Below are 56,013 nucleotides of genomic sequence, written 5' to 3' on the forward strand. Positions count from 1 at the left end.
CGCCCTGCTGGCCCTGGCCGGCACCACGCCCGCACTGGCCTGGGAGCCGACCAAGCCGGTGGAGTTCGTGATCCCCGCCGGCACGGGCGGCGGGGCCGACCAGATGGCGCGCCTGCTGCAGGGCATCATCATCAAGTACAAGCTGATGAAGGAGCCGCTGATCGTCGTCAACAAGTCGGGCGGCGCCGGCGCCGAAGGCTTCCTCGCGGTGAAGGAGGCCAAGGGCGATCCGCACAAGATCATCATCTCGCTGTCGAACCTGTTCACCACGCCCATGGCCACCGGCGTGCCCTTCAACTACAAGGACATGACCCCGGTCGCCATGCTGGCGCTCGACCAGTTCGTGCTGTGGACCAACGCCGAGCAGCCTTACAAGAGTGCCGGCGAGTACATCGCCGCGGTCAAGGCTGCGGGCCCGAGCAAGTTCAAGATGGCCGGCACCGGCTCCAAGCAGGAAGACCAGATCATCACCGTCGCGCTGGAGAAGGCCACCGGCACCAAGTTCATCTACGTGCCCTTCAAGGGCGGCGGCGAGGTGGCGGTGCAGCTGGTGGGCGGCCATGTGAACTCCACCGTCAACAACCCGATCGAGGCGGTCGCCCAGTGGCGCGCCGGCAAGCTGCGCGCGCTGTGCGTGTTCGACGACGAGCGCATGCCCTTCAAGGCCAAGGTCACCGACACGCAGTCGTGGAACGACATCCCGACCTGCAAGGAAGCCGGCGTGCCGACCAAGTACACCATGCTGCGCGGCATCTTCATGCCCGCCGGCGTGACGCCCGACCAGCTCGCCTTCTACGTGAACCTGCTGACCAAGGTGGCCGAGACGCCGGACTGGAAGGAGTACATGGAGAAGGGCGCCTTCAACCCGACCTTCATGACCGGCGACGCCTTCTCCAAATGGCTCGCCAGCGCCGAGGTCACGCACCGCACGCTGATGACCGAGGCCGGCTTCCTCGCCGCCAGCGCCAAGTAGCGACACCGAACGGCAGAGCGCCGCGCGCTCGCGCGGCTGGCTGGATGGCGGGACGCCCGCCAACGATCTTTTCTCGACACACACGATGGGGGCTCCATGGAGCACAACGAGAATTCCGACAGCGCGGTGCGCACCGGCGTGCGCACCAACATCGTCGAGGCGGTGGCGGCGGCCCTGCTGCTGATCATCGGCCTGGCCGTGGTCTTCGAGAGCCGCAAGCTGGGCGCGGGCTGGACCACCGACGGCCCCGGCGCCGGCTACTTTCCCTTCTACATTGGCGTGATCATCGTCGTCTCCGGTGCCGGCATCCTCTACCAGGCCCTGCTCGGCAAGAACCGGAACACCGAGGTCTTCGTCGATTCGGAACAGTTGAAGCGCGTGCTGTCGGTGCTGGTGCCGGCCACCGTCTACGTGCTGGCCGTCACCTTCCTGGGCCTGTACGTCGCCTCGGCCATCTACATCGCGCTCTTCATGGTGGTGCTCGGCAAGTACGCCTGGGTGAAGAGCGTGGCAATCGCGTTCGCCGTCAACGCGCTTTTCTTCCTCATGTTCGAAGTCTGGTTCAAGGTGCCGCTCTTCAAGGGCTCGCTCGATCCGCTTCGCTTCCTCGGTTACTGAACTTCACGGAGCGAACCCGAAATGGATGAAATCAGCGCCCTGCTGCAGGGCTTCGCCGTGATCCTGACACCCATGAACATCGTCCTGATGTTCGTCGGGATCATCCTGGGTGTGCTGATCGGCGTGCTGCCCGGGCTGGGCGGCGCCAACGGCGTGGCGATCCTGCTGCCCCTCACCTTCACGATGTCGCCGACCTCGGCGATCATCATGCTGTCCTGCATCTACTGGGGCGCGTTGTTCGGCGGGGCGATCACCTCCGTGCTCTTCAACATACCGGGCGAGCCCTGGTCCGTGGCCACCACCTTCGACGGCTATCCGATGGCCCAGCAGGGCAAGGCCGGCGCGGCGCTCACCACCGCCTTCACCTCCTCCTTCGTCGGTGCCTTCCTGGCGGTGGTGATGATCACCTTCCTGGCGCCGCTGGTGGCCAAGTTCGCGCTCAAGTTCGGCTCGCCCGAGTTCTTCGCGGTGTACCTGCTGACCTTCTGCAGCTTCGTCGGCATGGGCAAGGGCTCGCCCTTCAAGATCCTGGCCTCGATGGCGCTGGGCTTCGCACTCGCCAGCGTCGGCATGGACACCGTCACGGGCCAGCTGCGCCTGACCTTCGGCCAGCCCGAGCTGATGCGCGGCTTCGACTTCCTCATCGCGGTGATCGGCCTGTTCGGCATCGGCGAGATCCTGCTGTCGATGGAGGAGGGCCTCAAGTTCTCCGGCAAGAGCGCCAAGATCGATCCCAAGGTGGTGCTGCAGACCTGGAAGCAGCTGCCGCAGTACTGGGTCACCTCGCTGCGCAGCTCGCTGATCGGCATCTGGATGGGCATCACGCCCGGTGGCGCCACGCCGGCCTCTTTCATGAGCTACGGCCTGGCCAAGAAGATGTCGAAGAAGGGCCCCAAGTTCGGCACCGGCGAGATGGAGGGCGTGGTCGCGCCCGAGACCGCGGCGCATGCCGCCGGCACCAGCGCGCTGCTGCCGATGCTGGCGCTGGGCATCCCGGGCTCGCCGACCGCGGCGGTGCTGCTGGGCGGCCTGCTCATCTGGGGCCTGCAGCCCGGGCCGCTGCTTTTCGTCGAGCAGAAGGACTTCGTCTGGGGCCTGATCGCCAGCATGTACCTGGGCAACGTCGTCGGCCTGATCGTGGTGCTGAGCACGGTGCCGCTGTTCGCCTCGATCCTGCGCATTCCCTTCTCGATCATCGCACCGGTGATCATCGTGATCTGCGCGATCGGCGCCTACACCGTGCACAACGCGATGCTCGACATCTGGTTCATGCTCGGATTCGGCGTGGTCGGCTACGTCTTCAAGAAGCTGGACTTCCCGCTGGCGCCGCTGGTGCTGGCCCTGGTGCTCGGCGACAAGGCCGAGGACTCCTTCCGCCAGGCCATGCTGGTGTCGCAGGGCGACGTCGGAATCATGTGGTCGAACCCGCTGGTCGGCAGCATCACCACGCTGGCGCTGACCATGCTCTTCTGGCCGCTGATCTCGAAAGTGCTGGCGATGATCAAGCCAAAAAAAGCTGACGAGTTCGCTGCCGAGCGGCCAGTGGACTGACAGACTGACTCATTGCAAGGAGCCCAACACATGCCCGTGATCGCCATGACCCAGGAGATGGGTTCCCTCGCCAAGGACGTGTCGCTGCGGGTGGCCGACGCGCTCGGCCTGGCCGTGATGCGTCACGAGGCCATCGAGCGCGTGGCCGATCGCGCCCAGGTGTCGAGCAGCCTCATCGGCCGGCTGCGCGACGGCAAGGCCGGCCTGGTGGAGCGTCTGACCACGGACAGGCGCAGTGTTGCGCTCTACACCGCGGAGGAGGTGTTCTCCCTGGCCGATGCCGGCAACGTGGTGCTGCGCGGCTGGGGCGCGACCTGCCTGTTGCGCCCGGTGCCGCACGTGGTGTGCGTGCGCATCACGCGTCCCCTGAAGAAGCGGGTCGAATGGCTGATGGCCCACCTGGACACCGACGATGCGGAGTTCGCCGAGGCCGAGATCCGCCGCAGCGATCACGCGCATGCCGCGCGCATGCACGAGCAGTTCGGCGTCACCTGGGGCGACCCGGTGCTCTACGACCTGGTGCTCAACACCGATCGCGTGTCGGTCGACAGCTGCGTCGAGCAGATCCGGCGCATGGTCAACTGCCCGGAATTCGCCGAGACGCCCGCATCGCGCGCCCTGCTCGCCAGCATGGCGCTGGAGGCGCGCGTGCGTGCCGCGCTGAAGGAGCATGCCGACACGCGCGACACCAGCATCACGATCCATGCGAAGGAGGGCGCGGTGGCGCTGCGCGGCATCGTGCTCGACGCCGAGGAACGCGCGCAGGCCGAGAGCGTGGCCGCCGCGGTGCCGGGCGTTTCAGGCGTCGCCAACGAACTGAGGCTGATGACCAGCACGCGCCGCTTCGCCTCCGCGAAGCAGACCTGAGTCAGATCTTTCCGCGCTTCTTCAGGCGGCTCAGGGTTTCCGCCGAGAGGTTGAGGTACGACGCCAGTTCCTTGCTCGGAATGCGGTCCACCAGTTCCGGATGCTTGCGTATGAAGCGGTGCACTCGCCCCGGTGCGTCCAGCAGGTGCAGCGTGATGGTGTGCGCCATGATCTCGCTCATCCCGCGCATCACGCTGAACTCGAACAGCTCCTTGGCGGCCGGGCGGTGGTTGAGGAAGGCGATCCAATCCTTCAGCGGCAGGCTGGCGACCCGCGCCTTGGTCACGCAGACGATGCCGTAGGGCGTGGGCGTGCCCAGCCGCAGGGCGGCATAGCTGGTCTCCATATCGAACTCGTCGGCGAAGCGCAGGATCATCTCCTTGCCTTCCGGGTTGCTCACCACCCGCTTGAGGATGCCGTCGAGGATGAAGTACTGCTCCATCTCCCGCACGCCCTGGTGCAGCAGGAAGTCGCCCTTGTTGCCGTCCACGATGGCGAGGTGCGCCTCCAGCTCGGCGCGGTCGGATTCGCTCAGGTCCTTGAGCAGGATGTTCTGCCGCAGCTGCGCACGAATGATGTTCTTCTCCGGGTGGTGTTCCAACGAGGTCATGGGTTCGCGTCTAGCTCCGTTTCGCAACGATCAGTCCACTGAATCACTGAAATCGGATCGGTGCTGTCCACCTCACCGCCTATTTCAATGATTCAGCGGACAAGGGTCTTCGCGGGGTGTCGTTTTCCGGAAAGTTGACCCAGGTCAACGGCTGGCAGCCGGGGTCCAAATCATAGTCTGGGCACGGCCACCGGCCATTCCACACGATCAGAAGGAGAGACATGTCTTCAGTCATCACAGCCAGGCAGTCAGGCGCAAGCGCCGGCGACACGGCCGCACGCGCCCTTCACAGCGTCCCGCTCGACGACGCCGCGGAAGAACCCAAGCTCACCGACGGCTTCCACCTGGTCATCGATGCGCTGAAGCTCAACGACATCGACACCATCTTCGCCCTGCCCGGCATCCCGATCACCGACCTCACCCGCATGGCGCAGGCCGAGGGCATGCGGGTGATCTCGTTCCGCCACGAGCAGCACGCCGGCAACGCGGCCGCGGCCGCCGGCTTCCTGACGCAGAAGCCCGGCATCTGCCTCACGGTGTCGGCGCCCGGCTTCCTCAACGGCCTGACGGCACTGGCCAACGCCACCACCAACTGCTTCCCGATGATCCTGATCAGCGGCTCCAGCGAGCGCGAGATCGTCGACCTGCAACAAGGCGACTACGAGGAGATGGACCAGCTCGCGATCGCCAAGCCGCTGTGCAAGGCGGCCTTCCGCGTGCTGCATGCCGAGGACATCGGCGTGGGCATCGCGCGGGCGATCCGCTCGGCGCTCTCGGGCCGCCCGGGCGGCGTGTACCTGGACTTGCCGGCCAAGCTGTTCGCGCAGACCCTGGACGCCGCGGCCGGCAAGAAGTCGCTGATCAAGGTGGTCGACCCGGCCCCGCGCCAGATCCCGGCCGCCGACGCGGTGAAGCGCGCACTCGAGCTGCTCAAGGGTGCGAAGAAGCCGCTGATCCTGCTGGGCAAGGGCGCGGCCTACGCGCAGGCCGACGCCGACATCCGCGCACTGGTCGAGAAGACCGGCATCCCCTACCTGCCGATGTCGATGGCCAAGGGCCTCTTGCCCGACACCCATGCGCAGTCGGCCGCCGCCGCACGCTCCTACGTGCTGCAGGAGGCCGACGTCGTGCTGCTGGTCGGCGCGCGCCTCAACTGGCTGCTGTCGCACGGCAAGGGCAAGACCTGGGGCCAGGAGAAGGGCGCCAAGCAGTTCATCCAGATCGACATCGCGCCGACCGAGATCGACAGCAATGTCGCGATCGCCGCGCCGGTGATAGGCGACATCGGCTCCTGCGTGGCGGCGCTGCTCGCGGGCATCGACGGCAAGTGGGCCAAGCCCCCGGCCGAATGGACCGGCGCCATCGCCGAGCGCAAGGACAAGAACCTCTCGAAGATGGCAGCCACGCTGGCCGCCCGGCCCTCGCCGATGAGCTTCCAGAGCGCGCTCAGCGTGATCCGCGACCAGGTCAAGGCGCGGCCCGATGCGATCGTGGTCAACGAAGGCGCCAACACCCTGGACTTCGCGCGCAGCATCGTCGACATGTACGAGCCGCGCAAGCGCCTCGACGTGGGCACCTGGGGAATCATGGGCATCGGCATGGGCTTCGCCGTCGCCGCGGCCGTGGTCACCGGCAAGCCGGTGATCGCCATCGAGGGCGACAGCGCCTTCGGCTTCAGCGGCATGGAGGTCGAGACCATCTGCCGCTACAACCTGCCGATCTGCGTCGTCGTCTTCAACAACAACGGCGTCTACCGCGGGACCGACGTGAACCCCAGCGGCAGCGCCGACGTGGCGCCGACCGTCTTCGTCAAGAACGCGCGCTACGACAAGCTGATGGAGGCCTTCGGCGGCGTCGGCGTGCACGCCACCACCGCCGACGAGCTGGAGAAGGCCCTGAACGAGGCCGTCGCCTCCGGCCGTCCAACCCTGATCAACGCCGTGATCGACGAGACCGCCGGCACCGAAAGCGGCCGCATCACCAGTCTCAATCCGAGCACGGCGAAGAAGAAGTAATCCCAGGCAAACCAGGAGCTATCACATGAGCAGCAGCAACAAACCACTCAACGGCATCAAGATCATCGACTTCACCCACGTCCAGGCCGGTCCCGCGTGCACGCAGATGCTGGCCTGGTTCGGAGCCGACGTCATCAAGGTCGAGCGCCCGGGCTCCGGCGACGTCACGCGCACGCAGCTGCGCGACATTCCGGATGTCGACGCGCTGTACTTCACCATGCTCAACAGCAACAAGCGCTCGCTGACGCTGGACACCAAGCAGCCCGAGGGCAAGGTCGTGCTGGAGAAACTGATCCGCGAATCCGACGTGCTGGTCGAGAACTTCGGCCCCGGCGCGCTCGACCGCATGGGCTTCACCTGGGAGCGCATCCAGGAGCTCAACCCCAAGATGATCGTCGCCTCGGTCAAGGGCTTCAGCGACGGCCACCACTACGACGACCTCAAGGTCTACGAGAACGTCGCGCAGTGCGCGGGGGGCGCTGCCTCGACCACCGGCTTCTGGGACGGCCCGCCGACGGTGAGCGCCGCCGCCCTGGGCGACAGCAACACCGGCATGCACCTGGCGATCGGCATCCTCACCGCCATCATCGGGCGCCAGCAGACCGGCAAGGGGCAACGCGTGGCCTGCGCGATGCAGGATGCGGTGCTGAACCTCTGCCGCGTGAAGATGCGCGACCAGCTGCGCCTGGACAAGCTCGGCTACCTGGAAGAGTATCCGCAGTACCCGCACGGCACCTTCAGCGACGTGGTCCCGCGCGGCGGCAATGCCGGCGGCGGCGGGCAGCCGGGCTGGGTGCTCAAGTGCAAGGGCTGGGAGACCGACCCCAACGCGTACATCTACTTCACCGTGCAGGGCCACGCCTGGGCGCCGATCTGCGACGCCATCGGCAAGCCCGAGTGGAAGACCGACCCCGACTACATGACCGCCAAGGCGCGCCAGCCGCACATCACCCAGATCTTCGCCACCATCGAGGACTGGCTGGCCGACAAGACCAAGTTCGAGGCCGTGGACATCCTGCGCAAGTTCGACATCCCCTGCTCGCCGGTGCTGACGATGAAGGAGCTGCTGCACGACGAATCGCTGCGCAAGAGCGGCTCGATCGTCGAGGTGAAGGGTCACAAGGAGCGCGGCAACTATTTCACCGTCGGCAGCCCGATCAAGTTCTCCGACCTGAAGCCCGAGATCACCCCTTCGCCGCTCTTGGGCGAGCACAGCGAGGAGGTGCTGGCCGAGCTGGGATACTCGAAGGACCAGATCGCGAACCTGCGCGAAGCCAAAGCCATCTGAGGCCGGAAAGGGAGAGGCGCCTTGCAATCGAACGTTGACCTGAAGCAGCTTGTCGAAGGCGCCGGCGATGCCATCATGGTGTGCGACGCCGAGGGCGCGATCGTGCTCTGGAACGCGGCCGCAGAGCGCATCTTCGGCTTCACCGAAGCCGAGGCCCTGGGACGCTCGCTGGACCTGATCATTCCCGAGCGCCAGCGCGGGCGGCACTGGGACGGTTATCGCACCACCATGGCCACCGGCATCACCAAGTACGGGGCCGACCTGCTGCGCGTCCCGGCGCTGCACAAGGACGGGCGCACGCTGTCGATCGCCTTCACCGTCTCGATGCTGTTCTCCGAGGATCGGAAGGTGACGGGCATCGTCGCGTTCGTGCGCGACGAAACGGCCCGCTTCGCCGAAGATCGCAAGCTGCGCGCTCGGCTGGCGGAAGCCGAGGCCCGGATCAAAGGAGACACACGATGAGCAAGGCCCTCGAAGGCGTCCGCATCCTGGACTTCACCCATGTGCAGTCCGGCCCCACCTGCACCCAGCTGCTGGCTTGGTTCGGCGCCGACGTGATCAAGGTCGAGCGCGCCGGCGAAGGCGACGCGACGCGCGGCCAGCTGCGCGACATCCCCGGCGTGGACAGCCTCTACTTCACGATGCTGAACCACAACAAGCGCTCGATCACGCTGGACACCAAGAAGCCCAAGGGCAAGCAGGTGCTGGACACGCTGATCAAGACCTGCGACGTGCTGGTCGAGAACTTCGCGCCCGGCGCGCTCGACCGCATGGGCATCACCTGGAGCCATATCCAGGACCTCAACCCGCGCATGATCGTGGCCTCGGTCAAGGGCTTCGGACCCGGCAAGTACGCCGACTGCAAGGTCTACGAGAACGTCGCCCAGTGCGCCGGCGGCGCCGCCTCGACCACCGGCTTCGAGGACGGCCCGCCGGTGGTGACCGGCGCGCAGATCGGCGACAGCGGCACCGGCCTGCACCTGGCGCTCGGCATCATGGCGGCGCTCTACCAGCGCAACACCACCGGGCGCGGCCAGAAGGTGCTGGCGCCGATGCAGGACGCCGTGCTCAACCTCTGCCGCGTGAAGATGCGCGACCAGCAGCGGCTGGAGCGCACCGGCACGCTGCACGAGTACCCGCAGTATCCGGACGGCAAGTTCGGCGATGCGGTGCCGCGCGCGGGCAACGCCTCGGGCGGCGGCCAGCCGGGATCGATCCTGCGCTGCAAGGGCTGGGAGACCGATCCCAACGCCTACATCTACTTCATCACGCAGGGGGCCGTGTGGCCGGCGGTGTGCAAGGTGATCGGGGAAGAGGGCTGGATCGAGGACGAGGCCTACGCCACGCCGGCCGCGCGCCTCTTGCACCTCAAGCCCATCTTCGCGCGCATCGAGCAGTGGACCATGACCAAGACCAAGTTCGAGGCCATGGACATCCTCAACCAGTACGACATCCCCTGCGGGCCGATCCTCTCGATGAAGGAGATCGCCGCGGACGAGTCGCTGCGCGAGAGCGGCACCATCGTCGAGGTGGACCATCCGGCGCGGGGCAAGTACCTGACGGTGGGCAATCCCATCAAGCTGTCGGACAGCCCGACCGAGGTGACGCGCTCGCCGCTGCTCGGCGAGCACACCGAGGAAGTGCTGCGGCAACTCGGCTACGGCACGGATGACCTGGCGATGCTGAAGGCAGAAGGCGTGATCTGAGGCCACGGGCCCTGCCTTCCGCAGGGCCTGCGACCACGGAAAGCCACGCCCCCGATGCATAACTCATAGCGAATGATTTTAATAAAATACTTTCACTATTAATTATTGATCGATCCCCCTACATTTTGAATGCGCCGAGCGAAATCAGTTGAAAACGCAGCGGCATTCAATTTGAAGGAGAAGCACATGGTCAATGATTTGCCAATTCAATATCGGAACGATGAAGTGGAACGGAACGCCTACAACGCGGCCTTCTATGAATTGGGCTTCAGGTGGCATTGGGACAGCCACACCTATGACGAACTGCTGGGCGCCAGCCAGGATGCGGGGGAGCGCATCTGCCACTACCTGCAGACCCGCCAGCCGCATCTCCTGAAGGCCTACGACGCGGCCTTCCTGGTCGAGGTCATCCAGCAGAAAAAGGCCAAGCACATCGAGCGCTGCGCCGCACCCGGCGCGGCGGCCTCCCGGTATTTCGATTGGGCCCAGGCGCACGCCAGCGAGCTGGGCGTCTGAAATTCGAATTAACCCGGCCGGCCTGAATGCCATGAATATCCACGAATACCAGGGCAAGGAGATGCTGCGCAAATACGGCGTGGCGACGCCCCGCGGATTCGTCTGCCTTTCCTCCGACGAGGCGGCCGAGGCGGCCCTGCAGCTCGGCGGCGAGGCCTGGGTGCTCAAGGCGCAGATCCACGCCGGCGGGCGCGGCCAGGGCGGCGGCGTGAAGGTGGCGCGGTCGATCGCGCAAGTGCGGCAGCACGCCGGCCGGCTGCTCGGCATGCGCCTGCGGACGCCGCAGACCGGCCCCGAAGGGCGGCTGGTGAAGCGGCTGCTGGTCGAGGAGGGCGCCGACATCGGCCGGGAGTTCTACCTGGGCCTGGTGGTGGACCGCGAGGCGCAGCGCGTTGCCTTGATGGCCTCGAGCGAGGGCGGCGTGGACATCGAGACGGTGGCGGCCCATTCGCCGGACAAGATCCACAAGCTCTGCATCGACCCGGGCGCGGGTCTGCGCTCCGCCGAGGCCGATGCGGTCGCGCGCGGCATCGGAATGCCGGAGAAGGCGATCCCGCAGGCGCGTGCCCTGATGCAGAACCTCTACCGCGCGTTCGACGAATGCGATGCCTCGCTGGCCGAGATCAACCCGCTGGTGCTGACCGGCGACGGCCGCGTGCTCGCGCTCGACGCCAAGTTCGATTTCGATGCGAACGCGCTCTTCCGCCATCCGGAGATCGCCGCGCTGCGCGACCTCGACGAGGAGGACCCGGCCGAGGTCGAGGCCTCGAAGTTCGAGCTCTCCTACATCCCGCTGGACGGCAACATCGGCTGCCTGGTCAACGGCGCCGGCCTGGCGATGGCGACCATGGACGTCATTCGCCTCTACGGCGGCTCGCCCGCCAACTTCCTCGACGTGGGCGGCGGCGCGACGGCCGAGAAGGTGACCGAGGCCTTCAAGCTGATGCTGCGCAACCCGCGGCTCGCGGCGATCCTGGTCAACATCTTCGGCGGCATCATGAAATGCGACCTGATCGCGCAGGGCGTCATCGCCGCCGCGCGCGAGGTCGGGCTCAAGGTGCCGATGGTCGTGCGCATGAAGGGCACGCGCGAGAAGGAGGGCCGGGCCCTGCTCGCGCAGTCGGGTTTGCCGATCGTGAGCGCACACGACATGGCGGACGCGGCCGAGCTGGCGGTCGCTGCCGCAAGGAGCCGATGAGATGTCGATCCTCGTCAACCGCAACACCCGCGTGATCACGCAGGGCATCACCGGAAAGACCGCGCGCTTCCACACCGCGATGTGCCGGGAGTACGGCAACGGCAGGAAGTGCTTCGTCGCCGGCGTGAACCCGCACAAGGCCGGCGAGTCGCTGGACGGCATCCCGGTCTACGGCACCGTCCGGGAGGCGAAGGAGCGCACCGGCGCGACCGTCTCGGTGATCTACGTGCCGCCGCCCTTCGCGGCTGCGGCCATCGACGAGGCGGTCGATGCGGGGCTCGACCTGGTGATCTGCATCACCGAGGGCATCCCGGTGCGCGACATGATCCGCACCCGCCACCGCATGCAGGGCCGCAGGACCCTGCTGCTGGGCCCCAACTGCCCGGGCCTGATCACGCCCGACGAGATCAAGATCGGCATCATGCCGGGCCACATCCACCAGCGCGGCCGCATCGGCGTGGTGTCGCGCTCCGGCACCCTGACCTACGAGGCCGCCAGCCAGCTCGCGGCCTTCGGCATCGGCCAGTCGACGGTGGTCGGCATCGGCGGAGACCCGGTCGGCGGGCTCGCGCACATCGACGTGCTGAAGCTCTTCAACGACGACCCGCACACCGACGCCGTGGTCATGGTCGGCGAGATCGGCGGCGACGCCGAGGAGCGCTGCGCGCGCTGGATCAAGGAGCACATGCGCAAGCCGGTGGTGGGCTTCATCGCCGGCGCCAGCGCGCCGCCGGGCAAGCGCATGGGCCATGCGGGCGCCATCGTCTCCGGCGGCCGGGGCACGGCGCAGGCCAAGCTGGCGGTGATGAAGGAATGCGGCATCCACGTCACGCGCAATCCCGCCGACATCGGAAAGCTGCTCGCATCGCTCGTCATTCCGGATTACCTACCTTTCGACTGAAAAAGACATGCAGCAATCGCAACGATGGATCCGCTTCGAACGCGCCGGCAAGGCGGGCTTCGGCACGCTGGACGGCAAGCATGTGCGCGAGCACCGCGGCGACATGTTCGCCGCGCCCGAGCCGACCGGCAGCGTGTTCGCGCTGGACGAGCTCAGGCTGCTCACGCCCACCCAGCCCACCAAGGTCATCGCGCTGTGGAACAACTTCCACGCGCTCGGCGAGAAGCTCCAGCTGCCGGTGCCGGCCGAGCCGCTGTACCTGCTGAAGGCGCCCAACTCCTTCCACGCCGCCGGCGAGCCCATCCGCAAGCCGCTGTGTGAAGGCAAGGTGGTGTTCGAGGGCGAGCTCGGCATCGTCATCGGCAAGACCTGCACGGCGGTGCCGGAGGACCAGGCGCTCGACCATGTGTTCGGCTACACCTGCGCCAACGACGTGACGGTGGCGGACATCCTCAACCGCGACGCCTCCTTCGCCCAATGGGCGCGCGCCAAGGGCTTCGACACCTTCTGCCCGATGGGCCCGGTGGTGGCCACGGGCCTCGACCCCGCGACGCTCACCGTGACCACGCTGCTCGACGGTGCGGCGCGCCAGCACTATCCCATCAGCGACATGCGCTTTTCGGTGCAGCAGCTGGTCAGCCTGATCTCCGCCGACATGACGCTGCATCCCGGCGACGTGATCCTGTGCGGCACCTCGGTCGGCGTCGGCTCGATGAAGCCCGGCAGCCTGGTCGAGGTCGAGATCAACGGCATCGGCAGGCTGAGCAACCGCTTCGGCTAGCGCCACAGAGATTCAACACTTCCAAGGATCGACATGAAGATAGCAGTCATAGGCGCCGGCGCGATCGGCGGCCTGGTCGGAGCAAAGCTCGCGCTGGCCGGCGAGGACGTCAGCTTCATCGTGCGGGGAGCGAACCTCGATGCCATCGCGACGAACGGCATCCGGCTTATCTCCGCCGAGGGCGAGGAGCAGGTGGCGCGCAACGTGAAGGCCACCGACCGCTACGACCAGGCCGGCCCGCAGGACATCGTCATCCTCGCGATGAAGGCGCATCAGGTCGAGGCCGTGGCGAACGAGGTGGCCAAGCTCTTCGGGCCCGAGACCGTGGTGGTGACGATGCAGAACGGCATTCCCTACTGGTACTTCCACAAGCACGGCGGGCCGCTCGCAGGGAGCACGGTGAAGAGCGTCGATCCGCATGGCGTGGTCGCCGCCAAAATTCCAGCCGAGCGGGTCATCGGCTGCGTCGTCTACCCCGCCTCGGAGCTGGTGGCGCCGGGCGTGGTGAAGCACATCGAGGGCGACCGCTTCCCCGTCGGCGAGCTGGATGGCAGCTCGAGCGATCGCGTCCAGCGCGTCTCGGCCTGCTTCGGCGAGGCGGGCTTCAAGGCGCCCGTGCTCGACAACATTCGCGCCGAGATCTGGCTCAAGCTGTGGGGCAACCTCACCTTCAATCCCATCAGCAGCCTGTCGCATTCCACGCTGGTCGACATCTGCCAGTACCCGCCCTCGCGCGAGCTCGCCGCCGCGATGATGCGCGAAGCGCAGGCGGTCGCGCACAAGCTGGGCATCGAGTTCCGCGTGTCGCTGGACAAGCGCATCGCCGGTGCCGAGAAGGTGGGCAAGCACAAGACCTCGATGCTGCAGGACGTGGAGGCCGGGCGCGCGCCCGAGATCGATGCGCTGGTCGGCGCCGTGGTCGAGCTGGCCCGGCTCACCGAGACCCCGACGCCGCACATCGACACCGTGTACTCGCTGGTCAAGCTGCTGGCGCGCACGATGGAAGACCAGCGCGGCCGGGTGCGTCTGCACGAGATGGCCTGAAGGCGTTTGGCATGAGACGCACCCGCCACGCTCGCATCGTCGCCACGCTCGGCCCGGCCAGCTCGGACGAGGCTGCCATCCGCGCCCTGTTCGAGCGCGGCGTGGATGTGTTCCGGCTCAACTTCAGCCACGGCACGCAATCCGACCATGCGCGGCGGCTGGAAACCATCCGTGCGCTGGAGCAGGAGTTCGGCCGCCCGATCGGCGTGTTGTTGGACCTTCAGGGCCCCAAGCTGCGCCTCGGCACCTTCGAAGGCGGCCGCGTGCAGCTTGAGGCCGGCGCGCGCTTTCGCCTCGACATGGAGCGCACGCCGGGCGATGCGCGTCGCGCGCCGCTGCCGCACCCGGAGATCTTTGCCGCGCTGCAGGACGGCACCGAGCTGCTGCTCGACGACGGCAAGCTGCGGCTGGGTGTGGAGCGCCATGGCGCCGACTTCGCCGAGACTACCGTGCTCGTCGGCGGGCCGATCTCGGACCGCAAGGGCGTCAACGTGCCCAGCGTGCTGCTGCCCCTGTCGCCGCTGACGCCCAAGGACCGCGACGACCTCGACTTCGGCCTTGCACTGGGCGTGGACTGGGTGGCGCTGTCCTTCGTGCAGCGGCCCGAGGACATCGAGGAGGCGCGCGCCCTCATCGGCAGCCGCGCCTGGATCATGGCCAAGCTCGAGAAGCCGGCCGCGATCGAGCACCTGGAGGGCATCGTCGCGCTGTCCGACGGCATCATGGTCGCCCGCGGCGACCTCGGCGTGGAGCTGCCGCCCGAGCAGGTGCCGCAGCTGCAGCGCCGCATCGTGCGCGCCTGCCGCCAGGCCGGCAAGCCGGTGGTGGTGGCGACGCAGATGCTCGAATCGATGATCGCCGCGCCGGTGCCCACGCGCGCCGAGGTGTCCGACGTCGCGACGGCCGTGTACGACGGCGTGGATGCGGTGATGCTGTCCGCCGAGTCGGCGTCGGGCCGATACCCGCTGGAAGCGGTCGCGATGATGGACCGCATCATCGCCCGCGTGGAGGCGGACCCTTCCTACCGCAGCGGCATCGACGCCACGCACGCCGCGGCGCAGGCGACCACCGCCGACGCGGTTTGCGCCTCGTTGCGCGACGTCGCCGCGCTGCTCGCGCCGGCTGCCACCGTGACCTACACCTCCTCGGGCTTCACCAGCCTGCGCGCGGCGCGCGAGCGGCCCGCGGTGCCGATCCTGAGCCTCACGCCCGACATCGTCAGCGCGCGCCGCATGGCGATGGTGTGGGGCGTGCATGCGGTGCTGGTCGACGACGTTCGCGATGTCGCGGAGATGATCGAGTGCGCATGCCGCACTGCGCACGCCGAAGGCTTCGCGAATCCCGGTGACCACGTCGTGGTCGTCGCCGGCCTGCCCTTCGGACAATCCGGAACCACCAACCTGCTGCACGTCGCACGCATCCCGCGTTGAGGCCGGCGTGACCTCGTCACGGCGCAACTGAGTTCTTCAGTGGTAGTCGTCTTCGAGCTGATGTCGAACGGCCAGGATGTTGATGGTCGTTCCATCTTCAATCTCGTAGAGGACGACGTATCCAGAGCTGCGGAAAGGCATGACCAGTTCTCGCAGGAAAGGGCTTTGGCCGGCCTTCCGAAAAATAAAGGGAGCGCGGCTCAGGTGGCTTTCGACCTCTGTGGTGATGGTGTCGATCGCGATTTGCGCAGCGTCGAAATCTTCGGCGGTCTGGGCACGGTGGAGCAAGAAATCGAAGAGACGGAGCAGATCGTCGCGGGCGGTGTCGGTGTAGCGAACCTCGAAGTCACCCTTCATCCAAGCACCTGCTTGCGCCGGGCATCGAGCCTGCGCTGAAGCTCCCCGTGCACAGCCGTCGCTGAGTGGTACATGCCGGTGCGCTCGGCGTCCTCGCTCGACTTCAAGCCGCGAGCAAGGAACTCAGCCTGCATCCGGCGGCGGTGAATGGTCTCGCGCATCGCCGTTTCGATCAGGCTCGTCAGCGTCTCGCCTTCACGAAGTACGCTCTCGGCCGCCTCGCGCAGTTCGGCCTCGACTCGAAGGGATGGGAAGGTTGCGGTCTTCATGATGATGGCGGTGCGTTGCAAATGCGATTCGATGAGTGTACCGATGTTCTCCCCAGCAAGTACACATCGCGGGTGTCGGTTTGAGCCGGGTCACGTTCCTGGTGCGATGGATGCAGTCTTGGGCGGCCGAATTCAAATGCAGTCCCCCCCACATCTAGGCGCGCTGGCACCCTTACATTTCCCGAATGAAGAACGCGACCCTGCGCCAGTTGAAGGTCTTCGAGGCGGTCGCGCGGCTCCTGAGCTTTTCGCGCGCGGCCGAGGAGCTCCACCTCACGCAGCCGGCCGTCTCGACCCAGATCCGCAAGCTCGAGGAGCATGCCGGCAACGTGCTGTTCGAGCAGTTCGGCAAGAAGATCTACCTGACGCCGGCCGGCACCGAGCTGCTCGGGATCAGCCGCGCCATCATCCAGCAGTTCGAGACAGCCGAGCATGCGATGACGCAGTTCCAGGGCGTCTCGGGCGGCCGGCTCAACGTGGGCGTGATCAGCGCGGGCGACTACTTCTTTCCGCGCCTGCTGGTGGAGTTCGCCGGCCGCCATCGCGGGGTGACGCTGAACTTCACCGTCCACAACCGCGAGGGCCTGCTGACGCACATCGCCGAGAACCTCACTGACCTGGCGATCATGGTGCGGCCGCCCACCGGCATGGACACGGTGCACCAGGCCTTCGCACCGCATCCGTACGTGATCGTCGCGGCGCCGGACCATCCGCTGATCGGCGCGAAGAGCATCCCACTGGCCACGCTGATGCGCGAGCGCTTCGTCGTGCGTGAGAAGGGGTCCGACACCTGGCACTCGATGGAGGAGGGCTTCGGCGGCGACCTGCGCGGCCTCAACATCGCAATGGAGATCCGCAGCACCGAGACCATCAAGCAGGCGGTGATCGCCGGCATGGGCGTGAGCTTCCTGTCGGCGCACACCATCAGCCAGGAGCTGCGCGCCGGCAGCCTGCGCGTGCTCGACGTGCAGGGCTTTCCGCTGATGCTGAACTGGTACGTGGTGCACCTGCGCACCAAGCGCCTGCCGCCGGTGGCGCAGGCCTTCAAGGACTTTCTGGTGAGCGACGGCGCGGGGCTGATTGCGCAGATCGTGCCGCTCGACTCGACGCACTAGCGGCGACACACAGGGAATACCACGAGGATCCGGGCGCCCGCGATTCGCGTGAAGTTGACGGAGGTCAAGAGCAATTGCGCGGCTGCGTCCGACAGTCGCTTTCACGCTCTCAAAGATCGGCCCGATGTTCCGAAGTCGTCGGGCCTGAACCACAACACCAGGAGACTCCATGACTCGGCCAACGCTTTCGATCGCCGCTTCTCATCCGGCGATCCCCTCGCAAGATGACACCCCGCTTGCGGCAACGACCCGATCGCAGACCTACCGATGGGGCCAGCTGCTGATCGGCATCGTGTGCATGGCGATGATCGCCAACCTGCAATACGGCTGGACTCTCTTCGTCAACCCGATCGCCGACAAGCACGGCTGGAGCCGCGCCGCGATCCAGGTGGCGTTCACGATCTTCGTGCTCACCGAGACCTGGCTGGTGCCGATCGAGGGCTACCTGGTCGACCGCTTCGGCCCGCGCCCGGTGGTGCTGGTGGGCGGCGTGCTGTGCGGCCTCGGCTGGGTGCTCAACTCGGTGGCCGCCTCGCTGCCGATGCTCTACATCGCCGCGGCGATCGGCGGCATCGGCGCCGGCGCGGTCTACGGCACCTGCGTGGGCAATGCGCTGAAGTGGTTTCCCGATCGGCGCGGCCTCGCGGCCGGCATGACCGCGGCCGGGTTCGGCGCAGGCTCGGCCATCACGATCATCCCGATCTCCGCGATGATCCATTCGCACGGCTACGAGGCGGCCTTTCTCTACTTCGGCATCGGCCAGGGCCTGATCGTCTTCCTGCTGGCCTGGGCGCTGACCCGGCCGCCCGAGCATGCGAAGGCTTCGGGCACCCGCAACGTGCAGCAGTCCCAGCGCGACTACGCGCCCTCCGAGGTGCTGCGCTCGCCGGTCTTCTGGGTGATGTACGCGATGTTCGTGATGGTGGCGGCCGGCGGCCTGATGGCCACGGCCCAGCTCGCGCCGATCGCCCAGGACTTCAAGATCATCGACGTCCCGGTCAACATCATGGGCCTGGTGCTGCCCGCGCTGACCTTCGCGCTGGCCATCGACCGCGTGCTCAACGGGGTGACGCGGCCCTTCTTCGGCTGGGTCTCCGACAAGATCGGACGCGAGCAGACGATGTTCATTGCCTTCGCGCTGGAATCGGTGGGCATCCTGATGCTCTACCACTACGGCCACAACCCGATCCTCTTCGTTGTGCTGACCGGCATCGTGTTCTTCGCCTGGGGCGAGATCTACAGTCTGTTCCCCTCGACCTGCGCCGACACCTTCGGCGGCAGGTACGCGGCCTCCAACGCCGGCATGCTCTACACCGCCAAGGGCACGGCCTCGCTGCTGGTGCCGCTGTCCAGCGTGCTGGCCGCGGCCACCGGCAGCTGGCAGGCGGTCTTCATCGTCGCCAGCGCAGTCAACCTGATCGCGGCGCTGATGGCGTGGTTCGTGCTGCGTCCGATGCGCCGCCGGCATATCGAGCGCAGCCGGCAGCACGCCTAGTCTGGGCCTTTTAGCGCAGGCCGAGGCGCGAGGCGCGCGACCGCAGCCAGGTGGCGCGCGCCGCGTTGCCGGGCTCGACGCGAATCGCGGCGAGGTGCAGGGCACGCATCTGCCCGACTTCCTCGATGTGTATGTCGACTGGGGGCCGGAGTTCGCGGCGCAGCACGGCCTCGCCTTTCCCGAGCTGTCCAGTACGGCCGTGATGGCAGGGCTCGGGCCGCTGGGGCGCGAGTACCTGCTGACCGCCGGCGGCACCTGCTACTTCCGGCTCGACGTGGTGCGCGGGCATCCGGAATCGGGCCAGCTGAAGCGGGTGCCCGGCACGTCGGAGTTTCTCTACCCGGCCTGTGCGGTGTATGCGGTGGGCGCCGATCCGCGCATCGTCGAGCCCGCGCTGGAGGGCCTGCGGCGGGTGACGCGCGCGGAGCCCCGATCGATCCAGAGCCCTGTTTCCCCTCGAAATTGACCGGGGTCAAGGGCCGGCCGGGCCGATTCATCGACATTGCCTCTGTCATGAATCCTCAAACGACACCGAGACACCACGCAGCCGCAGAAGCGGCCGAGGCGCGGTCGATTGCCTGCGCGAATGGCTTCATTCCCCGAATAAATTGGACCGGGCTTGCGGCATTCCCGACACTGACCGGACACCCCCCGGTGTACCCACGATGAATGCCATGGAACACACCTGTACCGCAACTGCCGCCGTGCGCACCGTGCTGGCCCGCCGCATGGACGAGCCCGGCGCGCTGCTGCCCATCCTGCACGAGCTGCAGGACACGCTCGGCCATATCCCGCCGGATGCCGTGCCCGAGATCGCCGGCGCGCTGAACCTCTCGCGCGCCGAGGTGCACGGCGTCATCACCTACTACCACCACTTCCGCACCGAGCCCGCGGGGCGCCACGTGGTCCGGATCTGCCGCGCCGAGGCCTGCCAGGCCATGGGCGCCGACGACCTCCTCGCGCACGCGCAGCAGCGCCTGGGCTGCGCCGCGCACGGCACCACGAAGGACGGCGCCTTCACCCTCGAGCCCGCCTTCTGCCTGGGGCTGTGTGCCTCCTCCCCCGCCCTGGCGATCGACGACGAGCCGCATGCGCGCATGACGCCCCAGGCCTTCGATGCGCTGATTCACGAGACCCAAGGGCTGCAGGAGGCGAAGCGATGAGCATCACCGTGTATGTGCCGCGCGACTCTGCGGCTCTGGCCGTGGGCGCCGACCGCGTGGCCCGCCGGATCGCCGAGGAGGCAGCGCGGCGCGGCCTCGATGTGCAACTGGTGCGCAACGGTTCGCGCGGCCTGTTCTGGCTCGAGCCCCTGGTCGAAGTGGGCACGCCCGCGGGCCGGGTCGCCTACGGCCCCGTCACGGTCACCGACGTGGCCGGCCTGTTCGATGCGGGCTTCCTCGCCGGCGCCGCGCACGCCTTGCACCTCGGCCCGACCGACGAGATCTCCTACCTGAAGAAGCAGGAGCGGCTCACCTTCGCCCGCATGGGCATCACCGACCCGCTGTCGCTCGCGGACTACCAGGCGCACGAGGGCTACGCGGGCCTGCGCCGCGCACTCGCGATGGCGCCTGCGGACATCGTGCAGCAGGTCCTGGACTCGGGCCTGCGCGGCCGCGGCGGCGCGGCCTTCCCGGCCGGCATCAAATGGAAGACCGTGCTCGCCACGCCGGCGGCGCAGAAGTACATCGTCTGCAATGCCGACGAAGGCGACTCGGGCACCTTCTCCGACCGCATGACCATGGAGGGCGATCCCTTCATGCTGATCGAGGGCATGACGATCGCGGGCATCGCCACCGGCGCCACGCAGGGCTATGTGTACGTGCGATCGGAGTACCCCCACGCCATCGCCGCGCTGAACGCGGCCATCGCGCGGGCCGAGGCGGCCGGATTCCTCGGCGACGACATCCTCGGCTCGGGCCGCGCCTTCAGGCTCGACGTGCGCAAGGGTGCCGGCTCCTACGTCTGCGGCGAGGAGACGGCCCTGCTCGAAAGCCTGGAAGGCAAGCGCGGCATCGTGCGCGCCAAGCCGCCGCTGCCGGCCATCGAGGGCCTGTTCGGCCAGCCGACGCTGATCAACAACGTGATCACGCTGGCCAGCGTGCCGCTGATCCTGGCACGCGGGGCCGAGTTCTACCGCGACTTCGGCGTCGGACGTTCGCGTGGCACGCTGCCGATGCAACTGGCCGGCAACATCAAGCACGGTGGGCTGGTCGAGAAGGCCTTCGGGGTCACGCTGCGCGAGCTGCTCTACGATTACGGCGGCGGGTCCGCCTCGGGCCGGCCGATCAAGGCCGTGCAGGTGGGCGGGCCGCTGGGCGCCTACCTGCCCGAATCGCAATGGGACCTGCCGCTGGACTACGAGGCCTACGCCGCCGTGGGCGGCACGGTGGGGCATGGCGGCATCGTGGTCCACGACGACACGGCCGACCTGTCGAAGCTCGCGCGCTACGCGATGGAGTTCTGCGCCATCGAGTCCTGCGGCAAGTGCACGCCCTGCCGCATCGGCTCGACCCGCGGCGTCGAGGTGATCGACAAGATCCGGGCGGACCAGAACCGGCCGCAGCAGGTGATCCTGCTGCGCGACCTGTGCAACACGATGGTCCACGGCTCGCTGTGCGCGATGGGCGGCATGACGCCCTTCCCGGTGCTGTCCGCGCTCGATCATTTCCCCGAGGACTTCGGCGTGGTCGTGCCCGATCGCGAAGCAGCCTGAACAAGAGGACCACGACATGCTCGACCATCTCAAGGAAACCGACTGGGGCACGCCGAAACGCGAGTCCGAACGCGAAGTCACGCTCGAGATCGACGGCAACGAAGTCACCGTGCCGGCCGGCACCTCGCTGATGCGCGCAGCCGTGGATGCCGGCATCCAGGTGCCCAAGCTCTGCGCCACCGACAGCCTGGAGCCCTTCGGCTCCTGCCGGCTGTGCCTGGTCGAGATCGAGGGCCGCAAGGGCTTCCCGGCCTCCTGCACCACGCCGGCCGAGGCCGGCATGAAGGTGCGCACGCAGACGCCGAAGCTGCAGGACCTGCGCAAGGGCGTGATGGAGCTCTACATCTCCGACCATCCGCTGGACTGCCTCACCTGCTCGGCCAATGGCAACTGCGAGCTGCAGGACATGGCGGGCGTCACGGGGCTGCGCAACGTGCGCTACGGCTTCGACGGCGCCAACCACCTGAACAGCAAGAAGGACGAGTCGAATCCGTACTTCAGCTACGACCCGTCGAAGTGCATCGTCTGCAACCGCTGCGTGCGCGCCTGCGAGGAGACGCAGGGCACTTTCGCGTTGACGATCAGCGGCCGCGGCTTCGAGTCACGCGTCTCGCCGGGGCAGGATCAGCCCTTCATGGAATCCGAATGCGTGAGCTGCGGCGCCTGCGTCGAGGCCTGCCCCACGGCCACGCTGCAGGAGAAGTCGGTGATCTGGCTCGGCCAGCCCGAGCACAGCGTCATCACCACCTGCGCCTACTGCGGCGTGGGCTGCGCCTTCAAGGCCGAGATGAAGGGCAACGAGGTGGTGCGCATGGTGCCGTGGAAGGACGGCAAGGCGAACGACGGCCATTCCTGCGTCAAGGGCCGCTTCGCCTGGGGCTATGCGACGCACCAGGACCGCATGCTCAAGCCGATGATCCGCAAGAAGATCACCGATCCCTGGCAGGAGGTGAGCTGGGAGGTCGCGCTGGGCTATGCCGCCGGCGAGTTCAAGCGCCTGCAGGCCCAGTACGGCCGGGACGCCATCGGCGGCATCACCTCCTCGCGCTGCACCAACGAGGAAACCTACCTGGTCCAGAAGCTGGTGCGCGCGGCCTTCGGCAACAACAACGTCGACACCTGCGCGCGCGTGTGCCATTCGCCCACCGGCTACGGCCTCAAGCAGACGCTGGGCGAATCGGCGGGCACCCAGACTTTCAAGTCGGTGGAGAAGGCCGACGTGATCGTGGTGATCGGCGCCAACCCGACCGATGGCCACCCCGTGTTCGCATCGCGCATGAAGAAGCGGCTGCGCGAAGGCGCCAAGCTGATCGTGATCGACCCGCGGCGCATCGACATCGTGAAGTCGCCGCATGTGAAGGCCGCGCATCACCTGCAGCTGAGGCCCGGCACCAACGTGGCGGTGGTCACCGCGCTGGCGCACGTGATCGCGACCGAGGGCCTGATCGCCGAGGACTACGTGGCCGAGCGCTGCGACCTCGCCTCCTTCGCCGAGTGGCGCGCCTTCGTCTCGAAGCCCGAGAACTCGCCCGAGGCCACCGAGGCGGCCACCGGCGTGCCGGCCGAAGAGATGCGCGCCGCAGCGCGCCTGTACGCCACGGCCGGCAACGGCGCGATCTACTACGGCCTCGGCGTCACCGAGCACAGCCAGGGCTCGACCACCGTGATGGGCATCGCCAACCTCGCGATGGCGACCGGCAATGTGGGGCGCGAGGGCGTGGGCGTCAATCCGCTGCGCGGGCAGAACAACGTGCAGGGCTCCTGCGACATGGGTTCCTTCCCGCACGAACTGCCGGGCTACCGGCATGTGTCGGACAGCACTTCGCGCGCCTCCTTCGAGGCGGCCTGGGGCGTGCGCATCGACCCCGAGCCGGGCCTGCGCATCCCCAACATGTTCGACGCCGCGATCGGCGGCAGCTTCAAGGGCCTGTACTGCGAGGGCGAGGACATCGTGCAGTCGGACCCGAACACCCAGCATGTGGCGGCGGCCATGATGGCGATGGAGTGTGTCGTGGTGCAGGACCTGTTTCTCAACGAGACCGCGAAGTACGCGCATGTGTTCCTGCCCGGCTCCTCCTTCCTGGAGAAGGACGGCACCTTCACCAACGCCGAGCGCCGCATCTCGCGCGTGCGCAAGGTCATGCCGCCCAAGGCGGGCTATGCGGACTGGGAGGTGACGGTGAAGCTGGCGCAGGCGCTGGGCTACCCCATGGACTACCGCAGCCCTGAAGAGATCATGGACGAGATCGCCGCGCTGACGCCGACCTTCCGCGGCGTGAGCTACAAGCGCCTCGACGAGCTCGGCAGCATCCAGTGGCCCTGCAACGAGGAGGCGCCCGAGGGCACGCCCACCATGCACATCGACAGCTTCGTGCGCGGCAAGGGCCGCTTCATCGTCACGCAGTACGTGGCGACCGACGAGAAGGTCACGCGCAAGTTTCCCCTGCTGCTCACCACCGGCCGGATCCTGTCGCAGTACAACGTCGGCGCCCAGACGCGGCGCACCGACAACAACCAGTGGCACAGCGAGGACCGGCTGGAGATCCACCCGCACGACGCCGAGGAGCGCGGCATCCGGAACGACGACTGGGTCGGCATCCAGAGCCGCGCCGGCGAGACGGTGCTGCGCGCCACGGTGTCCGAGCGCATGCAGCCGGGCGTGGTCTACACCACCTTCCACTTCCCGGAGTCGGGCGCCAACGTCATCACCACCGACAACTCCGACTGGGCCACCAACTGCCCCGAGTACAAGGTCACGGCGGTGCAGGTCATGCCGGTGATGCAGCCCTCCGCGTGGCAGCAGGAGTACAGCCGCTTCAACGAGACGCAGCAGGCGCTGCTGACGGCCGCGGCGCGGGACGACGCGACGGTCGGGGCCAAGTGACATGAATGACATGAATGACATGAATGCCATGAGCATGGCTGCCCTGCCCTCCGCCGTCACCTATGCCGACGCCCCGCCCTGCGAAGGCGCGATGCTGCTGCCGGTGCGCGGCGTGCGCGGCGGCCTGGCCTTCGCGGTGCAGGACTGGGTGGCGCAGGAGGTGCCGGTCGCGCTGGAGTTCAACGGCATCTCGCACGCGGTGATGCTGGCGACGCCGCTGGACCTGGAGGACTTCGCGCTCGGCTTCTCGCTGACCGAGGGCATCCTCGACGGTGCGCACGAGCTTTATGGCGTGGAGGCCGAGCCCTCGGCGCTCGGCATCACCGTGCGCCTGGACGTGGCCAGCGCCGCCTTCGCCCGCCTCAAGCAGAAGCGCCGCTCGATGGCCGGGCGCACCGGCTGCGGCCTGTGCGGCACCGAGAGCCTGGCCCAGGTGTCGCGCGAGCTGCCGGTCCTGGCGGGCGGCATGCGGCTGGAGCGCCGGGCGATCGCGCGGGCGATGTCGCGGCTGCAGGCGCAGCAGACCCTGCAGCAGGCCACCGGCGCGGTGCATGCGGCCGCCTGGTGCTCGGCCGAGGGCGAGGTGGTGTTCCTGCGCGAGGACGTCGGGCGCCACAACGCGCTCGACAAGCTGGTGGGTGCGCTGGCGGCCGCCGAGGTCGAGGCTTCGGCCGGCTTCATCGCCGTCACCAGCCGGGCCAGCTTCGAGATGGTGCAGAAGACCGCCATGGCCGGCGTCTCGCTGCTGGCCGCCGTGTCGGCGCCGACTTCCTTCGCGGTCCAGACCGCGCAGCGGGCCGGTCTGACGCTGGTCGGCTTCGCGCGCAAGGACGACCTGGTGGTCTATTGCCTGCCGGAGCGCCTGGCGGCGGCACCGGAAGCACTGGCTCATTGAACGAAGAGGAAGAAAGGCAGCAGCGCATGCACGACCCGACGGCCCAACTGGTCAAGATGGCCAACCAGATCGGCAGCTTCTTCCAGGCCCAGACGCCGGCCGATCCGGCTGCCGCTGCGCAGGCGGTCGCTGCGCATTTGAAGTCCTTCTGGGCGCCCAGCATGCGTGGGCAATTGATCGGCCAGCTCGACGCCGGTGGCGCCACCCAGCTGCTGCCGATCGTCGCATCGGCAGTTCGAAGCCACCGGGCGAAGCTGCTGCCCCAGGCCTCGAGTTAGCTCGGGTGCGGAACCCTGGAATCCTCGTGCGCCTGGAGAAGTGACTCGTAGTAGAGGCACAGCGGCATGGCGATGAACACCATGCCCGCGACGTAGATGATCAGGCTCGTTACCGGGAAGTCGGCCCGCTCCCAGTAGGGAATGGAGGCGGCCGCGGCGCCGATGGCAATGAGCGCGATCACGGTCTTCAAGGCCCAGCCCATGAAGGTGGTCCACCGGTCGCCCGAAAGGGCATCGCGTGCGCAGTCCCGAGGGTCTTCGCCCTTGTCGCCCTTGTCTTGGTCCATGGTGTCTCCTTGGTGAGGCGCTGCCTCTGACCATGCCACGGGCTCGGACCCCGGTCAACCTGGAAGCCCCGCGGTCGGCGCTGCGCTAAAGTCGTACGACCAATTTCACACGACCCATGACGGCCCGCTTCCAGTCCATCACCCCCGGCGCCCGCTTGTCCGACCGGGTGGCCGATGCGCTGGCGGCCGAGATCAAGGCCGGGCGGCTGGTCGCCGGCGAGAAGCTGCCGACCGAGGCGGCCCTGGTGGAGCAGTTCGCCGTCAGCCGCACCGTGGTGCGCGAGGCCATCTCGCGGCTCAAATCCCTGGGCCTGGTGGATTCCCGCCAGGGCAGCGGCATGTACGTGTGCGAGACGGGCTTCGCGCCGCTCAGCTTCGACGCGCGCTACGCCGGTTCGAAGACGGCGGTGATCCAGATGGTGGAAGTGCGGCGCGCGCTCGAAGCCGAAGTCGCCGCGCTGGCCGCGCAGCGGCGCACGCCGGCCGACGTGCGCCGCATCCGCAGCGCCGTGGCCGCCTTGGCAAAGGCGGTGCAGGCCGGCGGCGACGGAGCGGAGCAGGACGTGGCCTTCCACCGCGCGATCGCCGATGCCGCGCGCAATCCCTTCCTGCTGGACACGCTGCAGTACCTGGGCCAGTTCCTCTACGGCGCCACGCGGGTGACCCGCGCCAACGAAGCACGCCGCGCGGATTTCGCACAGCAGGTCGCCGAGGAGCACCGCGCCATCGTCGAAGCCATCGACGCCGGCGATGCCGCGAAGGCGCGCCTCGCCGCGGCGGGCCACATGGACGGCGCCATCCGGCGCATCGAACAGGCGGACCCCGCCTTCTGGCAGCAGGAGGGCGAGGCCCTCGCCCGTCCGCTCACCGGCGGATTGCCCGTCACGTCCTGATTCCGCGCGTCTGCCGGGCGGGCTCGCGAGGGCCGTGCTCGGGTTATCCCTTGGTTTTCACATGGTCTCAAATTTGTATGATGACCATATGAGATGACAAGAGCCGACGGCAATTCGGCCATCGAGACCGCACAACACCCGGAGACCTGCCAATGACCGCATCCATCCTCGCCGGCGCGAAGCCGGCCGACGACGACCTCGAGCGCCGTGCCTACGGCAAGGTGTTCTGGCGTCTCGTGCCCTTCCTCATGCTGTGCTACGTGATCGCCTACCTCGATCGCGTGAACGTCGGCTTCGCCAAGCTGCAGATGGGGCAGGACCTGGGCTTCAGCGAAACGGTGTTCGGGCTCGGCGCGGGCATCTTCTTCCTCGGCTACTTCCTGTTCGAGGTGCCGAGCAACCTGCTGATGAACAAGGTCGGCGCGCGCATCTGGATCGCGCGGATCATGATCACCTGGGGCCTGCTCTCGGCGTGCTTCATGTTCGTGAAGACGCCCACCAGCTTCTACGTCCTGCGCTTCCTGCTCGGCCTGGCCGAGGCCGGCTTCTACCCGGGCGTGATCCTCTACCTCACCCACTGGTATCCGGCGCACCGGCGCGCCAAGATCATCGCGGTCTTCATGTCGGCGATTCCCGTCGCGGGCATCTTCGGCAACCCCCTGTCGGGCTGGATCATGGACGGCTTCCACGGCGTCTCATCGCTGCAAGGTTGGCAATGGATGTTCCTGGTCGAGGCGGTGCCGGCGGTGCTGATCGGGCTGGTCGTCCTGTTCTATCTGGACAACGGCATCGCCAAGGCCAAGTGGCTCGATGCGGACGAGAAGAGACTGCTGGCGCGCGAGGTCGAGCTCGACCAGCAATTCGGCCAGCGCGGCCCGCACTCGGTGGCCGGCGTGTTCAAGGACGCCCGCATCTGGTGGATGGCGCTGATCTACTTCAGCTTCGTCATGGGCCAGTACGCGCTGACCTTCTGGCTGCCGACGCTGATCAAGACCACCGGCGTCAAGGGCAACCTGAACATCGGGCTGTTGAGCGCGGTGCCCTTCGTCTGCGCCATCGTGGCCATGAACCTGTTCGGCCGCAGCGCCGACAAGCGCCGCGAGCGGCGCTGGCACCTGATCGTTCCTGCCCTCATGGGGGCCGTCGGCTTCATCGTCGCCGCCTCGTACACCCGCAACACCGCCGTCTCGCTGGCCTTCCTCTCGCTCGCCGCGGCGGGCGTACTGACCTGCGCGCCGCTGTTCTGGTCGCTGCCCACCGCTTTTCTCTCGGGCACCGCGGCGGCCGCCGGCATCGCCGCCATCAATTCGGTGGGCAATCTGGCCGGCTTCGTGAGCCCCTACCTCATCGGCTACCTGAAGGACGCGACCGGCAGCACGCAGGTCGGCATGTATGTGCTGGCGGGCGCGCTCGTGGTGGGCGCCATCGCGGTATGGTTGACGCCGAAGCAACTCGTCAATCGCTGAGCCGGTTTTCGCACAAGGAGTTTTCGCATGACTTCCACCATCGGCCTGATCGGCCTCGGCGCCATGGGCGGCGGCATGGCGCAGTCGCTGCGCCGCGCGGGCTTCGCGCTGAACGTATACGACGTGCGCGCCGAAGCGGCGCGGGCCTTTGCCATGGATGGCGGCAACGCCTGCGCCACGCTGGCCGAGCTGGGCGAGAAGAGCGAGGTCGTGGTCTGCGTCGTGGTCAACGCCGCACAGACCGAGGCGGTGCTGTTCGGCGCCGACGGCGCGCCCGGCTGCGCCGCCTCGATGAAGCCCGGCAGCGTGTTCGTGATGTGCTCGACGGTGGACCCGAACTGGTCGATCGCGCTCGAGGCGCGCCTGGCCGAGAAGGGCATCCTCTACATCGACGCGCCGATCTCCGGCGGCGCCGCCAAGGCCGCCAGCGGCGAGATGACGATGATGACCGCCGGCTCGCCCGAGGCCTACGCCAAGGCCGGGGCCGTGCTCGATGCGATGGCCGCCAAGGTCTACCGCCTGGGGGACAAGGCCGGCGCGGGCAGCAAGGTGAAGATCATCAATCAGCTGCTGGCCGGCGTGCACATCGCCGCGGCGGCCGAGGCCATGGCGCTGGGCCTGCGCGAGGGCGTGGACGCGGCCGCGCTGTACGAAGTCATCACGCACAGCGCCGGCAACAGCTGGATGTTCGAGAACCGCATGGCCCACGTGCTGGCAGGCGACTACACGCCGCTGTCGGCGGTCGACATCTTCGTGAAGGACCTGGGCCTGGTGCTCGACACCGCGCGGGCCAGCAAGTTTCCGCTGCCGCTGGCGTCCACCGCGCACCAGATGTTCATGCAGGCCTCCACCGCAGGGTTCGCGCGGGAGGACGACAGCGCGGTCATCAAGATCTTTCCGGGCATCGAGCTGCCGTCGCGTTCCAAGCCGCTGGAGTCCCCATGAGCGCGAAGATCCTGCTCGGCTGCATCGCCGACGATTTCACCGGCGCCACCGACCTCGCCAACAACCTCGTGCGCGCCGGCATGCGCGTGGTGCAGACCATCGGCGTGCCGGCCGGGCCGCTCGCGGCCGAGGTCGACGCGGTGGTGGTCGCACTCAAGTCGCGCACCATCGCGCCGGCCGAGGCAGTGGCGCAATCGCTCGAGGCCCTGCGCTGGCTGCAGGCGCAGGGGGCGCGGCAGATTTACTTCAAGTACTGCTCCACCTTCGACAGCACGCCCGCAGGCAACATCGGCCCGGTGACGGAGGCACTGATGGAGGCGCTGGGCTGCGACTTCACGATCGCCACGCCCGCCTTCCCGGACAACAAGCGCACGGTGTTCAAGGGCTACCTGTTCGCCGGCGAGGTGCTGCTCAACGAAAGCGGCATGCAGAACCATCCGCTGACGCCGATGACCGACCCCAACCTCGTGCGTGTGTTGCAGGCGCAGACGCGGCGCCGGGTGGGGCTGATCGACCACGCGGTGGTCGCGCGCGGCGCGCCGGCGGTGCGCGAGCGCATCGCGCAGCTCCGGGCGGAGGGCATCGGCATCGCGATCGTCGATGCGGTCTCCAACGACGATCTGCTGCGCCTCGGCCCGGCGCTCGCGGACATGCCGCTGGTCACCGCGGGCTCGGGCGTGGCAATCGGGTTGCCGGGCAACTTCGGCATCGCGCCCTCGTCCGCCGCCGGCGTGTTGCCGCCCGCGGGCGGCTTGCAGGCCGTGGTCTCGGGCAGCTGCTCGCTGGCCACCAACCGGCAGGTGCTGAGCTTCATCCAGGCGGGCCACCCCGCGCTCGCGATCGATCCGCTGCGCATCGCCGCGGGCGTCGATGTGGCGGCCGAGGCGCTGGCCTGGGCCGCGCCGCTGCTGGCGGATGGGCCGGTGCTGGTCTATTCGACGGCTGAGCCCGGCGCGGTGAAATCGGTGCAGGGCCGGCTCGGCGTCGACGAGGCCGGCGCGATGGTGGAACGCACCATCGCCAGGATCGCGCGCGGGCTCGTTGCGCTCGGCGTGCGGCAACTGGTGGTAGCCGGCGGGGAGACCTCGGGCGCCTGCGTGCAGGCGCTGGGCATCGCGCAGCTGCAGATCGGCGCGCAGATCGACCCCGGCGTGCCCTGGTGCCATGCCCCGGCAGAGGCGGCGGGCGGCGCCGGGCTGCATATCGCGCTCAAGTCAGGCAACTTCGGCACCGACGATTTTTTCAGCAAAGCCTTTACAGTTCTCGAATGACCGAGAGCCAGGCGCGCGAAGAAATCTGCCGCATCGGCCGCAGCCTGTTCGAGCGCGGCTATGTGCATGCCACTGCCGGCAACATCAGCGTGCGGCTGGACGACGGCTTCCTCATCACGCCCACCGACGCCTGCCTGGGCTTCCTCGAACCGGCGAAGCTCGCGCGGCTCGACGTCGACTTGAACCAGAGCGGTGGCGATCGCGCCAGCAAGACCATCGCGCTGCATGCCCGCATCTACGCCGCCGCCACGCGCTTCGACACCGGCACGGGCTGCGTGATCCACACCCACAGCACGCATTGCGTGGCGCTCACGCTGGAAGCGCCGGGAGAGGAGCTGCTGCCGGCCCTCACGCCTTACTTCGTGATGAAGGTCGGCCATGTGCCCGTGATCCCCTACCACCGGCCCGGCGCGCCCGAGGCCGCCGAGCGGGTCGCGCAAGCCATCGCGCGCTACGGCGCTCAAGGCACGCCGATCCGCGCCGTGATGCTGGAGCGCCTCGGCCCCAACGTCTGGCACGACACGCCTGCCGCGGCCATGGCCGTGCTCGAGGAGCTCGAAGAGACCGCCAGGCTGTGGGCATTGAACAAGCAGTCGGCCCAGCCGCTGGCACCACCACAGATCGACGAGCTGCGCCGTCATTTCGGCGCGCGCTGGTAAGAAAACGAAGGACACATCCCCATGCCCCGATTCGCCGCCAACCTCTCGATGCTCTATCCCGAGCTCGATTTCCTCGACCGCTTCGAAGCCGCCGCGAAGGATGGCTTCCAGGCCGTCGAGTACCTCTTCCCCTATCCCTACGAGCGGCGCGAGCTGGCCGCCCGGCTCTCGGCCAACGGCCTGCAGCAGGTGCTCTTCAACGGCCCGCCCGGCGACTGGGACGGCGGCGAGCGCGGCCTGGCCTGCCTGCCGGGCCGCGAGGCCGAGTTCCGCGAGGGCGTGCTGAAGGCGCTGGACTATGCCGAGGCCCTGGACTGCCCCCGCGTGCATGTGATGGCGGGCCTGGTGCCCTCGGACGTGGAGCGCGAGGCGGTGCAACCCACCTACATCGACAACCTGCGCTGGGCCGCGGCCGAGGCCGCCAAGGCCGGGCGCGACCTGCTGATCGAGCCCATCAACACCCGCGACATCCCGCGCTTCTTCCTGAACCGGCAGGACCATGCGCACGAGATCGTCGACCTGGTGGGCGCGCCCAACCTCAAGGTGCAGATGGACCTCTACCACTGCCAGATCGTCGAGGGCGACGTCGCGATGAAGATCCGCAAGTACCTGCCCACCGGCCGCGTCGGCCATTTCCAGATCGCCGGCGTGCCCGAGCGCCACGAGCCCGACATCGGCGAGCTGAACCATCCCTACCTGTTCCGGGTGATCGACGAGGTGGCGGCGCAATGCGGCTGGGAAGGCTGGGTCGGCTGCGAATACCGGCCGGCGCGCGGCGCGGTGGCGCGGGGCAGCTCCGACGGCCTGGGCTGGCTGCGCGAGTTGCAGCGCGGCTGAAGCTGCAGCGGGGCCGCATCCGCCCCATTGCGCCCAACCGCCGCTGGCCGCTGCGAGCCTGCGCGCTGCGTGGCAACAAGTTGGCGCGCAAATCTGGCGAATCGTGGCATTTCACACAACCAAGCTTCGCCTTTTTGCGTAATCCCCTGCAACGCTGAACCGCGCGGATCGTTATTCAAACGAGCCCGGCACGATTGATGCAAGGCAATCGGCAAGCGGGGATTCGTGTCAGCTGTTTGATTCAGTCATCCATTTTTTGCCGCCCGCAGGAGACGACCATGTCGCACAGTTCTTCTTCGATGCAGACTGCAGCCGCGTTCGAGATCCGGTTCCAGTCCTTGTTCAACCAGGGGCGCGCGCTGGCCTTCCCGTGCGACAGCACGGGCATGGTCAACCTCGACGCGATGAGCGAGAGGGCTCGCAACAACTACCTCTTCGCTCGCGGGATGATCGGTCGCGAGTACGCGACGCCTTTCGTCCAGGCCCGCGAGCCTCATTGAACCGGCAGTGACGAAATCGTCAAGCCGCTGACGCGATTTGACGATCTGATGAAACCCGCGCGCGCCGGGCGCCGCCGCCGTCAGCGGACCCCGGCCGCCTTCAGCAGGAAATCGGTCACGTTCTCGGTCAGATAGCGGCGGTCCTTCTCGTTGCTCATGGAAGCGTCGCGAAAGAAGGCCACCTGGGCCGCATGGTCGGCGTAGAACTGGGTCGCGGCCCAGAGGTGGAAGAGGAAGAGCAGCGGGTCCACCGGGTCCATCAGCCCGCGCTGGGCCCAGTTCCGGATGACCGCGGCGGCCTGCTCGGTGCGCTGCCTGCTCGCCCCCATCATTTCCCGGATCGCCGGCGCCCCTCGCATCATCTCGGCAGTGAAGATCCGTGAGCGCAGCGGGTGATCGAAGGAGAACTGCATCCTGCGCTGGATCAGCTCGCTCAGCACCTTGCGCGGACCCAAGGCCTCGTCGCTGAAGCCGAAGACGCCGATCCAGTCGTTGACGATGTCCTGCAGCACCTGGCGGTAGAGCGCCTCCTTGCTCTCGATGTAGTAGTGCAACTGCGCCTTTGACAAGCCGGCCTTGTCGGCGATCGCCTGGGTCGAGGCCCCGGCCAGGCCCTCGGCCGCGAAGACCTCGATGGCTGCCTGATGGATCAGGCCCAGCATCTGCGTGTAGTTGCGCGCACGGCCGCGGGTGGCGCCGGCGAGGGCTCCGCCGGTCGTGCTGGGGGCCGCCTTGGCGCGGAGACGTGTCGCATTCATGAGACAGGGCCTGTTCGTGGAGCGAGCTTGGGAAAATTATCCGTTCGATTAAAAAAGAGCAGAGAAGATTTTTCTGTTAGCTAAGGAGATCGAAGACAGATTTGCTCAATCGGTCAATTTTGAGTCTCAATTTCTCAAGCATCCAACTACCAGGTGAACTGACAACGACGGGCGCATCAGGCGTTGTCCGACAAGGAGCGGGAAGCCCCCGGTCAACAAGGAGAACTTCCGCTATCGAAGGCTTTCGCGCGCTGCTCAGATCGACGACAGAGATGCGCCGGGACCTTGCTGCCGCCAGGAGTCCGCCATGAACATTCCCATGCCTGTGCAAGCGACCGCCGCCTGCGCCGCCGTGACCGCAACCCGGCTGCGTGAAGCCGCGCAGGCGCAAATCGTCCGCTCCTTCCGCGCGCAACTCGGCGGCGGGCCTGAGCCGTCGGACGAGCAGCTGATCCTTTTCGCCCGTCTTGCGGTGTCCGAGGTGCGGCTGCAGCGCCGGCTCCTGGCGTCCGCCTCGGCGGAGCCGCAGGACGGCGAGACCGCCCTCCGCTGGGAGCGCTGACATGAGCGCCGCCGCGATCTTCCCCGAGCGGCAGAAGCCGCCAGCTGCCGTTGCCTTCGGCAGCCTGCTCGATCTGGCGCGCTTCCACGGCGAGCCCGCGGAAGGCGAGGTCTGCGAAGCCTGCCAGACCATCAATGCGCGCCACGCGCGCTTCTGCAAGGGCTGCGACGGCAAGCTGCCGGCCTATTTCGCGACCGTCGACAGCGAGACCCATCCCTCGCCGCTGATGAGCGCGGGCGACGCCGAGGTGCGCCGCTCCCGCTACGCCGTCTTCGCGCTGATCGGTCTCTGGGGCACCGTGGCCGCGGTGGCGCTGATCCTGGCCCGTGGGCCGCGGGAGGTCGGTGTGCCCACACGCCCGCTGGCGCATGCGGCGCTGCCGGCGCCCATCGAGCGCACGGTGGCGCGGGTCGATCCCATGGCTGCCGCCGAAACCGCGCGGGTCGTGCAAAGCCTCGTGCCGGTTGCTGCAGCCCCTTCCGATGCGGCGCCGGCCCTGGCACCTACGCCGGCCGAAGAGAATGCGCCCGAGGCGTCGCCGGTGAACCTTCGCCCTGCGCGCACATCCGCGCCGCCGCCCCCGAAGCCCGGCGCGGTGAGAAGCGCCGGCGTGGCGAGTCCCGTGGCCCGCTGCGACGGCCTCGGCTTCATCGGCCGCGCGGTCTGCATGAACAACCAATGCGCGCGGCCGGAAATGCGGCGCAGCGCCCAGTGTGCCGAGACGGTACGGCAGCAGAGGCTCGGCGAAGCGCGGCGCAATCCGAAGCTGATGGGCTGATTCGCGCCCCGGTGAGCCGTGGCGGCCACGGCGAGCGACGCCGTCAGCCCGCCGCTGCGTGCCCCGCCGCCTGCGCCAGCACCCGCGCCGTCGCCTGGGCCGCGACCTCCAGCCTCTTCACGTCGCGCTCGGTCAGGTCGACGGTGCGCTCGACCGCAAAGCCGCACAGCGTCCCGTAGATGCTGCCGTCCGGCATTACCACCGGCACGCTGATGTGGGTGCCGATGGGCTTGGTCACTTCGGGCAGGGGCTGCCGGGTGCGCAGAACGCGCAGATCGTGGGCGAGATTCGGAACGCGGCCGTCGAGCACCTGCTGGCAGATGCTGTCTTCCATGGTGTGGGAGTCGCCGACGTGGATGATGCCCATGGACGGGGCGGTGGCGACATGCCGGAACACGCGGTGCCCGTCGACGAATTCGGAGACGAAGAAAACGTCCATCCCGAGCTGTTCGCGGATCAGCTCCAGCATCGAGGACAGGGCCTGCACCACCAGCGGACCATCGCAGTCGAGCGTGCCGATGGCCGGCCTGCCGCTTCCCGATGGGTTGCCGTCGAACCCGATGTCGTCCCCGCTCCTGCTGCGCATGCTGATCCCTCAAGCCAGGCGCCATCGTAAGGCTTGAGAGCGAAATTCATTTCCTTCAATAAGTAAATCGCTGTCGGGTCCACGCAACTGTTCACGCTGGGCCGGATTCCCTGCGGGCGGGCAAGGTGCCGCTGCCCGCCTGCTCCAGCTTGGCCTTCAGCTGCGAGACGGCCCGCGCCGACTCGGCCTCGACGCGGCCGCGGATGCTCAGTGCATTGAGGATCGCGAACAGCAGGTTGGGCGATCGGTATTCGAAGCTGCGTTCGAAGCGCGTGCCGCTCGCGGTGGCCGACAGCGCATAGCTGACCACGCCCGCCTCGCGATCCCCGATGCGCCCGGCAATGCGCCACAGCCGATCGGGCTCGCGCGCCACCACGCGCCAGGTGGCGCGCCCGCGGCGCCCTGCGACCTCGAAATCCTCGACCACCGACTCGCCCACCTGCAGGGGATGGTCGGTCGCGCCGCTCACCGCGAGCGAGGACGGGTGCCACTCGGGCCAGTGGCCGGGCGTCGTGACGTAGGCAAAGACGGCGGACGGCGGCCGCGCGATGTCGGCGCTGTTGACGATGCGGGTGCGGCCCGCACCCAGCGGGATGAACAGTGCGGCGACTGCGATCGCCAGCGCGAGAACGACCATCAGCAGGCGTTTCATGTCGGGCCTCCATGCGTGATGCGACCCATCGTCTACGCGGCGCGCCCGGCGCCGGATTCGGCGCGCGGAGTGCGTGCCCAGGTCTTACCATGGGCGCTCTTCGCTCGGCAAGTGCGCCGCACCGCCCTTGCCGGCCTCGTGGAGGAACACCATGCCCATCCAGCTCAATCACACGATCGTCCCGGCGCGTGATCCGAAGGCCTCCGCCGTCTTCCTGGCGGAGCTGCTCGGGCGCAACGAGCCCACCACCTTCGGACCTTTCCATTGCGTGCAGCTCGACAACGGCGTCACGCTCGACTACATCCGCAGCGAGGAGCGGATCCCGATCGAGCACTACGCCTTCCTGGTGAGCGAGGAGGAGTTCGACGAGATCTTCGGGCGTATCCGGGCCCGCGGGCTGCGCTACTGGGCCGACCCCGGCCAGCAGCAGCCCGGGCGGATCAACCACCACGACGGCGGCCGCGGCGTCTACTGGGACGACCCCGACGGCCATCGGCTCGAGATCATCACCCGGCCGTACGGCAGTGGTCGCGCCTGAACCCGCCGATTGCGAGGTGCTGGTGGTCGGTGCCGGGCCCGCCGGCAGCGCCTGCGCGCAGATGCTGGCGCGCGCAGGGGTGGATGTGCTGCTCGTCGACCGGCAGGACTTCCCGCGCGAGAAGGTCTGCGGCGACGGGCTGATCCCCGACGCCCAGCGCGCGCTCGCGCGCCTGGGCGTGCTCGATGCCGTGCTGGCGCGCGCCGCCGTGGCCAGCCATGTGGGCTGCGTGGCGTCGCGCGGCGGCCGGCTGGAGGTGCCCGCCAAGCTGGCGGTGCTGCCGCGCCGCGAGCTCGACCAGATCGTGCGCCGCGCCGCGCTCGAGGCCGGCGCGCGCTGGTTCGCGCCGGCGCGCTTCGAGGCGCCGCTGGCCGATGCGAACGGGCGCATGGCGGGCGGGCGGCTGCGGCTCGCCGACGGCACCGCGCGCGAGCTGCGGGCGCGCTGGACCGTGCTGGCCACCGGCGCGGCGGCGCCGCCGCTGCTGGCCGCGGACATGTGCAGCCGGCGTGCACCCAGCGGCGTTGCCTTGCGGGGTTACGTGAGGAACGAGGCGATGGCCGGGCGCCTGCGCCAGCTCGAGGTCGTCTGGGATCGGGCGCTGCGGGGCGGCTACGGCTGGATCTTTCCCTGCGGCGCGGGCGTGTTCAACATCGGCGTCGGCTCGCTGAAAGGCGAGGGCGGCAGCGAGTCGGATCTCAATCTGCGCGAGCTGTTCGCGGCCTTCACGCGCGTCCACGCGCCGGCGCGCGAGCTGATGCAGGGCGGCCGGCTGCAGGGCGAGCTCAAGGGCGCGCCGCTGCGCTGCTCGCTCGAAGGGGCGCGCTGGTCGCGGCCCGGCCTGCTGGTGGCGGGCGAGGCGGCGGGCAGCACTTATTCCTTCACCGGCGAGGGCATCGGCAAGGCGCTGGAGTCCGGCATGCTCGCGGCCGAGGCCATCGGCGGAGCGGCGGGCGCCGACGACGCTTCGGTACGTGCGCGCTACGAGGCGGCCCTGGCGGCGCTGCGGCCGCGCTTCGCAGCCTACGAGCACGCCAATCGCATCAACGACCACCCCTGGATCGCGGACTTCGTGATCTGGCGCGCCCGCCGCAGCCCGGGCATCGTGCGCCGGCTCAGCGGGGTGCTCGAGGAAAGTTACAGCCCCGGCCAGCTGGTGACGGCGCGCGGGCTGCTGCGCCTGCTGCTGCCGGTCAGCTGAAGCGAGGAGGAGGCTTCAGCGCTTGGTGGCGAGCGCGCGGCCCAGCGCGAACACCGAGTTGGGCGCGTTCACGCGCGGCCGCTTGGGGAGTGGCGTGGTGGCCGGCACGCGCCTGATGGCCGGGCCGTCCTCGACCTTCACGCCCTTGGCCAGCTGTTCCATGACCAGGCTCTGCAGCGTGACCGAATCCAGGAACTCCACCGTGCGGCGGTTCAGCGAGGCCCAGAGCTCCTCGGTGCTGCAGCGGCCGTCGGCGCCGGCATCGGGCTCGCTTTTCTCCGAAGGCTCGTCCTCGATGGAAAAGATGATGTCCGCCACCGTGATGTCGGCCGCCTTGCGGCCCAGCGAATAGCCGCCGCCGGGACCACGGGTGGACTCGACCAGCTTGTGGCGGCGCAGCTTGCCGAACAGCTGTTCGAGGTACGAAAGGGAGATGCGCTGCCGCTGGCTGATGGCGGCCAGCGTGACTGGCCCCGTGCGCTCACGCAGCGCCAGGTCGATCATGGCAGTGACTGCGAAACGGCCTTTGGTGGTGAGTCGCATGAAAAGACTTTCCTGTTTGTTGTGCGGTGCAGGCTGCTGTTGTCGTGGCAGGCGCAAGGGCCCTTGTTGTGCAGCGGATCATGCCTTGGGAGTGTGAGCCCCGGATTAGGTTCCCCGCCCTGGCAGAAGCCCGATGCTACCGCGACCAGCGACGCAGGCCCAGTTCCCCGGCCAGGCGCTGGTAATCCTCGATGCGAAGGCGCACGAAATCCTCCAGCGCGGCGCCGGTGAGCGGCTCGAAGGGGTGCAGGCCATGGCGCTCGCGCAGCGCGGCATAGCCGGGGCTGGCGACCGCCTGCCGGAAGGCCTCGGTCCAGGCGCGCACGGCGCTTTCGGGGGCGTCGGCGCCAAGGTACAGGCCGCGCACGGTCAGCCAGACCAGCTCGATGCCCTGCTCGCGCGCGGTCGGTATGCCGGCCAGGGCGCCCGACAGCCGGGCCTCGGCCAGCACCGCCAGGATGCGCAGCGGCGCGCCGCCGGCCTGGGCCTGCAGCGCCTCGGCTGCGTCGCCCGGGAACACGTCCACGTGCCGGCCCTGCAGCGCCGCCAGGGCGTCGCCGCCGCCCTCGAAAGCCACGAAGCGCATCGCCTTGTGGTCGCGCCCGGCGGCGCGCACCAGCAGCGCGGCCTTGACCCAGTCCTGGCTGCCGACGGTGCCGCCCGCGCCGAAGGCCAGGCGCCCGGGGTCCTGGCGCAGGGCGGCGACCAGGTCGGCGAGCGTCCTGAAGGGCGCGTCGCGATGCACGGCAATCACGCCGTAGTCGGTGCCCAGTGTGGCGATCCAGCGCACGGCCGAGGGCGAATGCGGCCCGAAGCGGCCCTGCGCCAGGTTCAGCAGCGAGCCGCTGGAGAAGGCGACGAGGGTCGAGGGCCCGCCCAGGCGTCCGGTCGCGACGCGGTCGAAGGCCACGGCGCCGATGCCGCCGGGCAGGTAGCGGCGCGCCAGCGGCGGCCGCGCCGGCCGCACCGCCTGCAGGGCTTCGCGGGCAAGCATGCAGCTCAGGTCGAAGCCGCCGCCGGGCTTGGCCGGGACCACGCATTCGGCGGGGCCGTTCGAGGGATCGTCTTCCGCTGCCAGGGCGGTGCGCAGGGGCGTGCCGCCGAGGGCCGCGAGCGCGCACAGCACGCGCAGCGTTGCGCGGCGTGAGCGGGCAAAGGTGGGCCTGCCTTGCATGGGGCTCATCTCGTCCTCGGCCACCACAGGATGGCATGCAGCCCGCTGCCGGCCTCGCGCGCTTCCAGCCGCAGCGCACCCTGGTGGCGCTCGGCGATCGCGCGCGCGATCGCCAGGCCCAGTCCCGAGCCGCCGCCGGCCGCGCGCTTGCCGCGCCGGAAGCGCTGGCCCAGCAGGGCGCGCTCCTCGGCGCTCAGGCCGGGGCCGTCGTCCTCCACGTTGAGGCTGAAGCCCTGCGCGTCGGCCGCGGCGAACAGGGTCACGGTGCCGCCCGCGGGCGTGTTGGCGATCGCGTTGGCCACCAGGTTCGCCAGCGCCTCGCGCAACAGGCCGCGGTCCGCCACTGCCGGGAATTCGGGCGCAGGCGCGTGGATCCCGAGGTCGATCTGCTTGGCGCGCGCCTGCGGCAGGAAGTCCAGCGCCACCTCGCGCAGCAAGGCCGCCAGGTCCAGCGGCCCGGCTTCCAGCGCGGCGGTGTCGCTGCGGCCCAGCGCCAGCAGCTGCTGGGTGCTGCGGGTGGCGCGGCCGATCTCCGCGCCCAGCGCGCGCAGCGCGGCCCGCACCTGCTCGCCGTCCTGCTCGCGCTGGGCGTAGTCGGCCTGCATCTGCAGCGTCGTGAGGTGGGTGCGCAGCTGGTGCGAGGCATCGTCGAGGAACTGCCGCTGCTGCGTCACCAGCGCCTGGGTGCGCGCCATCTGCTGGTTGACTGCCGCCACCAGGGGCCGGATGTCGGCGGGCAGCCCGGCGTCGGCGATCGGAGCCAGATCCTCGGGCCTGCGGGTCTGCACCTCGCGCGCCAGCCGCGCCAGCGGGCGCAAGGCGGCGGCCAGCGCGGCGGCGGTGCTGCACACCAGCAGGGCCAGCACCAGCACATCGCGCAGCGCCGCGCGGCGCACGAAGCGGCGCGTGAATTCCTGGCGCGAGCGCGTGCTCTCGCCCACCTGCACGAGCACGCTGCGCGCCTCGCTGCCGGCCGGCGCCTGCTCCAATGCGCGCCGGTAGGCGGCGAAGCGCACCGGCTCCTTGAAGTAGGGCGCGTCGTAGAACACCGGCACGCCGCTCGCGAGCGTGCCCGGCGGCGCCGGCAGGTCGGCGCTGCCCAACTCCACCAGGCCGTCGGAGGTGGCGACGCGGAAGAAGACCTGCCCGCTCGCGGTGAGCTCGAAGAACTCGAACATGCGATAGGGCAGCTCCACCGACAGGCCGCCCGAGGCGGTCGAGATGTTGGCATCGATGGACTTGAGCGCGCCCAGCAGCGAGCGGTCGTAGGCGGCGTCGGCGGCCTCGAGCGCGTCGTGCCGGGTCATCCAGAGCTCCAGCGCGGTCACCGCCACCAGCACTGGCAGCAGCAGCCAGGCGAGGCGCTGCCACAGGCTGGCCTCGCGCAGCCGCTCAGCCCACTTCCAGCGCATAGCCGAGACCGCGCAGCGTCGTGATGCCCACGCCGCGCCCATCGAGCCGCTTGCGCAGGCGATGGACCAGCACCTCGACCGCCTCCGGCTGCACGTCCGCCTCGTCGGAGAACACGCGTTCCAGGATCTGCTGCTTGGAGAAGGGCTCGCCGCTGCGCTGCACCAGCACGCGCAGCACGGCCTGCTCGCGCGGCGTCAGCGGCAGCGGCTCGCCGTGCAGCAGGAACTGGCGGCGCGCGGCGTCCCAGGCCAGCGGCCCGCAGGCCAGGCGCGGATGCTCGATGCCGCGCGCGCGCCGCACCAGCGCATGCAGCCGGGCTTCCAGCTCGGCCAGCGCGAAGGGCTTGGCGAGGAAATCGTCGGCGCCGGCGTTGAGGGCGCGCACCCGCTCGTCCACCGAGTCGCGCGCCGTCAGGATCAGCGCCGGCAGCCGCTGGTCGCGGGCGCGCAGGCGTTGCAGCACCGTGTGCCCGTCCAGGCCGGGCAGGCCGAGGTCGAGCACCAGCGCATCGTGGTCGTGCTGCTGCAGGGCGCGGTCCGCCAGCCGGCCGTCGTCCACCCAGTCGACCTGGATGCCGGCATGCTCCAGCGCCTTGCTGAGCCAGGTGCCCAGCGTGTGTTCGTCTTCGGCGAGCAGGATGCGCATGCCGGGATGCTATGCGCGGACGACGTCAATCGGGCTTGATGTTGGCCCGGGTGATGACCTTCTTCCAGCGCGCCTGCTCGCCGGCGATGAACTTGGCGAACTGCTCGGGCGTGTCGCCGATCGCCTCGGCGGCGTCGCCCTTGAGCCGCTCCATCGCGGCCGGCGCCTTGACCGCCTTCATGGTTTCGCCCGACAGCTTGGCCAGGTTCGCGGCCGAGAGGTTCGCCGGCGCGAGCAGGCCGTACCACTGCGTCATCTCGAAGCCCGGGAAGCCCTGCTCGGCCACGGTGGGCACTTCGGGCAACTGCGGCAGGCGCGCCGACGAGCCGGTGGCGATGCAGCGCAGCTTGCCGGCCTTGATGAAGGGAAGGACCGCCGCCGCGCCGATCGCCGAGGCGTCGAGCCGCCCGGCCATCAGGTCGGTCAGCATCGGGCCGGTGCCGCGGTAGGGCACGTGCAGCATGAAGATGTTGGCCGTCATCTTGAGGTACTCGAAGGCGAGGTGGCCGGCGCTGCCGTTGCCGGCCGAGCCGTAGCTGAGCTTGCCGGGCTTGCCCTGCGCATAGGCGATCAGCTCGCGCAGGTTCTTCGCGGGCACGTCGGGATGCACGACGTACAGGCTGGGCACCTTGGCCAGCAGGCTGACCGGCTTGAAGTCCTTGTTGGCGTCGTAGGACAGCTTGTCGAAGATGTAGGGGTTGACGGCCAGCGTGCCGATGTGGCCGAGGATCAGCGTGTGCTGGTCGTCGCTGCGCGCCACCTCGGCCATCGCGATGTTGCCGGCGGCGCCGGGCTTGTTCTCGACGAACACGTTCTGCCCCAGCGTGCGCGACAGCTCGGCCGCCACCGAGCGCGCCACGATCTCAGAGCTGCCGCCCGGCGCGAAGGGCACGATGAAGCGCACCGGCTTGCTCGGCCAGGCCGCCTGGGCTCGGGCATCGTGAGGCCAGAGGGCGGCCAGCCCCAGGGCGCCCGTCAAGCCGAGCAGGTGGCGGCGCGTGGCCAGGGAATGGGGCAGGGGCCCGGCGAGCTTCGGATCGTTCATGGTCGTCTCCATCGGTCTTCGAAAGCGTCCATGCTGCCGGAGCGGAGCTTTCAGGAAGCTGTCGGGCGCTTCGCCCCATCACGGGCAGCAGGATCAGCGCCGCACCACATAGCGCGTCACCACCGGCAGCGTCTCGCCCTGGTGGAAGGCCAGGCGCCGGTCGCGCAGCGCCATGTCGGCCGCGGTGGCGCGGTGGAAGCGGCGCAGATGCTCGGTCCAGGACTCGTCGACGACTTCCTCGATGTAGCGGCCCGGCTCGGCGATGTCGTGCAGCAGCTCCCAGCCGATCGCGCCCTGGCTCAGGCGGGTGCGACGGGTCTGCTGCATCACCACGTGGAAGGCGGCGGCGCGCGCCGGGTCGATCAGGTATTCGACGGTGACCACCACCCGGCCGTCCTCGTCCGGCGCCTCGGCCGGCGGGCCCTTGACCCAGCCCTTGCGGGCGGGGGTGGTGTCGTCATCCTCGCCGACGCCGTCGGTCACGTAGCGAAGCGCCAGCAGCATGAAGGCGGTGCCGCTGACCGCCGCGATGCCGAGGGTGATGGAGAGCGAGGAAAGCTCCGCCACCTGGCCCCAGATCGCCGCGCCGAAGGCGCTGGCGCCCATGATCGCCATCTGGTAGATGGACATGCCGCGGGCGCGCACCCAGTCGGGCAGCGCCAGCTGGGCCGAGACCGAGAGCGAGTTGGCAACCGTGATCCACGCCATCCCGCCGACCACCATCGCAGGCACCGCGATCCAGGCGCTGGGCGCCACGGCCATCACGGCGGTGGCGGCGGACTGCAGCAGCGTGCCGCGGAGCACCAGCTGGTCGCGCGCCAGCGCCTGGCGCAGGCGCGGCAGGAACATCACCGCCACGATCGCGCCCGCACCCATGGCGGCCAGCAGCAGCGTGAAGGTGCCGGCCCCGCCGCCGCGCAGGTTGCGCGCGAGCAGCGGCAGGAGCGCCAGCAGCGCGGTCGAGTGCAGGAAGAAGATCGAGATGCGCGTGAGCACCGCACGCATGCGCTGCGACTGGCGCACGAACTGCACGCCGACCCGCATCGCGCTGATCAGCCGCTCGCGGCCCAGCGGGTTCGGCTTGTGCTCGCGCCGCCACCGCAGCACGATGAAGCCCGAGACCACGCACAGCACCGCGTTGAGGCCGAAGACCCACACCGTGCCTGCGCTCGCGATCAGCGTGCCGGCCAGCAGCGGCCCGACGATGCGCGAGGCGTTCATCGCCAGCCCGTTGAGCCCGAGCGCCGCCGGCAGGTGGGTGCGCGGCACCAGCTCGGGCACGATGGCCGAGAACACCGGCCAGCGCAGTGCCAGGCCGATGCCGTTGGCGAAGGTCAGGGCCAGCAGGAGCGGCGCGCTCATGAGATCGAGGACCACGGCGGTGCACAGCACGATCGCGGCACCGGCCAGCCAGAACTGGGTGGCGACCAGCCAGCGCCGCCGGTCCAGGATGTCGGCCAGCGCGCCGCTGGGCAGCCCCAGCAGGAACACCGGCAGCGTGGAGGCCGACTGCACCAGCGCGACCCACATCGGCGAGGTGGTCAGCGAGGTCATCATCCAGGCCGCTGCCACGTCGTTCATCCACATGCAGATGTTGGCGACCAGCCAGGTGCTCCACAGCATGCGGAACACGGGCAGCTTGAGCGGCTCGAAGGGCCCGATGCGCGGCGGCTGCGCGCGCTTCGGGACGACGGGGGTTTCCTCGGGCGAGATCGGTGGCATGTGCCGCTATTGTCCGGTCCCCGGCCGGCCGGTCTTGCCGGTCTTGCGCGCGAGGTGGCCCAGCGGCAACGCGCGGCTGGCCTTGACTTCGCCGAGCGAGAAGCTGGTGTGCAGGTCCTTCACGTTGGGCAGGTGCATCAGGCTGTTGAGTGCGAAGCGTGAAAAACCGTCCAGGTCCTCGGCCACCACCTGCAGCTCGAACATGCCGGTGCCGCTGATGTAGTGGCAGGCCACCACCTCGGGCAGCTTGCGGATCGCCTCCTCGATCTTGCGCGTGACCTCGCCGGTGGCGCGATCGGTGTCCAGGCGCACGAAGGCCAGCACGCCCAGGCCGATCTTGTGGCGGTCGATCTCGGCGTGGTAGCCGCGGATGTAGCCGGCTGCCTCCAGCGCGCGCACCCGGCGCCAGCAGGGTGCGGCCGACAGGCCCACGCGCTGCGCCAGTTCGGCGTTGGTGAGCCGCGCATCGGCCTGCAGTTCTTGCAGGATGGCGAGGTCGAACTTGTCAATGCTTTCCATAGGAGGGCATCTTAAGCAAGATCCTTTCAAACAGGGGGCTTGAATGGGCAAAGAACGCAAACACCTATCAAGGCGCCAGGCATACACTTTGCGAGCATGATGGCTGCGGGGAGTGTTCCTACCCGATCGCCTCGCCCCCACCAACCGCCACGCCCACAAGGCACAGCCACGGAGACAACGACGATGAACGCACCGCTGCCCCAGCACATTCGCCAGGCACTCGAAACGGTCACGCTCGACGACAAATATTCACTGGACTACGGCCGCGCCTTCATGAGCGGCGTCCAGGCCCTGGTCAAGCTGCCCATGCTGCAGCGCCTGCGCGACCAGCAGGCTGGCAAGAACACGGCAGGCTTCATCAGCGGCTACCGCGGCTCGCCGCTCGGCGGCTACGACCAGGCGCTGTGGAAGGCCAGCAAGTACCTGAAGGAACAGCACATCGTCTTCCAGCCGGGCGTGAACGAGGAGCTCGCCGCCACCGCGCTATGGGGCACCCAGCAGCTGGGCTTCGCGCCGCCGGGCACCAACAAGTACGACGGCGTCTTCGGCATCTGGTATGGCAAGGGGCCGGGCGTGGACCGCTGCTCCGACGTCTTCAAGCACGCCAACATGGCCGGCACCACGCCCTGGGGCGGCGTGATCGCGGTGGCCGGCGACGACCACATCTCCAAGAGCTCGACTGCGGCGCACCAGAGCGACCACATCTTCAAGGCCTGCGGCACGCCGGTCTTCTTCCCGACCAACGTGCAGGAGATCCTGGATCTCGGCATCCACGCCTTCGCCATGAGCCGCTTCGCCGGCATCTGGTCGGGCATGAAGACGATCCAGGAGATCGTCGAGTCGAGCGCCACCGCGATGATCGACCCCGAGCGCGTCGAGATCGTGATGCCCACCGATTTCCAGATGCCGCCCGGCGGCCTGCACATCCGCTGGCCCGACCATGCGCTGGAGCAGGAGGCGCGGCTCATGCACTACAAGTGGTATGCCGCGCTGGCCTACATCCGCGCCAACTGGCTCAACCACAACGTGATCGAAGGGCCCCACGACCGCTTCGGCATCATGGCCAGCGGCAAGGCCTACAACGACACCCGCCAGGCCCTGATCGACCTGGGCCTGGACGACGCCGCCTGCCGCCAGCTGGGCATCCGGCTGCACAAGGTGGCGGTGGTGTGGCCGCTCGAGGCCCAGCTCACGCGCGACTTCGCCACCGGCCTGCAGGAGATCCTGGTGGTCGAGGAGAAGCGCCAGGTCATCGAGTACCAGCTCAAGGAAGAGCTCTACAACTGGCGCGCCGACGTGCGGCCCAACGTGGTCGGCAAGTTCGACGAAGGCGAGGTGCACGAGGCCGAGGGCTACTCGGGCGGCGAATGGTCGATGCCCAATCCGACGGCTCACACGCTGCTGCGTGCCAACGCCGACCTGAACCCTGCGCTGATCGCCAAGGCCATCGCCAAGCGGCTGAAGACGACCGGCATCCTGGCCGCGGCCGGTGCGGACATGGCGGCGCGCATCGACGCCCAGCTCGCCATCCTCGAGGCCAAGGAGCGCGCGATGGCGGCGCCGCAGACCGTCGGCGTGGCCGACGCCGCGCGCCAGCCCTGGTTCTGCTCCGGCTGCCCGCACAACACCAGCACCGTGGTGCCCGAGGGCTCGCGCGCGATGGGCGGCATCGGCTGCCACTTCATGGCGACCTGGATGGACCGCTCCACCATCGGCTTCACGCAGATGGGCGGCGAGGGCGTGCCGTGGGTGGGCCAGCAGCCCTTCACCACCGACCAGCACATCTTCGCCAACCTGGGCGACGGCACCTACTTCCACAGCGGTCTGCTGGCGATCCGCCAAAGCATCGCGGCCGGCGTCAACATCACCTACAAGATCCTCTACAACGACGCCGTCGCCATGACCGGCGGCCAGCAGGTCGGCGAGCGGCCCGAAGGCCACTCGGTGCTGCAGATCGCGGAGAGCCTGCATGCCGAGGGCGCAGTCAAGGTCGTGATCGTGACCGACGAGCCCGAGAAGTACGAGGGCGTGAACGTGCCCGGCCAGGACGTGAAGGTGCGCCACCGCGACGAGCTGGACGAGATCCAGCGCGAGTTCCGGGCGATCAAGGGCACGACCGCCATCATCTACGACCAGACCTGCGCCACCGAGAAGCGCCGCCGCCGCAAGCGCGGCACGGCGGTCGATCCGGCCAAGCGCGTGGTCATCAACGAGCTGGTCTGCGAGGGCTGCGGCGACTGCAGCGTAAAGAGCAACTGCCTGTCGGTGGAGCCGCTGGAGACCGAGTTCGGCCGCAAGCGCACGATCAACCAAAGCACCTGCAACAAGGACATGAGCTGCCTCAAGGGCTTCTGCCCCAGCTTTGTCACGGTGGAAGGCGGGCAGCTCAAGAAGAAGGCGAAGAACAAGGCTTCCACGCCGGCCGAGATGGGCGCACTGTCCGAACCGGCCCTGCCTTCGCTGGCCGGCGGCAACGTCTGGGGCATCGTGGTCGCCGGTGTCGGCGGGACCGGCGTGATCACCATCGGCCAGCTGCTCGGCATGGCCGCCCATATCGAGGGCAAGGGCATCGTCACCCAGGATGCGGCCGGCCTCGCGCAGAAGGGCGGCGCGACCTGGAGCCATGTGCTGATCGGCGACACCCAGGACGACATCCGCACCACCCGCGTGGGCACGGCTGCGGCCGACCTGGTGCTGGCCTGCGACCCGCTGGTCAGCGTCAACGCCGAGACCATGGCGCGCATGCGCGAGGGCCGCACGCACGTGGCGCTCAACAGCCACAGCACGCCGACCGCGTCCTTCGTGCGAAACGCCGACTGGCAGAACCCGCAGGAGGCCTGTGCCGCCGAGATCGCGCGCGCCGTCGGGACCGCGGGGCTGGGCGCCTTCGACGCCGATGCGGCCGCGACCTCGCTGATGGGCGACACCATCTACGTCAATCCGATGATCCTCGGCTATGCCTGGCAGAAGGGCTGGATCCCGCTCGAGCATGCTTCGCTGATGCGCGCCATCGAGCTCAATGCGGTCGCGATCGACAACAACAAGGCCGCCTTCGAATGGGGCCGTCAGGCGGCGCAGCGGCCGGAAGATTTGCGCAAGCGCGTCTCGCCCGGACAGGTCGTCGAGTTCAAGAAGCGCGACACGGTCGAGAGCCTGGTGGCGCGCCGCGTCGAGTTCCTCGCGGCTTACCAGAACGTCGCCTATGCCGGGCAGTACAAGGCTTTCGTCGCCAAGGTGCAGCAGGCCGAGGCGGCGTTGGGCAAGACCAGCCTGGCCGAGACGGTGGCGCGCTACCTGTTCAAGCTGATGGCCTACAAGGACGAGTACGAGGTCGCGCGCCTGCACAGCGACCGCAGCTTCCTCGAGCGCGTCGAAGGCATGTTCGAGGGCGACTACAAGCTCAACTACCACCTCGCTCCGCCGATCATTGCCCAGCGCAACGCCAAGGGCGAGCTGCAGAAGCAGAAGTTCGGCCCGGCGATGCTGACCGGCTTCCGCCTGCTCGCGAAGCTCAAGGGCCTGCGCGGCACGGCGCTCGATCCCTTCGGCCGCACCGAGGAACGCAAGACCGAGCGTGCGCTGATCGGCGAGTACCGCGCGAGCATCGAGGAGCTGCTGTCCGGCCTGAATGCCGGCAATCATGCGCTGGCCCTGGAGATCGCGAGCCTGCCCGAGCAGATCCGCGGCTATGGCCATGTGAAGGAGCGCAACCTCAAGGCGGCGCGCACCCGCTGGGTCGAGCTGATGGCCAAGTGGCGCGACCCGCAGGGCGCCCGCGCGGCGGCCTGAGCTCCTGCCGGGGCCGTCCGGCGCGGCGGCCCTGAAAGCCCTGCCCGCCCTGCCGGCTTAGCGCCGGCGGGCCGGACGCCGCCGAATACAATGCGCGATGCTGTGCGGGGCCCGGCCCCGCTTTAGTGCGCCTGTTCCATGGCCCGTGCCATGCGCTGCGCGGAACCGCGAACCCCGCCGGGGTGCGCGCTCATACCTTCCTCTCTTGCTGGAGACTCCCTTGTTCATTTCCTCCGCTTTCGCCCAGACCGCGCCCGCTGCTGCCGGTGGTGGCGACATGATGTCCTCCCTCGGCAGCATGCTGCCGCTGGTGTTGATGTTCGTGGTGCTGTACTTCGTGATGATTCGCCCGCAGATGAAGCGCCAGAAGGAAGCGCGCGCCATGATCGAGGCCCTGGCCAAGGGCGACGAGGTTGCAACCGCCGGCGGCCTGCTCGGCAAGATCACGCAGATCGGCGAGCAGTACCTGACGGTCGAGATCGCCAAGGGCGTCGAGGTGCAGGTGCAGCGCAGCGCGGTTGTCCAGGTCCTGCCCAAGGGCGCAATCAAGTAATGCTCCGCCGCAGCCCCTGCCGGCCGGAATCAATGCGCAGTGACTTTTTTCCCCATCGGCCGCGCGTAGCGCGCCGCGTTCGTGGGCTGCCGTGGAACCGGCTTTGCCGGGCCACCGGCAGCGCCCCCGGTCGGGGGTCGGCGAAGCGACACGCAGTGCCTGCAGCCTGGGGGCGAGCAATAATATGAACCGTTATCCGGTCTGGAAGTACGCGATCATCGTCGTCGTGCTGCTTGTGGGGCTGATCTACGCCCTGCCCAATTTCTTCGGCGAGGCGCCTGCAGTGCAGGTGTCTTCGGGCAAGTCGAGCGTCAAGATCGACGCCGGCACCCAGGGCCGCGTGGCGGAAGCGCTGAAGGCGGCCGGCCTCGCGCCGGACCTGATCACGCTCGACGCCAACTCGGTACGGGCGCGCTTCGCCACCACCGACGACCAGCTCAAGGCGCGCGACGTACTGCAGCGCACGCTGGTGCCTGACCCGAGCGACCCGCCCTACGTGGTGGCCCTCAATTTGGTGTCGCGCTCGCCGTCCTGGCTGGCCGCGCTGCGCGCCTACCCCATGTACCTGGGCCTGGACCTGCGCGGCGGCGTGGACTTCCTGCTGCAGGTCGACATGAAGGGCGCCATCGACAAGAAGGCCGAGTCCTTCGCCAACGACCTGCGCTCGGGCCTGCGCGACAAGAACGTCCGCGGCGCTGCGGTCACGCGCAATGGCCAGACCATCGAGGTGCGCTTCCGCGACGCCGCCGCCCTGGAGGCGACCAAGGCACTGATCCAGGACCAGTTCACCGACCTGGCGACCACCGACAGCCAGGAAGGCAGCGAGTGGCGCCTCACGGCCACCATCAAGCCCGAGGCGGCGCGCCGGCTGCAGGATGCCGCGCTGAAGCAGAACATCACCACGCTGCACAACCGGATCAACGAGCTGGGCGTGGCCGAGCCCGTGATCCAGCAGCAGGGCCTGGACCGCATCGTGGTGCAGCTGCCGGGCGTGCAGGACGTGGCCAAGGCCAAGGACATCCTGGGCCGCACCGCCACCCTCGAGATGCGCCTGGTGGACGAGTCCGCCGAGGGCCGCGCGGCCGAGACCGGCAGCGGCCCGGTGCCCTTCGGCTCCGAGAAATTCCTCGACCGCGAAGGTCGCACCGTCATCGTCAAGAAGCAGGTGCTGGTGACCGGCGAGAACCTGACCGACGCCCAGCCCGGCTTCGACTCCCAGACCCAGCAGCCCAAGGTCGACCTGACCATGGACGCCAAGGGCGGCCGCATCATGCGCGACGTCAGCCGCGAGAACTTCCGCAAGCGCATGGCGATGCTGATCTTCGAGAAGGGCAAGGGCGAGGTGCTGACGGCCCCGTCGATCAACGGCGAGCTGGGCAACCGCTTCCAGATCTCGGGCTCGATGAACGTGGTGGAGGCCAACGACCTCGCCCTGCTGCTGCGCGCCGGCTCGCTGGCCGCGCCGATGGAGATCATCCAGGAGCGCACCATCGGCCCCAGCCTGGGCGCCGACAACATCCAGAAGGGCTTCGACAGCGTGATGTACGGCTTCGCCGCGATCATGGTGTTCATGTGCGTGTACTACATGCTGTTCGGCCTGTTCTCGTCGATCGCGCTGGCGGTGAACCTGCTGCTGCTGGTGGCCATCCTGTCGATGCTGCAGGCGACGCTCACGCTGCCCGGCATCGCGGCCATGGCGCTGGCGATCGGCGTGGCCATCGACTCCAACGTGCTGATCAACGAACGCGTGCGCGAGGAACTGCGCAACGGCGCCTCGCCGCAGGCTGCCATCCATGCGGGCTACGACCGCGCCTGGGGCACCATCCTGGACTCCAATGTCACCACCCTGATCGCCGGCATCGCGCTGCTGGCGTTCGGCTCCGGGCCGGTGCGCGGCTTCGCGGTGGTGCACTGCATCGGCATCGTTACCTCGATGTTCTCGGCCGTGTTCTTCTCGCGCGGCCTGGTGAACCTCTGGTACGGCCGCAAGAAGAAGCTCAAGAGCCTGTCCATCGGCACGGTCTGGAAGCCGGACGCCGACAAGGCCGCGGCCGGCGCCAAGTAAGGGAGCACAGAACCATGGAGTTCTTCCGAATCCACCGCACGATCCCGTTCATGCGCTACGCGCTGGTGCTGAACGCGATCTCCGTCCTCACCTTCCTGCTGGCGGTCTTCTTCCTGTTCCACCGCGGCCTGCACCTGTCGGTGGAGTTCACCGGCGGCACCGTCATGGAGGTCGCCTACCAGCAGTCGGTGGACGTGGGCAAGGTGCGCGAGACCATCGCCAAGCTTGGCTATGCCGACGTGCAGGTGCAGAACTACGGCACCTCGCGCGACGTCCAGATCCGCCTGCCGGTGCAGAAGGGCCAGACCTCGGCCCAGCAGAGCGAGCAGGTGATGGCGGCGCTCAAGGTGGTGGACCCTAGCGCCAACCTGCGCGGCAACGAGTTCGTCGGCCCGCAAGTGGGCGAGGAACTCACCACCAACGGCCTCAAGGCGCTGGGCATGGTGGTGGTCGGCATCATGATCTACCTGGCCTTCCGCTTCGAGTGGAAGTTCGCGCTGGCCACGGTGCTGGCCAACCTGCACGACGTGATCATCATCCTGGGCTTCTTCGCCTTCTTCCAGTGGGAGTTCTCGCTGGCGGTGCTGGCGGCGGTGCTGGCGGTACTGGGCTACTCGGTCAACGAGTCGGTGGTGATCTTCGACCGGGTGCGCGAGAACTTCCGGCGCTACCGCAAGATGTCGACCCGCGAGGTGATCGACAACGCCATCACCTCCACCATCAGCCGCACCATCATCACCCACGGCTCGACCCAGCTGGTGGTGCTGTCGATGTTCTTCTTCGGCGGCCCGACGCTGCACTACTTCGCGCTGGCCCTGACCATCGGCATCCTGTTCGGCATCTATTCATCCGCCTTCGTCGCGGCGGCCATCGCGATGTGGCTGGGCGTGAAGCGCGAGGACCTGGTCAAGGCAACCCCCAAGCAGGGCGATCCGGACGATCCGAACGCCGGCGCCACGGTGTGACCGGCGCGGGCCTTGCCCCGGCAGCTGCGGATTGGGGTTGCCGAGCAGCATCCGGTACGCTTGTGCGGTTACGCTTCGCGATGCAAGCTCGGACTTGTTGAAACGTATTAATTGCCGTCCTCGCTCTTCCCATGATCTCGCGGTCCCCCGCCTCCTCCCAGCAGCTCGCCCGCGAGACCCGTGAGCGCTTCGTCGCCGCCACCGAGGGGGCGATCGTGCCGGTCGCCAATGCGGTACGCGAACGTCTCGCGGCGCTGGCCGGGATGACCGCCAGCGCGCGCGACATGCAGCAGCACCGCGACGACTACCTGGCCTTCCAGTCCCAGGGCTCCAACTGGGTGCCGATGTCGCGGACCGCGTGGCGCAAGGCGCTGGGGGGCAGCACGCAAGGCGGCCCAACGGGCGGCCTGCGCCTGGAGCTGATCGGCGACGAGGTGGTGGAGACCAGCATCCTGTCCTCTCGCCTGGCACAGTCGATCCAGGACAAGGCCCAGTTCGAGCTCAACGACCTGCGCCTGCGCATCCAGCACCTGGAAGGCACTGCCGAGCTGGACGCCAAGGACGTGCTCAAGCCCGAGGCGCTGGCCCGGACCCTGGTCGACCAGTGGCTGGCCGTGGGCCTGAGCCGGGAGACCTGGGCCCGGGTGCAGGATATCGTCCAGCAGCGCCTGGTCGACGTGGTCGTCGCAGCCTACAAGGACGCCAATGCCTTCCTGATCGAGCGCGGGGTGATGCCCGAGATCGACCTCAAGAGCTTCGTCAAGCGCACCGGCAGCGTCAATTCGGCGCCAGCGGCGCTGGGCGGCAGCTTCGCGCACGCCTCGCAGGCTGGCACCACCCTGCCCGGCGTCGGCGGCGCGGCCCGCGGCGTGCCAGGCGGCTTCGGCGCGCCGCCGGGCAGTTTTGCGCCAGCGGCGATCGGCGTTGGCCGCGGGCCGGGCCAGGTGGGCGGCGACACGCTGGTCGCCACCGGCGGCTCCCCGCTGGTCTTGGCACGCCAGCGCGCCCAGGGCGTGCTGCTTAATCTCAAGCGCTTCGTGACCGCCCGGATCGGCGGCGACCTGAGCCAACTGCGCGCGCCGGGCGCCCAGGGCCCCGGAGCCGGCGCCATGGGCGGTGGGGGCGGCGGCGGAGGCGGTGGCGGCCCAGTCGGCCTGGCCGCGCCGGCCTTCGCCGCGGCCATCGCCGACGCCGAGGCGGCCTACCAGGTGATGGCCTCGCAGTACGTGGTCGGCGACGAGGCCACGGCCATCCACCAGACCGCCGCCGAGCTGCGCCGGCGCACCAGCGAGCTCAAGAAGAAGGCGCCGACCACGGCCGACAAGGCCACGGTCGAGATCGTGGCGCTGATGTTCCAGGCCATCCTGGCCGAGGAGCGCATCCCTTTCTCAGCGCGCGTGTGGTTCGCGCGCCTGCAGATGCCGGTGCTGCGGGTGGCGATTGCCGAGCCGGAGTTCTTCGGCACGCTGCAGCACCCGGCGCGCATGCTGATCGACCGCATGGGCTCCTGCGTGATGGGCTTCGACGCCGCCGCCATCTCGGGCAGCGCGCTGGAGGGCGAGATCCGGCGCGTGGTGCAGGTGATCGAGCAGTACCCTGAGACCGGCCAGCGCGTCTTCAAGCTCGTGTTCGACGAATTCGTCGCCTTCCTGAACAAATACCTGACGCAGAGCGACGCCACCCAGCGCCTGATGAGCGTGGCGCAGCAGGTCGAGCAGAAGGAGACGATGGCGATCCAGTACACCATCGAGTTGCGCAAGATGCTCAACGACATGCCGGTGCGCGAGGAGATCCGCGAGTTCTTGTTCAAGATCTGGGCGGAAGTGCTGGCCATCGCCGCCCTGCGCTACGGTGCCCAGGACGAGCAGACCGTCACCCTCAAGCGTGCGGCCTCCGACCTGGTGTGGGCCGCCAGCGCCAAGCCCAACCGCAACGACCGCGCCCGCGTGATCCAGGACCTGCCCCAGCTGCTGCAGCGCCTGCGCCAGGGCATGAGCCTGCTGGGCATCGAGGGCGAGCCGCAGGAGGCGCAGATCAAGACCATCGGGTCGACGCTTTCCGATGCCTTCCTCTCCAAGACCGAGGCCATCCCGCCGGCCAAGATCGAGGCCATGGCCAAGCGTTTGGCCAACCTCGAAGACTTCGTCACCGACGAGGGCGATGCCACCGACCTCCCACTGGACGCCGCCAGCATCGAGCTTCTGCTCGGAGTGGATGCCGCCTCGCTCGAGATCGTGCCCGACACCGGCAACAAGGTCGGCGAGGACATGCTCCAGTGGGCGCACGAGCTGCAGGTTGGGACCTGGTTCATGCTCGATCACAACGACCGGGTGAGCCAGGTCCAGTTCGTCTGGCGCAGCGAGCGCAAGCAATTGCACCTGTTCGCCTCCAGCGACGGGCGCAGCTTCCTGATCCAGGTGGGGCGGCTGGCTTCCTACCTGCAGGCGGGGCTGCTGGTGCCGGCCGAGGAAGAGACGCTCACGGTGCGGGCCACGCGCGAGGCGCTGGCCAAGCTGGACGCGAATCCCGAACGGCTCTTGAACTGAGTGAGCCGCGGGGCTCAGTGTGCGACGCGATTCAGGGTGTCGTCGCAGAGCTCATCCAGCACCAGCGCATCGGGCTCGATGCCGGTGCTCCAGTGCACCATCAGCACGATGATCTTGAGCTCGTCCAACTCCAGCGTATCGTCCGTGGTGGCCATCGCGCGCTCGACCACGATCTCGCGCAGGCCAGCCGGCAGCACGCCCGACGACTCGAGGAAGCTGATGAAGCCCAGGCACTCGGCGCCCAAGTGCTCTTGCTCGGCCCTCGAGTAGACGCGCATCGACCCGGGTGATTGGGGCAGCGCGGTGGGGCCTTCCAGGGTCACCGTGGCGCTGGTGCCGTCGGCATGGCGGGTGAGGTGGATGCCTTGGGTGGCGAGGCTCAAGCCGTCGAGCCAGTGCAGGGCGTCGCGGATCTCCTGCGGGTCGAAGCCCTGTGCGCTGAGCTTGCGGCCCAGCTGGCCGGACTCGGGGCAGGCATCACCGCGCCAGTAGTTTTCGTACACGTACACGAGCACTTCGAACATGGGCCCAATATAGCCTAGCTCGGCGTCGGTGCGCTTGCGTTGTCGGAATGCAGTGCCAGCGGGACGCACTCAGCCTTGGGCGATTTGCTGAAACAGGCCGCCGGGCAGCCGGGCCACGCAACCGGCCAGCTCCAGCTCCAACAGCTGAACCTGCAGCGCGGCGACCGGATGGCCGGTGCGCGCGCACAGCGCGTCCAGGCTCACCGGGTCGTAGCCCATGGTGTGCAGCAGGCCTTCGGGGGGCGAGGCGGGCTCGTTCTGCGGCGCTGGCGCGGGCGGAGGGGCGGCTGTATCGAAGCGCAGCTCCTCGAGCACGTCGCCCACCGTCTCGACCAGCTTGGCGCCCTGGCGGATCAGGGCGTGGCAGCCGCGCGACTGCGGCGAATGGATGGATCCGGGGATGGCGAACACCTCCCTGCCCTGCTCGCTGGCGAGCCGTGCGGTGATCAGCGAGCCCGACTGCAGCGCCGCCTCCACCACCAGCGTGCCGCGCGACAGGCCGGCGATGATGCGGTTGCGCTTCGGGAAATTCTGGGTGAGCGGTGGCGTGCCCAGCGGAAACTCGCTCACGATCAGCCCGCGCTCGGCGATGCGCTGCGCGAGCGCGCGGTGCCGGGCGGGGTAGACGCGGTCCAGCCCCGTGCCGACCACCGCCACCGTCGCCGGCCAGAGCAGGTCGATCACGGCATCCAGCGCGCCCTCGTGGGCCGCGCCGTCGATGCCCAGCGCCAGCCCCGACACCACCGCGATCCCGGCCTCGCCGAAGGCCCGTGCGAAGGCACGCGCGTTCGAGACGCCCTGCGGCGTAGGGTTGCGGCTGCCCACCATCGCGACGCTGCGCGCCAACTGCGCGAGCTCGAGCGGCGCCGGCCCGATCAGGTAGAGCATCAGCGGCGGATCGGCCATCTCGAGCAGGGAGGCCGGATAGGCGGCGTCCCCCAGCGTGAGGATGCGGTGCGTCGCGCCCTGCGGCTCGATGCCCTGAAGCCATTCGAAGTGCGGTCGAGCAGGGCGCCGAGCTCGTCCGGCGGCTGCAGCAGGGCGTTGGCCTGCGCCTCGGGCACGATCTG

53 protein-coding genes and 1 pseudogene (2 of these 54 only partly in view) are annotated in these 56,013 nt (G+C 68.7%); 38 read left to right on the forward strand and 16 right to left on the reverse strand.

The window, feature by feature from the left end:
* From AC3A6X_RS21665 to AC3A6X_RS21680, 4 genes are all read left to right on the forward strand, one after another.
* Window positions 1-973, forward strand: the 3' portion of a protein-coding gene (locus AC3A6X_RS21665; RefSeq protein ID WP_487844146.1) for a Bug family tripartite tricarboxylate transporter substrate binding protein. It extends 56 nt beyond the left edge of the window; only the last 973 of its 1,029 coding nucleotides appear in the window; the start codon falls outside the window, past its left edge; it ends in the stop codon at window positions 971-973.
* Window positions 974-1,069: 96 nt separating this feature from the next.
* The gene (locus AC3A6X_RS21670) at window positions 1,070-1,591 is read left to right on the forward strand and encodes a tripartite tricarboxylate transporter TctB family protein (RefSeq protein ID WP_487844147.1); all 522 of its coding nucleotides are present in this window, start codon (window positions 1,070-1,072) and stop codon (window positions 1,589-1,591) included.
* Window positions 1,592-1,612: 21 nt separating this feature from the next.
* Window positions 1,613-3,142: a tripartite tricarboxylate transporter permease gene (locus AC3A6X_RS21675; protein WP_309959574.1), complete on the forward strand. Its 1,530-nt coding sequence runs from the start codon at window positions 1,613-1,615 to the stop codon at window positions 3,140-3,142.
* Between the two features lie 30 nt (window positions 3,143-3,172).
* Window positions 3,173-4,009 (forward strand): cytidylate kinase family protein, encoded by an 837-nt coding sequence (locus AC3A6X_RS21680; RefSeq protein ID WP_487844148.1) that lies wholly within the window; start codon window positions 3,173-3,175, stop codon window positions 4,007-4,009.
* 1 nt (window position 4,010) lies between these two features.
* On the opposite strand, the gene AC3A6X_RS21685 is transcribed toward AC3A6X_RS21680, so the two are convergent.
* Window positions 4,011-4,619, reverse strand: coding sequence for a Crp/Fnr family transcriptional regulator (locus AC3A6X_RS21685; RefSeq protein WP_487844149.1), 609 nt, complete (start codon window positions 4,617-4,619; stop codon window positions 4,011-4,013).
* A 221-nt stretch (window positions 4,620-4,840) separates the two neighbouring features.
* Here AC3A6X_RS21685 and oxc point away from each other — a divergent pair, with 221 nt between their 5' ends.
* The 10 genes from oxc (at window position 4,841) to pyk (ending at window position 15,498) form a co-directional block, all read left to right on the forward strand.
* A complete protein-coding gene (oxc, locus tag AC3A6X_RS21690; protein WP_487844150.1) occupies window positions 4,841-6,634 on the forward strand; it encodes an oxalyl-CoA decarboxylase in 1,794 nt (597 codons plus the stop codon).
* 25 nt (window positions 6,635-6,659) lie between these two features.
* The gene (gene frc, locus AC3A6X_RS21695; protein WP_487844151.1) at window positions 6,660-7,922 is read left to right on the forward strand and encodes a formyl-CoA transferase; all 1,263 of its coding nucleotides are present in this window, start codon (window positions 6,660-6,662) and stop codon (window positions 7,920-7,922) included.
* 21 nt (window positions 7,923-7,943) lie between these two features.
* Window positions 7,944-8,384 carry a PAS domain-containing protein gene (locus AC3A6X_RS21700; protein WP_487844152.1) on the forward strand — a complete coding sequence of 147 codons (441 nt, stop codon included), beginning with the start codon at window positions 7,944-7,946 and terminating at the stop codon, window positions 8,382-8,384.
* Window positions 8,381-9,628: a formyl-CoA transferase gene (frc, locus tag AC3A6X_RS21705; protein WP_106558871.1), complete on the forward strand. Its 1,248-nt coding sequence runs from the start codon at window positions 8,381-8,383 to the stop codon at window positions 9,626-9,628. Before AC3A6X_RS21700 ends, frc (AC3A6X_RS21705) begins: the two co-directional genes overlap by 4 nt.
* A gap of 225 nt (window positions 9,629-9,853) precedes the next feature.
* A complete protein-coding gene (locus tag AC3A6X_RS21710; RefSeq protein WP_487844153.1) occupies window positions 9,854-10,144 on the forward strand; it encodes a hypothetical protein in 291 nt (96 codons plus the stop codon).
* Window positions 10,145-10,175: 31 nt separating this feature from the next.
* A complete protein-coding gene (gene sucC, locus AC3A6X_RS21715) occupies window positions 10,176-11,342 on the forward strand; it encodes an ADP-forming succinate--CoA ligase subunit beta (RefSeq protein WP_487844154.1) in 1,167 nt (388 codons plus the stop codon).
* Window position 11,343: 1 nt separating this feature from the next.
* Window positions 11,344-12,243, forward strand: a complete 900-nt coding sequence (sucD, locus tag AC3A6X_RS21720; protein ID WP_487844155.1) for a succinate--CoA ligase subunit alpha — start codon at window positions 11,344-11,346, stop codon at window positions 12,241-12,243.
* Between the two features lie 7 nt (window positions 12,244-12,250).
* Window positions 12,251-13,024 (forward strand): fumarylacetoacetate hydrolase family protein, encoded by a 774-nt coding sequence (locus tag AC3A6X_RS21725; RefSeq protein WP_487844156.1) that lies wholly within the window; start codon window positions 12,251-12,253, stop codon window positions 13,022-13,024.
* A gap of 33 nt (window positions 13,025-13,057) precedes the next feature.
* Window positions 13,058-14,068: a 2-dehydropantoate 2-reductase gene (locus AC3A6X_RS21730; protein WP_487844157.1), complete on the forward strand. Its 1,011-nt coding sequence runs from the start codon at window positions 13,058-13,060 to the stop codon at window positions 14,066-14,068.
* Window positions 14,069-14,079: 11 nt separating this feature from the next.
* A complete protein-coding gene (gene pyk, locus AC3A6X_RS21735; RefSeq protein WP_487844158.1) occupies window positions 14,080-15,498 on the forward strand; it encodes a pyruvate kinase in 1,419 nt (472 codons plus the stop codon).
* 36 nt (window positions 15,499-15,534) lie between these two features.
* Here pyk and AC3A6X_RS21740 read toward each other — a convergent pair whose 3' ends face one another.
* Window positions 15,535-15,855, reverse strand: a complete 321-nt coding sequence (locus AC3A6X_RS21740) for a type II toxin-antitoxin system RelE/ParE family toxin (protein WP_487844159.1) — start codon at window positions 15,853-15,855, stop codon at window positions 15,535-15,537.
* Window positions 15,852-16,145: a YlcI/YnfO family protein gene (locus AC3A6X_RS21745; protein ID WP_487844160.1), complete on the reverse strand. Its 294-nt coding sequence runs from the start codon at window positions 16,143-16,145 to the stop codon at window positions 15,852-15,854. Before AC3A6X_RS21745 ends, AC3A6X_RS21740 begins: the two co-directional genes overlap by 4 nt.
* Before the next feature lie 164 nt (window positions 16,146-16,309).
* Between AC3A6X_RS21745 and AC3A6X_RS21750 the strand changes: the two genes are divergently transcribed.
* From AC3A6X_RS21750 to AC3A6X_RS21785, 8 genes are all read left to right on the forward strand, one after another.
* The gene (locus tag AC3A6X_RS21750) at window positions 16,310-17,239 is read left to right on the forward strand and encodes a LysR family transcriptional regulator (RefSeq protein WP_487844161.1); all 930 of its coding nucleotides are present in this window, start codon (window positions 16,310-16,312) and stop codon (window positions 17,237-17,239) included.
* A 169-nt stretch (window positions 17,240-17,408) separates the two neighbouring features.
* Complete coding sequence (oxlT, locus tag AC3A6X_RS21755) at window positions 17,409-18,734, forward strand: oxalate/formate MFS antiporter (RefSeq protein WP_487844162.1); 1,326 nt, start codon at window positions 17,409-17,411, stop codon at window positions 18,732-18,734.
* Window positions 18,735-18,828: 94 nt separating this feature from the next.
* Entirely contained in the window at window positions 18,829-19,200 is a 372-nt protein-coding gene (locus tag AC3A6X_RS21760) for a hypothetical protein (protein WP_487844163.1), read from the forward strand.
* A 208-nt stretch (window positions 19,201-19,408) separates the two neighbouring features.
* Window positions 19,409-19,897, forward strand: coding sequence for a formate dehydrogenase subunit gamma (locus AC3A6X_RS21765; RefSeq protein ID WP_487844164.1), 489 nt, complete (start codon window positions 19,409-19,411; stop codon window positions 19,895-19,897).
* Window positions 19,894-21,450, forward strand: coding sequence for a formate dehydrogenase beta subunit (locus AC3A6X_RS21770; protein WP_487844165.1), 1,557 nt, complete (start codon window positions 19,894-19,896; stop codon window positions 21,448-21,450). Before AC3A6X_RS21765 ends, AC3A6X_RS21770 begins: the two co-directional genes overlap by 4 nt.
* 16 nt (window positions 21,451-21,466) lie before the next feature.
* Window positions 21,467-24,334, forward strand: a complete 2,868-nt coding sequence (gene fdhF / locus AC3A6X_RS21775) for a formate dehydrogenase subunit alpha (protein WP_487844166.1) — start codon at window positions 21,467-21,469, stop codon at window positions 24,332-24,334.
* A 19-nt stretch (window positions 24,335-24,353) separates the two neighbouring features.
* Window positions 24,354-25,229 carry a formate dehydrogenase accessory sulfurtransferase FdhD gene (gene fdhD, locus AC3A6X_RS21780; RefSeq protein ID WP_487844336.1) on the forward strand — a complete coding sequence of 292 codons (876 nt, stop codon included), beginning with the start codon at window positions 24,354-24,356 and terminating at the stop codon, window positions 25,227-25,229.
* Between the two features lie 26 nt (window positions 25,230-25,255).
* Window positions 25,256-25,507 carry a formate dehydrogenase subunit delta gene (locus AC3A6X_RS21785; protein ID WP_309959533.1) on the forward strand — a complete coding sequence of 84 codons (252 nt, stop codon included), beginning with the start codon at window positions 25,256-25,258 and terminating at the stop codon, window positions 25,505-25,507.
* On the opposite strand, the gene AC3A6X_RS21790 is transcribed toward AC3A6X_RS21785, so the two are convergent.
* On the reverse strand, window positions 25,504-25,794 hold the full coding sequence (locus AC3A6X_RS21790) for a hypothetical protein (protein ID WP_487844167.1): 291 nt from the start codon (window positions 25,792-25,794) through the stop codon (window positions 25,504-25,506). The genes AC3A6X_RS21785 and AC3A6X_RS21790 overlap by 4 nt on opposite strands.
* A 116-nt stretch (window positions 25,795-25,910) precedes the next feature.
* Here AC3A6X_RS21790 and AC3A6X_RS21795 point away from each other — a divergent pair, with 116 nt between their 5' ends.
* The 7 genes from AC3A6X_RS21795 (at window position 25,911) to AC3A6X_RS21825 (ending at window position 32,365) form a co-directional block, all read left to right on the forward strand.
* Entirely contained in the window at window positions 25,911-26,687 is a 777-nt protein-coding gene (locus AC3A6X_RS21795; protein WP_487844168.1) for a FadR/GntR family transcriptional regulator, read from the forward strand.
* Window positions 26,688-26,839: 152 nt separating this feature from the next.
* Window positions 26,840-28,153 carry an MFS transporter gene (locus AC3A6X_RS21800; RefSeq protein ID WP_487844169.1) on the forward strand — a complete coding sequence of 438 codons (1,314 nt, stop codon included), beginning with the start codon at window positions 26,840-26,842 and terminating at the stop codon, window positions 28,151-28,153.
* 27 nt (window positions 28,154-28,180) lie between these two features.
* A complete protein-coding gene (gene ltnD, locus AC3A6X_RS21805) occupies window positions 28,181-29,098 on the forward strand; it encodes an L-threonate dehydrogenase (RefSeq protein ID WP_487844170.1) in 918 nt (305 codons plus the stop codon).
* Entirely contained in the window at window positions 29,095-30,369 is a 1,275-nt protein-coding gene (gene otnK / locus AC3A6X_RS21810) for a 3-oxo-tetronate kinase (RefSeq protein WP_487844171.1), read from the forward strand. The genes ltnD and otnK overlap by 4 nt, the downstream gene beginning before the upstream one ends.
* A complete protein-coding gene (locus AC3A6X_RS21815) occupies window positions 30,366-31,028 on the forward strand; it encodes a class II aldolase/adducin family protein (RefSeq protein ID WP_487844172.1) in 663 nt (220 codons plus the stop codon). Before otnK ends, AC3A6X_RS21815 begins: the two co-directional genes overlap by 4 nt.
* Window positions 31,029-31,049: 21 nt before the next feature.
* The gene (otnI, locus tag AC3A6X_RS21820; RefSeq protein WP_309959521.1) at window positions 31,050-31,865 is read left to right on the forward strand and encodes a 2-oxo-tetronate isomerase; all 816 of its coding nucleotides are present in this window, start codon (window positions 31,050-31,052) and stop codon (window positions 31,863-31,865) included.
* A 278-nt stretch (window positions 31,866-32,143) separates the two neighbouring features.
* A complete protein-coding gene (locus AC3A6X_RS21825; protein ID WP_106558890.1) occupies window positions 32,144-32,365 on the forward strand; it encodes a hypothetical protein in 222 nt (73 codons plus the stop codon).
* A gap of 80 nt (window positions 32,366-32,445) precedes the next feature.
* On the opposite strand, the gene AC3A6X_RS21830 is transcribed toward AC3A6X_RS21825, so the two are convergent.
* Window positions 32,446-33,123: a TetR family transcriptional regulator C-terminal domain-containing protein gene (locus tag AC3A6X_RS21830; RefSeq protein ID WP_487844173.1), complete on the reverse strand. Its 678-nt coding sequence runs from the start codon at window positions 33,121-33,123 to the stop codon at window positions 32,446-32,448.
* Between the two features lie 307 nt (window positions 33,124-33,430).
* On the opposite strand from AC3A6X_RS21830, the gene AC3A6X_RS21835 reads away from it, so the two are divergent.
* Entirely contained in the window at window positions 33,431-33,685 is a 255-nt protein-coding gene (locus AC3A6X_RS21835) for a hypothetical protein (protein WP_487844174.1), read from the forward strand.
* Between the two features lies 1 nt (window position 33,686).
* Complete coding sequence (locus AC3A6X_RS21840) at window positions 33,687-34,463, forward strand: hypothetical protein (protein ID WP_487844175.1); 777 nt, start codon at window positions 33,687-33,689, stop codon at window positions 34,461-34,463.
* Window positions 34,464-34,506: 43 nt separating this feature from the next.
* Here the strand turns inward: AC3A6X_RS21840 and AC3A6X_RS21845 are convergent, their stop codons facing one another.
* Both AC3A6X_RS21845 and AC3A6X_RS21850 read right to left on the reverse strand, forming a co-directional pair.
* A complete protein-coding gene (locus tag AC3A6X_RS21845) occupies window positions 34,507-35,049 on the reverse strand; it encodes a GAF domain-containing protein (RefSeq protein ID WP_487844176.1) in 543 nt (180 codons plus the stop codon).
* A 91-nt stretch (window positions 35,050-35,140) separates the two neighbouring features.
* Complete coding sequence (locus AC3A6X_RS21850) at window positions 35,141-35,701, reverse strand: SRPBCC family protein (RefSeq protein WP_487844177.1); 561 nt, start codon at window positions 35,699-35,701, stop codon at window positions 35,141-35,143.
* A 151-nt stretch (window positions 35,702-35,852) separates the two neighbouring features.
* Between AC3A6X_RS21850 and AC3A6X_RS21855 the strand changes: the two genes are divergently transcribed.
* Together AC3A6X_RS21855 and AC3A6X_RS21860 are read left to right on the forward strand one after the other, a co-directional pair.
* Window positions 35,853-36,239, forward strand: coding sequence for a VOC family protein (locus AC3A6X_RS21855; RefSeq protein ID WP_106558895.1), 387 nt, complete (start codon window positions 35,853-35,855; stop codon window positions 36,237-36,239).
* Window positions 36,226-37,440, forward strand: coding sequence for a geranylgeranyl reductase family protein (locus AC3A6X_RS21860; protein WP_487844178.1), 1,215 nt, complete (start codon window positions 36,226-36,228; stop codon window positions 37,438-37,440). Before AC3A6X_RS21855 ends, AC3A6X_RS21860 begins: the two co-directional genes overlap by 14 nt.
* 15 nt (window positions 37,441-37,455) lie before the next feature.
* Here the strand turns inward: AC3A6X_RS21860 and AC3A6X_RS21865 are convergent, their stop codons facing one another.
* The 7 genes from AC3A6X_RS21865 to AC3A6X_RS21895 all read right to left on the reverse strand — a co-directional run bounded on the left by AC3A6X_RS21865 (window position 37,456) and on the right by AC3A6X_RS21895 (window position 44,501).
* Window positions 37,456-37,983 carry an Rrf2 family transcriptional regulator gene (locus tag AC3A6X_RS21865; protein ID WP_487844179.1) on the reverse strand — a complete coding sequence of 176 codons (528 nt, stop codon included), beginning with the start codon at window positions 37,981-37,983 and terminating at the stop codon, window positions 37,456-37,458.
* 136 nt (window positions 37,984-38,119) lie between these two features.
* The gene (locus tag AC3A6X_RS21870) at window positions 38,120-39,166 is read right to left on the reverse strand and encodes a Bug family tripartite tricarboxylate transporter substrate binding protein (protein ID WP_487844180.1); all 1,047 of its coding nucleotides are present in this window, start codon (window positions 39,164-39,166) and stop codon (window positions 38,120-38,122) included.
* Window positions 39,163-40,569, reverse strand: a complete 1,407-nt coding sequence (locus AC3A6X_RS21875; protein WP_487844181.1) for a sensor histidine kinase — start codon at window positions 40,567-40,569, stop codon at window positions 39,163-39,165. Before AC3A6X_RS21875 ends, AC3A6X_RS21870 begins: the two co-directional genes overlap by 4 nt.
* A complete protein-coding gene (locus AC3A6X_RS21880; RefSeq protein ID WP_487844182.1) occupies window positions 40,550-41,215 on the reverse strand; it encodes a response regulator in 666 nt (221 codons plus the stop codon). The genes AC3A6X_RS21875 and AC3A6X_RS21880 overlap by 20 nt, the downstream gene beginning before the upstream one ends.
* 25 nt (window positions 41,216-41,240) lie before the next feature.
* Entirely contained in the window at window positions 41,241-42,260 is a 1,020-nt protein-coding gene (locus tag AC3A6X_RS21885) for a Bug family tripartite tricarboxylate transporter substrate binding protein (RefSeq protein ID WP_487844183.1), read from the reverse strand.
* Between the two features lie 93 nt (window positions 42,261-42,353).
* Entirely contained in the window at window positions 42,354-43,982 is a 1,629-nt protein-coding gene (locus tag AC3A6X_RS21890; RefSeq protein WP_487844184.1) for an MFS transporter, read from the reverse strand.
* A 6-nt stretch (window positions 43,983-43,988) separates the two neighbouring features.
* Window positions 43,989-44,501 (reverse strand): Lrp/AsnC family transcriptional regulator, encoded by a 513-nt coding sequence (locus AC3A6X_RS21895; protein WP_487844185.1) that lies wholly within the window; start codon window positions 44,499-44,501, stop codon window positions 43,989-43,991.
* A 183-nt stretch (window positions 44,502-44,684) separates the two neighbouring features.
* Here AC3A6X_RS21895 and AC3A6X_RS21900 point away from each other — a divergent pair, with 183 nt between their 5' ends.
* From AC3A6X_RS21900 to AC3A6X_RS21920, 5 genes are all read left to right on the forward strand, one after another.
* Window positions 44,685-48,290, forward strand: coding sequence for an indolepyruvate ferredoxin oxidoreductase family protein (locus AC3A6X_RS21900; protein ID WP_487844186.1), 3,606 nt, complete (start codon window positions 44,685-44,687; stop codon window positions 48,288-48,290).
* Between the two features lie 220 nt (window positions 48,291-48,510).
* Complete coding sequence (yajC, locus tag AC3A6X_RS21905; RefSeq protein ID WP_309959491.1) at window positions 48,511-48,843, forward strand: preprotein translocase subunit YajC; 333 nt, start codon at window positions 48,511-48,513, stop codon at window positions 48,841-48,843.
* 184 nt (window positions 48,844-49,027) lie between these two features.
* The gene (gene secD, locus AC3A6X_RS21910) at window positions 49,028-50,908 is read left to right on the forward strand and encodes a protein translocase subunit SecD (protein WP_309959489.1); all 1,881 of its coding nucleotides are present in this window, start codon (window positions 49,028-49,030) and stop codon (window positions 50,906-50,908) included.
* 14 nt (window positions 50,909-50,922) lie between these two features.
* Window positions 50,923-51,873, forward strand: a complete 951-nt coding sequence (gene secF, locus AC3A6X_RS21915) for a protein translocase subunit SecF (RefSeq protein WP_487844187.1) — start codon at window positions 50,923-50,925, stop codon at window positions 51,871-51,873.
* Window positions 51,874-52,004: 131 nt separating this feature from the next.
* Window positions 52,005-54,419, forward strand: coding sequence for a DUF1631 family protein (locus AC3A6X_RS21920; protein ID WP_487844188.1), 2,415 nt, complete (start codon window positions 52,005-52,007; stop codon window positions 54,417-54,419).
* A gap of 14 nt (window positions 54,420-54,433) precedes the next feature.
* Here the strand turns inward: AC3A6X_RS21920 and AC3A6X_RS21925 are convergent, their stop codons facing one another.
* On the reverse strand, window positions 54,434-54,943 hold the full coding sequence (locus AC3A6X_RS21925) for a Smg family protein (RefSeq protein WP_487844189.1): 510 nt from the start codon (window positions 54,941-54,943) through the stop codon (window positions 54,434-54,436).
* Window positions 54,944-55,012: 69 nt separating this feature from the next.
* A pseudogene (gene dprA / locus AC3A6X_RS21930) lies at window positions 55,013-56,013 on the reverse strand (DNA-processing protein DprA) (it continues 135 nt past the right edge of the window).

The organism is Variovorax sp. Soil_C_12, from assembly GCF_057657375.1.

Coding starts and splice junctions, on each gene's coding strand:
- sucD (WP_487844155.1), top strand. CDS start 11,344: ATGTCGATCCTCGTCAACCGCAACACCCGCGTGATCACGCAGGGCATC.
- AC3A6X_RS21785 (WP_309959533.1), top strand. CDS start 25,256: ATGCACGACCCGACGGCCCAACTGGTCAAGATGGCCAACCAGATCGGC.
- AC3A6X_RS21840 (WP_487844175.1), top strand. CDS start 33,687: ATGAGCGCCGCCGCGATCTTCCCCGAGCGGCAGAAGCCGCCAGCTGCC.
- oxc (WP_487844150.1), top strand. CDS start 4,841: ATGTCTTCAGTCATCACAGCCAGGCAGTCAGGCGCAAGCGCCGGCGAC.
- AC3A6X_RS21875 (WP_487844181.1), bottom strand. CDS start 40,569: ATGCGCTGGAAGTGGGCTGAGCGGCTGCGCGAGGCCAGCCTGTGGCAG.
- AC3A6X_RS21685 (WP_487844149.1), bottom strand. CDS start 4,619: ATGACCTCGTTGGAACACCACCCGGAGAAGAACATCATTCGTGCGCAG.
- AC3A6X_RS21795 (WP_487844168.1), top strand. CDS start 25,911: ATGACGGCCCGCTTCCAGTCCATCACCCCCGGCGCCCGCTTGTCCGAC.
- AC3A6X_RS21815 (WP_487844172.1), top strand. CDS start 30,366: ATGACCGAGAGCCAGGCGCGCGAAGAAATCTGCCGCATCGGCCGCAGC.
- AC3A6X_RS21675 (WP_309959574.1), top strand. CDS start 1,613: ATGGATGAAATCAGCGCCCTGCTGCAGGGCTTCGCCGTGATCCTGACA.
- AC3A6X_RS21770 (WP_487844165.1), top strand. CDS start 19,894: ATGAGCATCACCGTGTATGTGCCGCGCGACTCTGCGGCTCTGGCCGTG.
- AC3A6X_RS21900 (WP_487844186.1), top strand. CDS start 44,685: ATGAACGCACCGCTGCCCCAGCACATTCGCCAGGCACTCGAAACGGTC.
- fdhD (WP_487844336.1), top strand. CDS start 24,354: ATGAATGCCATGAGCATGGCTGCCCTGCCCTCCGCCGTCACCTATGCC.
- AC3A6X_RS21730 (WP_487844157.1), top strand. CDS start 13,058: ATGAAGATAGCAGTCATAGGCGCCGGCGCGATCGGCGGCCTGGTCGGA.
- AC3A6X_RS21865 (WP_487844179.1), bottom strand. CDS start 37,983: ATGCGACTCACCACCAAAGGCCGTTTCGCAGTCACTGCCATGATCGAC.
- AC3A6X_RS21670 (WP_487844147.1), top strand. CDS start 1,070: ATGGAGCACAACGAGAATTCCGACAGCGCGGTGCGCACCGGCGTGCGC.
- AC3A6X_RS21725 (WP_487844156.1), top strand. CDS start 12,251: ATGCAGCAATCGCAACGATGGATCCGCTTCGAACGCGCCGGCAAGGCG.
- otnI (WP_309959521.1), top strand. CDS start 31,050: ATGCCCCGATTCGCCGCCAACCTCTCGATGCTCTATCCCGAGCTCGAT.
- AC3A6X_RS21925 (WP_487844189.1), bottom strand. CDS start 54,943: ATGTTCGAAGTGCTCGTGTACGTGTACGAAAACTACTGGCGCGGTGAT.
- pyk (WP_487844158.1), top strand. CDS start 14,080: ATGAGACGCACCCGCCACGCTCGCATCGTCGCCACGCTCGGCCCGGCC.
- secF (WP_487844187.1), top strand. CDS start 50,923: ATGGAGTTCTTCCGAATCCACCGCACGATCCCGTTCATGCGCTACGCG.
- AC3A6X_RS21880 (WP_487844182.1), bottom strand. CDS start 41,215: ATGCGCATCCTGCTCGCCGAAGACGAACACACGCTGGGCACCTGGCTC.
- frc (WP_487844151.1), top strand. CDS start 6,660: ATGAGCAGCAGCAACAAACCACTCAACGGCATCAAGATCATCGACTTC.
- otnK (WP_487844171.1), top strand. CDS start 29,095: ATGAGCGCGAAGATCCTGCTCGGCTGCATCGCCGACGATTTCACCGGC.
- oxlT (WP_487844162.1), top strand. CDS start 17,409: ATGACTCGGCCAACGCTTTCGATCGCCGCTTCTCATCCGGCGATCCCC.
- frc (WP_106558871.1), top strand. CDS start 8,381: ATGAGCAAGGCCCTCGAAGGCGTCCGCATCCTGGACTTCACCCATGTG.
- AC3A6X_RS21835 (WP_487844174.1), top strand. CDS start 33,431: ATGAACATTCCCATGCCTGTGCAAGCGACCGCCGCCTGCGCCGCCGTG.
- AC3A6X_RS21870 (WP_487844180.1), bottom strand. CDS start 39,166: ATGAGCCCCATGCAAGGCAGGCCCACCTTTGCCCGCTCACGCCGCGCA.
- AC3A6X_RS21765 (WP_487844164.1), top strand. CDS start 19,409: ATGGAACACACCTGTACCGCAACTGCCGCCGTGCGCACCGTGCTGGCC.
- AC3A6X_RS21740 (WP_487844159.1), bottom strand. CDS start 15,855: ATGAAGGGTGACTTCGAGGTTCGCTACACCGACACCGCCCGCGACGAT.
- AC3A6X_RS21790 (WP_487844167.1), bottom strand. CDS start 25,794: ATGGACCAAGACAAGGGCGACAAGGGCGAAGACCCTCGGGACTGCGCA.
- secD (WP_309959489.1), top strand. CDS start 49,028: ATGAACCGTTATCCGGTCTGGAAGTACGCGATCATCGTCGTCGTGCTG.
- AC3A6X_RS21825 (WP_106558890.1), top strand. CDS start 32,144: ATGTCGCACAGTTCTTCTTCGATGCAGACTGCAGCCGCGTTCGAGATC.
- fdhF (WP_487844166.1), top strand. CDS start 21,467: ATGCTCGACCATCTCAAGGAAACCGACTGGGGCACGCCGAAACGCGAG.
- AC3A6X_RS21885 (WP_487844183.1), bottom strand. CDS start 42,260: ATGAACGATCCGAAGCTCGCCGGGCCCCTGCCCCATTCCCTGGCCACG.
- AC3A6X_RS21920 (WP_487844188.1), top strand. CDS start 52,005: ATGATCTCGCGGTCCCCCGCCTCCTCCCAGCAGCTCGCCCGCGAGACC.
- AC3A6X_RS21850 (WP_487844177.1), bottom strand. CDS start 35,701: ATGAAACGCCTGCTGATGGTCGTTCTCGCGCTGGCGATCGCAGTCGCC.
- AC3A6X_RS21680 (WP_487844148.1), top strand. CDS start 3,173: ATGCCCGTGATCGCCATGACCCAGGAGATGGGTTCCCTCGCCAAGGAC.
- AC3A6X_RS21750 (WP_487844161.1), top strand. CDS start 16,310: ATGAAGAACGCGACCCTGCGCCAGTTGAAGGTCTTCGAGGCGGTCGCG.
- AC3A6X_RS21845 (WP_487844176.1), bottom strand. CDS start 35,049: ATGCGCAGCAGGAGCGGGGACGACATCGGGTTCGACGGCAACCCATCG.
- sucC (WP_487844154.1), top strand. CDS start 10,176: ATGAATATCCACGAATACCAGGGCAAGGAGATGCTGCGCAAATACGGC.
- AC3A6X_RS21890 (WP_487844184.1), bottom strand. CDS start 43,982: ATGCCACCGATCTCGCCCGAGGAAACCCCCGTCGTCCCGAAGCGCGCG.
- AC3A6X_RS21895 (WP_487844185.1), bottom strand. CDS start 44,501: ATGGAAAGCATTGACAAGTTCGACCTCGCCATCCTGCAAGAACTGCAG.
- AC3A6X_RS21830 (WP_487844173.1), bottom strand. CDS start 33,123: ATGAATGCGACACGTCTCCGCGCCAAGGCGGCCCCCAGCACGACCGGC.
- AC3A6X_RS21855 (WP_106558895.1), top strand. CDS start 35,853: ATGCCCATCCAGCTCAATCACACGATCGTCCCGGCGCGTGATCCGAAG.
- AC3A6X_RS21800 (WP_487844169.1), top strand. CDS start 26,840: ATGACCGCATCCATCCTCGCCGGCGCGAAGCCGGCCGACGACGACCTC.
- ltnD (WP_487844170.1), top strand. CDS start 28,181: ATGACTTCCACCATCGGCCTGATCGGCCTCGGCGCCATGGGCGGCGGC.